Origin of the sequence: Mesorhizobium sp. M0862, from assembly GCF_040319795.1 — a bacterium.
Taxonomy (GTDB): Bacteria; Pseudomonadota; Alphaproteobacteria; order Rhizobiales; family Rhizobiaceae; genus Mesorhizobium.
This window is the reverse complement of record NZ_JAMYOJ010000018.1, coordinates 1-56,679: the sequence shown is the minus strand read 5'-3', so window position 1 is coordinate 56,679 and position 56,679 is coordinate 1. Positions and strand designations below refer to the sequence as shown.

General features: G+C 63.8%; 51 protein-coding genes, 1 other RNA gene and 1 pseudogene (1 of these 53 only partly in view). 41 read left to right on the top strand and 12 right to left on the bottom strand.

Features of this window, described 5'->3' with window-relative positions:
* Positions 1–1,114, bottom strand: partial view of a hydantoinase B/oxoprolinase family protein gene (locus NKI15_RS23870; RefSeq protein WP_352515161.1) — the beginning only. 2,846 nt of this gene lie to the left of the window's left edge; 1,114 of the gene's 3,960 nt are visible here — the first part of the coding sequence; its start codon is at positions 1,112–1,114; its stop codon lies off the left edge, out of view.
* Between the two features lie 177 nt (positions 1,115–1,291).
* Between NKI15_RS23870 and NKI15_RS23865 the strand changes: the two genes are divergently transcribed.
* The 7 genes from NKI15_RS23865 to NKI15_RS23835 all read left to right on the top strand — a co-directional run bounded on the left by NKI15_RS23865 (position 1,292) and on the right by NKI15_RS23835 (position 5,273).
* Positions 1,292–1,489 carry a hypothetical protein gene (locus tag NKI15_RS23865; RefSeq protein ID WP_023668260.1) on the top strand — a complete coding sequence of 66 codons (198 nt, stop codon included), beginning with the start codon at positions 1,292–1,294 and terminating at the stop codon, positions 1,487–1,489.
* A 208-nt stretch (positions 1,490–1,697) separates the two neighbouring features.
* Positions 1,698–2,417: a J domain-containing protein gene (locus tag NKI15_RS23860; protein ID WP_023705557.1), complete on the top strand. Its 720-nt coding sequence runs from the start codon at positions 1,698–1,700 to the stop codon at positions 2,415–2,417.
* Complete coding sequence (locus NKI15_RS23855; RefSeq protein WP_023705556.1) at positions 2,414–3,181, top strand: N-acetylmuramoyl-L-alanine amidase; 768 nt, start codon at positions 2,414–2,416, stop codon at positions 3,179–3,181. The genes NKI15_RS23860 and NKI15_RS23855 overlap by 4 nt, the downstream gene beginning before the upstream one ends.
* A gap of 184 nt (positions 3,182–3,365) precedes the next feature.
* Positions 3,366–4,070 (top strand): lytic transglycosylase domain-containing protein, encoded by a 705-nt coding sequence (locus NKI15_RS23850; protein ID WP_023705555.1) that lies wholly within the window; start codon positions 3,366–3,368, stop codon positions 4,068–4,070.
* A 50-nt stretch (positions 4,071–4,120) separates the two neighbouring features.
* Positions 4,121–4,518, top strand: an RNA gene (gene rnpB / locus NKI15_RS23845) — RNase P RNA component class A.
* Between the two features lie 180 nt (positions 4,519–4,698).
* On the top strand, positions 4,699–4,983 hold the full coding sequence (locus NKI15_RS23840; protein ID WP_023688026.1) for a type II toxin-antitoxin system ParD family antitoxin: 285 nt from the start codon (positions 4,699–4,701) through the stop codon (positions 4,981–4,983).
* Positions 4,980–5,273, top strand: coding sequence for a type II toxin-antitoxin system RelE/ParE family toxin (locus NKI15_RS23835; protein WP_023668265.1), 294 nt, complete (start codon positions 4,980–4,982; stop codon positions 5,271–5,273). The genes NKI15_RS23840 and NKI15_RS23835 overlap by 4 nt, the downstream gene beginning before the upstream one ends.
* Positions 5,274–5,281: 8 nt before the next feature.
* Here NKI15_RS23835 and NKI15_RS23830 read toward each other — a convergent pair whose 3' ends face one another.
* On the bottom strand, positions 5,282–6,397 hold the full coding sequence (locus tag NKI15_RS23830) for a cystathionine gamma-lyase (RefSeq protein ID WP_023705554.1): 1,116 nt from the start codon (positions 6,395–6,397) through the stop codon (positions 5,282–5,284).
* A gap of 402 nt (positions 6,398–6,799) precedes the next feature.
* Here NKI15_RS23830 and mraZ point away from each other — a divergent pair, with 402 nt between their 5' ends.
* From mraZ to NKI15_RS23725, 21 genes are all read left to right on the top strand, one after another.
* The gene (gene mraZ, locus NKI15_RS23825) at positions 6,800–7,273 is read left to right on the top strand and encodes a division/cell wall cluster transcriptional repressor MraZ (protein WP_023690870.1); all 474 of its coding nucleotides are present in this window, start codon (positions 6,800–6,802) and stop codon (positions 7,271–7,273) included.
* Positions 7,273–8,286: a 16S rRNA (cytosine(1402)-N(4))-methyltransferase RsmH gene (rsmH, locus tag NKI15_RS23820; RefSeq protein ID WP_032904364.1), complete on the top strand. Its 1,014-nt coding sequence runs from the start codon at positions 7,273–7,275 to the stop codon at positions 8,284–8,286. Before mraZ ends, rsmH begins: the two co-directional genes overlap by 1 nt.
* A gap of 4 nt (positions 8,287–8,290) precedes the next feature.
* Positions 8,291–8,683 carry a cell division protein FtsL gene (ftsL, locus tag NKI15_RS23815; protein ID WP_023682142.1) on the top strand — a complete coding sequence of 131 codons (393 nt, stop codon included), beginning with the start codon at positions 8,291–8,293 and terminating at the stop codon, positions 8,681–8,683.
* Between the two features lie 14 nt (positions 8,684–8,697).
* Positions 8,698–10,422: a peptidoglycan D,D-transpeptidase FtsI family protein gene (locus tag NKI15_RS23810; protein ID WP_023746917.1), complete on the top strand. Its 1,725-nt coding sequence runs from the start codon at positions 8,698–8,700 to the stop codon at positions 10,420–10,422.
* Positions 10,423–10,476: 54 nt separating this feature from the next.
* Positions 10,477–11,931, top strand: coding sequence for a UDP-N-acetylmuramoyl-L-alanyl-D-glutamate--2,6-diaminopimelate ligase (locus NKI15_RS23805; protein WP_023746916.1), 1,455 nt, complete (start codon positions 10,477–10,479; stop codon positions 11,929–11,931).
* On the top strand, positions 11,928–13,361 hold the full coding sequence (locus tag NKI15_RS23800; protein WP_023746915.1) for a UDP-N-acetylmuramoylalanyl-D-glutamyl-2,6-diaminopimelate--D-alanyl-D-alanine ligase: 1,434 nt from the start codon (positions 11,928–11,930) through the stop codon (positions 13,359–13,361). The genes NKI15_RS23805 and NKI15_RS23800 overlap by 4 nt, the downstream gene beginning before the upstream one ends.
* Positions 13,362–13,379: 18 nt before the next feature.
* The gene (gene mraY, locus NKI15_RS23795; RefSeq protein WP_023668273.1) at positions 13,380–14,462 is read left to right on the top strand and encodes a phospho-N-acetylmuramoyl-pentapeptide-transferase; all 1,083 of its coding nucleotides are present in this window, start codon (positions 13,380–13,382) and stop codon (positions 14,460–14,462) included.
* 8 nt (positions 14,463–14,470) lie between these two features.
* Entirely contained in the window at positions 14,471–15,871 is a 1,401-nt protein-coding gene (gene murD / locus NKI15_RS23790; protein WP_023733073.1) for a UDP-N-acetylmuramoyl-L-alanine--D-glutamate ligase, read from the top strand.
* Positions 15,871–17,022, top strand: a complete 1,152-nt coding sequence (gene ftsW / locus NKI15_RS23785) for a putative lipid II flippase FtsW (RefSeq protein ID WP_023668275.1) — start codon at positions 15,871–15,873, stop codon at positions 17,020–17,022. Before murD ends, ftsW begins: the two co-directional genes overlap by 1 nt.
* Position 17,023: 1 nt before the next feature.
* Entirely contained in the window at positions 17,024–18,148 is a 1,125-nt protein-coding gene (gene murG, locus NKI15_RS23780; RefSeq protein ID WP_023733072.1) for an undecaprenyldiphospho-muramoylpentapeptide beta-N-acetylglucosaminyltransferase, read from the top strand.
* Positions 18,148–19,554 carry a UDP-N-acetylmuramate--L-alanine ligase gene (gene murC / locus NKI15_RS23775; RefSeq protein ID WP_352515160.1) on the top strand — a complete coding sequence of 469 codons (1,407 nt, stop codon included), beginning with the start codon at positions 18,148–18,150 and terminating at the stop codon, positions 19,552–19,554. Before murG ends, murC begins: the two co-directional genes overlap by 1 nt.
* Positions 19,551–20,516 carry a UDP-N-acetylmuramate dehydrogenase gene (murB, locus tag NKI15_RS23770; RefSeq protein ID WP_352515159.1) on the top strand — a complete coding sequence of 322 codons (966 nt, stop codon included), beginning with the start codon at positions 19,551–19,553 and terminating at the stop codon, positions 20,514–20,516. Before murC ends, murB begins: the two co-directional genes overlap by 4 nt.
* Before the next feature lie 303 nt (positions 20,517–20,819).
* Entirely contained in the window at positions 20,820–21,746 is a 927-nt protein-coding gene (locus tag NKI15_RS23765) for a D-alanine--D-alanine ligase (protein ID WP_023668279.1), read from the top strand.
* Positions 21,734–22,675, top strand: coding sequence for a cell division protein FtsQ/DivIB (locus NKI15_RS23760; RefSeq protein ID WP_352515157.1), 942 nt, complete (start codon positions 21,734–21,736; stop codon positions 22,673–22,675). Before NKI15_RS23765 ends, NKI15_RS23760 begins: the two co-directional genes overlap by 13 nt.
* Positions 22,672–23,979, top strand: coding sequence for a cell division protein FtsA (gene ftsA / locus NKI15_RS23755; protein WP_023688034.1), 1,308 nt, complete (start codon positions 22,672–22,674; stop codon positions 23,977–23,979). The genes NKI15_RS23760 and ftsA overlap by 4 nt, the downstream gene beginning before the upstream one ends.
* A 66-nt stretch (positions 23,980–24,045) precedes the next feature.
* Complete coding sequence (gene ftsZ / locus NKI15_RS23750; protein ID WP_023705548.1) at positions 24,046–25,704, top strand: cell division protein FtsZ; 1,659 nt, start codon at positions 24,046–24,048, stop codon at positions 25,702–25,704.
* 271 nt (positions 25,705–25,975) lie between these two features.
* Positions 25,976–26,923 carry a UDP-3-O-acyl-N-acetylglucosamine deacetylase gene (gene lpxC, locus NKI15_RS23745; RefSeq protein WP_023668283.1) on the top strand — a complete coding sequence of 316 codons (948 nt, stop codon included), beginning with the start codon at positions 25,976–25,978 and terminating at the stop codon, positions 26,921–26,923.
* A 262-nt stretch (positions 26,924–27,185) separates the two neighbouring features.
* Positions 27,186–28,055, top strand: a complete 870-nt coding sequence (locus NKI15_RS23740; RefSeq protein ID WP_023668284.1) for an outer membrane protein assembly factor BamD — start codon at positions 27,186–27,188, stop codon at positions 28,053–28,055.
* Between the two features lie 218 nt (positions 28,056–28,273).
* Positions 28,274–29,947: a DNA repair protein RecN gene (gene recN / locus NKI15_RS23735; RefSeq protein WP_023682132.1), complete on the top strand. Its 1,674-nt coding sequence runs from the start codon at positions 28,274–28,276 to the stop codon at positions 29,945–29,947.
* Positions 29,948–30,058: 111 nt separating this feature from the next.
* A complete protein-coding gene (gene ligA, locus NKI15_RS23730; protein ID WP_023707725.1) occupies positions 30,059–32,263 on the top strand; it encodes an NAD-dependent DNA ligase LigA in 2,205 nt (734 codons plus the stop codon).
* Positions 32,263–32,955, top strand: coding sequence for a DUF2461 domain-containing protein (locus NKI15_RS23725; RefSeq protein ID WP_023753052.1), 693 nt, complete (start codon positions 32,263–32,265; stop codon positions 32,953–32,955). Before ligA ends, NKI15_RS23725 begins: the two co-directional genes overlap by 1 nt.
* Before the next feature lie 22 nt (positions 32,956–32,977).
* Here NKI15_RS23725 and NKI15_RS23720 read toward each other — a convergent pair whose 3' ends face one another.
* Complete coding sequence (locus NKI15_RS23720) at positions 32,978–33,736, bottom strand: SDR family NAD(P)-dependent oxidoreductase (RefSeq protein WP_023682129.1); 759 nt, start codon at positions 33,734–33,736, stop codon at positions 32,978–32,980.
* Positions 33,737–33,852: 116 nt separating this feature from the next.
* Here NKI15_RS23720 and NKI15_RS23715 point away from each other — a divergent pair, with 116 nt between their 5' ends.
* Positions 33,853–34,581, top strand: a complete 729-nt coding sequence (locus tag NKI15_RS23715; RefSeq protein WP_023753051.1) for an AzlC family ABC transporter permease — start codon at positions 33,853–33,855, stop codon at positions 34,579–34,581.
* The gene (locus tag NKI15_RS23710; RefSeq protein WP_023753050.1) at positions 34,578–34,874 is read left to right on the top strand and encodes an AzlD family protein; all 297 of its coding nucleotides are present in this window, start codon (positions 34,578–34,580) and stop codon (positions 34,872–34,874) included. The genes NKI15_RS23715 and NKI15_RS23710 overlap by 4 nt, the downstream gene beginning before the upstream one ends.
* Before the next feature lie 155 nt (positions 34,875–35,029).
* On the opposite strand, the gene NKI15_RS23705 is transcribed toward NKI15_RS23710, so the two are convergent.
* The 3 genes from NKI15_RS23705 to NKI15_RS23695 form a co-directional block, all read right to left on the bottom strand.
* Positions 35,030–36,874 (bottom strand): aminopeptidase P family protein, encoded by a 1,845-nt coding sequence (locus NKI15_RS23705; protein WP_023753103.1) that lies wholly within the window; start codon positions 36,872–36,874, stop codon positions 35,030–35,032.
* A gap of 105 nt (positions 36,875–36,979) precedes the next feature.
* Positions 36,980–37,852, bottom strand: a complete 873-nt coding sequence (locus NKI15_RS23700) for a 50S ribosomal protein L11 methyltransferase (protein WP_023733063.1) — start codon at positions 37,850–37,852, stop codon at positions 36,980–36,982.
* Between the two features lie 82 nt (positions 37,853–37,934).
* Positions 37,935–38,510, bottom strand: coding sequence for an SCO family protein (locus NKI15_RS23695; RefSeq protein WP_023697009.1), 576 nt, complete (start codon positions 38,508–38,510; stop codon positions 37,935–37,937).
* A gap of 182 nt (positions 38,511–38,692) precedes the next feature.
* Here NKI15_RS23695 and NKI15_RS23690 point away from each other — a divergent pair, with 182 nt between their 5' ends.
* From NKI15_RS23690 to NKI15_RS23680, 3 genes are all read left to right on the top strand, one after another.
* A complete protein-coding gene (locus NKI15_RS23690; RefSeq protein WP_023753104.1) occupies positions 38,693–39,211 on the top strand; it encodes a CreA family protein in 519 nt (172 codons plus the stop codon).
* A 60-nt stretch (positions 39,212–39,271) separates the two neighbouring features.
* The gene (locus NKI15_RS23685; RefSeq protein ID WP_023733062.1) at positions 39,272–39,913 is read left to right on the top strand and encodes an LbetaH domain-containing protein; all 642 of its coding nucleotides are present in this window, start codon (positions 39,272–39,274) and stop codon (positions 39,911–39,913) included.
* 382 nt (positions 39,914–40,295) lie between these two features.
* On the top strand, positions 40,296–40,727 hold the full coding sequence (locus NKI15_RS23680; RefSeq protein ID WP_023750938.1) for a low affinity iron permease family protein: 432 nt from the start codon (positions 40,296–40,298) through the stop codon (positions 40,725–40,727).
* Positions 40,728–40,753: 26 nt separating this feature from the next.
* On the opposite strand, the gene NKI15_RS23675 is transcribed toward NKI15_RS23680, so the two are convergent.
* Complete coding sequence (locus NKI15_RS23675) at positions 40,754–41,620, bottom strand: SDR family NAD(P)-dependent oxidoreductase (RefSeq protein WP_023753105.1); 867 nt, start codon at positions 41,618–41,620, stop codon at positions 40,754–40,756.
* Positions 41,621–41,751: 131 nt separating this feature from the next.
* Between NKI15_RS23675 and NKI15_RS23670 the strand changes: the two genes are divergently transcribed.
* A complete protein-coding gene (locus NKI15_RS23670) occupies positions 41,752–42,033 on the top strand; it encodes a hypothetical protein (RefSeq protein ID WP_023668298.1) in 282 nt (93 codons plus the stop codon).
* A gap of 12 nt (positions 42,034–42,045) precedes the next feature.
* On the opposite strand, the gene NKI15_RS23665 is transcribed toward NKI15_RS23670, so the two are convergent.
* A complete protein-coding gene (locus NKI15_RS23665) occupies positions 42,046–42,621 on the bottom strand; it encodes a TMEM175 family protein (protein WP_023682120.1) in 576 nt (191 codons plus the stop codon).
* 153 nt (positions 42,622–42,774) lie between these two features.
* Here NKI15_RS23665 and NKI15_RS23660 point away from each other — a divergent pair, with 153 nt between their 5' ends.
* The gene (locus tag NKI15_RS23660) at positions 42,775–43,983 is read left to right on the top strand and encodes an MFS transporter (protein WP_352515156.1); all 1,209 of its coding nucleotides are present in this window, start codon (positions 42,775–42,777) and stop codon (positions 43,981–43,983) included.
* Positions 43,984–43,986: 3 nt separating this feature from the next.
* On the opposite strand, the gene NKI15_RS23655 is transcribed toward NKI15_RS23660, so the two are convergent.
* Positions 43,987–45,459: an MATE family efflux transporter gene (locus NKI15_RS23655; protein WP_352515155.1), complete on the bottom strand. Its 1,473-nt coding sequence runs from the start codon at positions 45,457–45,459 to the stop codon at positions 43,987–43,989.
* Between the two features lie 198 nt (positions 45,460–45,657).
* Here NKI15_RS23655 and NKI15_RS23650 point away from each other — a divergent pair, with 198 nt between their 5' ends.
* Positions 45,658–46,446 carry a L,D-transpeptidase gene (locus NKI15_RS23650; RefSeq protein ID WP_023668302.1) on the top strand — a complete coding sequence of 263 codons (789 nt, stop codon included), beginning with the start codon at positions 45,658–45,660 and terminating at the stop codon, positions 46,444–46,446.
* Positions 46,447–46,524: 78 nt separating this feature from the next.
* Here NKI15_RS23650 and NKI15_RS23645 read toward each other — a convergent pair whose 3' ends face one another.
* Positions 46,525–48,000, bottom strand: coding sequence for an esterase-like activity of phytase family protein (locus NKI15_RS23645; RefSeq protein ID WP_352515153.1), 1,476 nt, complete (start codon positions 47,998–48,000; stop codon positions 46,525–46,527).
* 161 nt (positions 48,001–48,161) lie between these two features.
* On the bottom strand, positions 48,162–49,187 hold the full coding sequence (locus NKI15_RS23640; protein ID WP_352515152.1) for a LacI family DNA-binding transcriptional regulator: 1,026 nt from the start codon (positions 49,185–49,187) through the stop codon (positions 48,162–48,164).
* Positions 49,188–49,381: 194 nt separating this feature from the next.
* Between NKI15_RS23640 and NKI15_RS23635 the strand changes: the two genes are divergently transcribed.
* From NKI15_RS23635 to NKI15_RS23615, 5 genes are all read left to right on the top strand, one after another.
* Positions 49,382–50,413, top strand: coding sequence for a Gfo/Idh/MocA family protein (locus tag NKI15_RS23635; protein WP_023739845.1), 1,032 nt, complete (start codon positions 49,382–49,384; stop codon positions 50,411–50,413).
* Positions 50,410–51,318, top strand: a complete 909-nt coding sequence (locus tag NKI15_RS23630) for a sugar phosphate isomerase/epimerase family protein (RefSeq protein WP_023832879.1) — start codon at positions 50,410–50,412, stop codon at positions 51,316–51,318. The genes NKI15_RS23635 and NKI15_RS23630 overlap by 4 nt, the downstream gene beginning before the upstream one ends.
* 116 nt (positions 51,319–51,434) lie before the next feature.
* The gene (locus tag NKI15_RS23625; protein WP_023699592.1) at positions 51,435–52,448 is read left to right on the top strand and encodes a substrate-binding domain-containing protein; all 1,014 of its coding nucleotides are present in this window, start codon (positions 51,435–51,437) and stop codon (positions 52,446–52,448) included.
* An 86-nt stretch (positions 52,449–52,534) separates the two neighbouring features.
* On the top strand, positions 52,535–53,332 hold the full coding sequence (locus NKI15_RS23620) for an ATP-binding cassette domain-containing protein (RefSeq protein ID WP_023705531.1): 798 nt from the start codon (positions 52,535–52,537) through the stop codon (positions 53,330–53,332).
* A complete protein-coding gene (locus NKI15_RS23615; RefSeq protein WP_023682111.1) occupies positions 53,329–54,369 on the top strand; it encodes an ABC transporter permease in 1,041 nt (346 codons plus the stop codon). The genes NKI15_RS23620 and NKI15_RS23615 overlap by 4 nt, the downstream gene beginning before the upstream one ends.
* A 318-nt stretch (positions 54,370–54,687) precedes the next feature.
* Here NKI15_RS23615 and NKI15_RS23610 read toward each other — a convergent pair.
* Positions 54,688–56,528, bottom strand: a pseudogene (locus NKI15_RS23610) (ATP-dependent helicase); the annotation flags it as partial.
* Positions 56,529–56,679: the final 151 nt, after the last annotated feature.

The window sequence follows — 56,679 nt, the reverse complement described above, 5'->3', positions numbered from 1 at the left end:
CGTCATAATGGGCGACGTCGGTCGAGGTGCCGCCCATGTCGAAACCGATGACTTTCTCGAATCCGGCGAGTTTCGCCGTCTCGACCATGCCGACGACACCGCCGGCCGGGCCGGACAGCAGCGCGTCCTTGCCCTGAAACATGTCGGCGGCGGTAAGCCCGCCCGACGACATCATGAACATCAGGCGAGGGTTCTCCCTCCCCCTCGAGGGGAGGGTGGCGGCGAAGCCGCCGGGTGGGGTCGCCGCGGCAGTGCTCGACGCTTTGGTGGTGCCTCCTGAGAGAACCCCCTCTGTCGGCTTTGCCGACTGCCCTTCGCTATGGCTCCGGGCGTTCGTCGCTGAAAAAGCCAAATCGTTGGCTTTTTCTCGGCCTTTGGCCGACCGCTCCTCACCCCCCACAAGTGGGGAGATTGGCGTCGCGCCCAGTTCTCCCGCCACCCTTTGCACATAGCGCGACAGGATCGGCGACAGATAGGCATCGACCACGGTGGTGTCGCCGCGGCCGACCAGTTTGATCAGCGGCGAGACTTCATGGCTGACCGAGACTTGGCTGAACCCGATCTTGCGGCAGACTTTCGCCACCGCCTTCTCGTGGTCGGGATATTTCCAGGCATGCATGAAGACGATGGCCACCGCATCGATGCCGTCGGCCTTCGCCTGTTCGATGGCGGGCCGGCAGGCGGCGATGTCGAGCAAGCGCTCGACCTCGCCATTGGCGCGCACACGCTCGTCGATCTCGATCACTCGCTCGTAGAGCTGTTCGGGAAGGATGATCTCCTTGGCGAAGATGTCCGGCCGCGCCTGATAGGCGATCTTCAGCGCGTCGCGAAAGCCCTTGGTGATGAGCAAAAGCACACGGTCGCCCTTGCGCTCCAGCAGCGCATTCGTGGCAACGGTGGTACCCATCTTGACGTCACCGACCAGGCCCGGAGGAATAGCGGTGCCGGATTTCAGCCCCAGAAGCTCGCGGATGCCGGCTATGGCCGCGTCGGGATAGGCTTCGGGATTTTCCGACAGGAATTTCCTGGGATGCAAACCGCCTTGCGGATCACGTCCGATCACGTCGGTAAAGGTGCCGCCGCGGTCGATCCAAAAATCCCATTTCTTGTCCACGCAGAACTCCGGCATTGCATTTGGGTCCAGACTGTTAGTTCGGCATCGCCCGGCCCGCAATCGGTAGTGCGCGGATGTTACATCAGGAAACGCAACGTTACGAAACTCATGGCCGTTTGATGCATTTTGCCTTCGACCGTTCACCGCAACGTGAGCGTGTGTTGAAGGAGAGATGTCATGAAAAAGCTCATTCTTGCTTCCGTTTCCGCCCTGGCCCTGTTCGGCGTTGCCGCCTGCAGCGACAGCGGTACGGATAACACCACCACCCAGAGCACCAATCCGCCAGCCGCCGAGCCCATGAAGCCGGCGACGCCGGATGCACCGAAGCCTGCAGAACCGGCTCCGGCAACACCTGCTCCTGCCCCCGCGCAGTAGCAGCAGTCCCGGTCACTTTGACGTGACGAGAGAGGAGGCCGGCTCCGCGCCGGCCTTCCTGCGTTTAGGTCGATTCGGGGCTCAAGGGCCTTGAACCGGCTCTTTTCTACGGTTTGGGATCTGGCGCGTCGGTTGCTTGCGCAAATCGATCCACTCTGCGGCGCTGTCTTGGCTTGATAGCAATGGCCGGCGGCCCTAATAAGCGCTCATGTCGATTTGGGATCGCCTCGGCGACTTCATCAACCGCGTTTCATCTTCAGCCACGTCCGGTGTAGCCGATGTGGTCGAGGCCGTGCGCACGGTTTTCTCCGGTGACGCTGATCTGCGCCGGCGCGTCGCCTTCTCTGTGGCGATGATTGCGCTGTCGGCCAAGATGGCCAAGGCCGATGGCATCGTCACCCAGGACGAGGTTCGCGCGTTCCAGGAAATATTTGAGGTGCCGCGAGAACAGACCCGCAATGTGGCGCGGCTTTACGATCTGGCCAAGCGCGACGTCGCCGGGTTCGAGACCTATGCCGAGAGTATGGCGCAGATGTGCGGCTCGGGCCATTCGAACTGCGTCATGCTGGAAGACATACTCGACGGTCTGTTCCATATCGCCAAGGCGGACGGGCTGGTGCATGAGCGCGAAGGGATTTTCCTGCACCGTATTGCCGAGATTTTCCGCATCGACGAGGTGCACTACGAGGCCATCATGGCCAGGCACGTCAATCTCGGCGCCGGCGATCCCTATATCGTGCTCGGCATTGAGCGCGGCAAACCGTTCGAGGAGGTCAGGAAGCGATACCGCAAGCTGGTCTCCGACAATCATCCGGACCGGCTGATCGCGCGCGGCCTGCCGCAGGAATTCATCAAGATTGCAACGACCAGGGTCGCGGCGATCAACGCGGCCTATGAAATGATCGAGCGGGGCCTCAGGCACGCATGAGCGGCTTCCCGCCCGACGAGCCAAGCGCGGAGGTCAGGGTATCGCCGAATTTCGGCCCGCGGCGCGAAACGCTCAGGCCCGACATGATCGTGCTGCACTATACCGGCATGGCGACGGGTGCTGCCGCCGAAGCCTGGTTGTGCGACCCCGCAAGCGAAGTCTCGTCGCACTACCTCGTCCATGAGGATGGCCGCATCATCCAAATGGTGCGCGAAAGCGACCGCGCCTGGCACGCCGGTGCAAGTTCCTGGTTCGGTCGTCGCGACATCAACTCCTGTTCGGTCGGCATCGAAATCGTCAATCCCGGCCATTCGCTCGGCTATTCGGCCTTTCCCAAGCGGCAGGTGGAAGCGGTGATCGGGCTTTGCCTTGGTATCATCGAACGCCATTCCATTGCGGCGCAAAGGGTGCTTGCCCATTCCGACATCGCGCCGGGGCGCAAGATCGACCCGGGCGAGAAATTCCCCTGGAAGGCGCTGTTTGCGGCCGGGGTCGGCCATCTCGTGCCTGCGGCGCCGGTCCGGCGCGGCGCGGCGCTGAAAGCCGGCGATACCGGCGCCGAGGTCGAGACACTGCAGTCGATGCTGGCGCTCTATGGCTATGGCGTCGAGATATCAGGTGTCTTCGACCGCCAGACCGAAATCGTCGTCGAAGCTTTTCAGCGGCATTTCCGACCGCGCCTGGTGGATGGTGTCGCCGACGGCTCTACGTCTAGCACGCTGCAAAGCCTGCTGACTTCCCTTACGTCAGTTGCCTCTAAATAATCTTTTTCTGATATTCAAGTTACAGCCTGTCACTGAAAGTGAATTGCCTCGCCTTGTTCGACACAAATTCCGCCCTCAAAGGCGGTTCGTGCAAGTTATCGGACCTCCAGCCCCCCGGATGCTCCGATATTGATTAGGCGTTGCTGCGTGAAGATCTTCGCGCGGCCAAACAGAACGGGACCACATGCAGAAATTGACCGTTGTAACGGCAGCTATTGCTGCCGGCGTAATGACTTTTACCTTCAGCACGGCCGATGCCGCACCACTGAGCCAGAGGGCAGACCAGGGCTTCATCGCCGCACCCGCCAAGGCCACCATGACGAAAGCAAACCCGAAAGCAAAAAGAGCAACCACCGCGAATGTGCGCAAAGCAGCCGTGGTGAAGGCCAGAAAAGCCACGGCCAAGAGGCATTTTAAGCGCAACAGGAAGAGCGTCGACCTGACGACGACCGCATCGATCCGCCCAAGCACCGCTGCGGAGTCGACTGCGGCAGCCGCGCTTGGCGACCAGTATTCGGCAATCATTGCCCGCTATGCTGCGGCCGAAGGCGTGCCGGTGTCGCTGGCCCAGGCGGTCATCAAGATCGAGAGCAACTACCGGCCGAACATCGTCGGCAGCGCGGGTGAAATCGGCCTGATGCAGATCAAGCCGGCAACGGCGCGGATGATGGGGTATAGCGGCTCGGCCAAGGGTCTATTCGATCCCGACACCAACATCAAATACGGCATGAAGTACCTTGCCATGGCGCGCAATCTCGGCGGCGGCACCACCTGCGGCACGATCCTGAAATACAATGCCGGCCATGCCGCGACGCGGATGAACCCGGTGTCGGCGGCCTATTGTGGCAAGGTCAAGGTGCAGTTGGCGGCATTGGGATCGCCGGCATAAGTCTGCTTTTTCATTTGCGTTTTGGAACGTGAACCCCTTTATACGCTCTGCCAGCTGGCCGGGCGGCCGCACCCGCAAAGCCGAAAGGCTGCGGGTGAGGAAAGTCCGGGCTCCATGGAGACACGGTGCCGGTTAATGGCCGGCGGGGGCGACCCCAGGGAAAGTGCCACAGAAAGCAAACCGCCACGATTTATCGGGGCAAGGGTGAAAGGGTGGGGTAAGAGCCCACCGCGCGACTGGCAACAGGAGCGGCACGGTAAACCCCACCGGGAGCAAGACCGAATAGGGACGGTGCGAGGGGAAACCTTCGAGGGCTGTTTCCGGCTCACCGTCCGGGTAGGTTGCGTGAGGCGCATGGCAACATGCGCCCAAGATGAATGGCCGCCACGTTCTCGCCCCGAAAGGGGCGAGGGCCATACAAAACCCGGCTTACAGGCCAGCTGGCAATTTCTCCCCCATATCGCGATTAATCCTTTGGATCAGCAGTCTGCGCCTTCGGGCGCAGCTGGCGATTCAGGTGCTTGAGCGATTGAATCAAGTACGCATGCTGGGGTCGAGACAAACGCATCCTTGAAGCTGGTACGATTTAATCGTACCATGATTGTCATGGTTTGATCAGGAGCGCATCATGGGTCACGTCGACAAACGCAGTATCACGCTTTCGCCGGAACTGGCGGCGGCGGTCGACGATGTCGTGGCCGCCGGCGAATATGCCTCGGCCAGCGAAGTCATCCGTGATGCGCTGCGGCAATGGAAAGACCGCCGCGATCTTCTCGGCTACACGGTCGAGGAATTGCGCAGGCTGGTTCAGGAGGGGATCGACAGCGGACCGGCGGTGGACGGCCAGCCCTTCATGGACCGGCTGCGAGCCAAATATCAGAGGATGTCGGAAGCTGCAGGCTCGGAAGAGTGAAATATCGGCTGCTTCCTCAGGCGATATCAGATGTCGAAGGCATCGGTGACTACATTGCGGAACATAGCCCAAAGGGAGCCATGCGCCTTGTGGACGCTTTGGAGAGGCGCTGGACACTGCTCACCTTGCACCCGTTCTCAGGTGCGCCGCGCGATGATATCGCGCCCGGCATTCGTCATCTGATCGTCGGCGAATATGTCACTCTGTATCGCATGGGCGAAGACGCGATCGAGATCGTCCGCGTTTTGCACGGCAGGCGCGATATTGGCGCCGACGACTTGGTGACCTAACCGCCAGCTCAGATGCCGATGTTGTCCAGCGATGCCTCGATCGCCTGCCAGAGTTCTTCCACCGGCTCGCAGCCCACCGACAGGCGCACGAAGCCGGGCGGAACCGAATCTCCTCGCTTGGCCCGCCGCTCGGCGGAGGTGTGGACACCCCCGAACGACGTTGCCGCCTGCATCAGCGTGCAGTTGTTGATGAAATCCTCGGCCTTTTCCTGGGAGAGGAGTTCGAAGGACATGAGGAAGCCGAAGCGCTCCATCTGCGCCCGGGCGAGGTTGTGCGACGGGTCGCCCTCCAGCCCGGGGTAGCGCAAGCCGCTAACGGCGCGATGGTTTTTCAGGCGCTTCGCGATCACCTCGGCAGAAGAACACATGCGGTCGAAGCGTACCTCCAGCGTCTCCAGGCCGCGATGCACCAGCCAAGCCTCGAACGGGCCGGGAATGCCGCCCGCGGTCTCGCGCCAGCCGGTGACGTCCGCGATGATGTCTGGATTGCGGCTGGCGACATGGCCGAACAGCACGTCGGAATGCCCGTTGGCCGCCTTGGTGTCGGCAGCAACGACGATGTCGGCGCCGAGATCGAGCGGGCGCTGGCCGAACGGCGTCATCGTGGTGTTGTCGACGACGACGATCGCACCCGCTTGGTGCGCGACTTCGGCGACGGCTGTGATGTCGCAAATGTCCAAGCGCGGATTTGACGGGGTTTCAACGTAGACAAGGCGGTAGCCGTCGAAGCCGCCGTCGAGGAATGTAGATGTCGGCCGCAGATCATAGGCGACGCCGAAGGGCTTGAGGAAACGTTCGGCCAGCGCGCGTGTGGCATGGTAGCCGTCCGAAGGCAAAAGCACGCGGTCGCCGGATTTCAACAGGCCGAAAAACACCGCCGAGATTGCCGCCATTCCGGATGGGAAGCTGACGCATGGCGCGTCTTCGAGATGCGCCAGCATGTGCTCGACTGCATCCCAGGTGGCGTTGCTGTAACGGCCGTACTGACTGTAGCCGGCGCCGTCGCCCGGGTTGTGGAAAATAGCGGCCATGGTCAGCGGCAATGGGATGGGGTCGCCTTTGGCAAGTCCGTCGCGCCGCAGATGGGCAAGGGAGGCCGCGCGGGACCTGGCTGTTTCGGGCATGGATTTCTGACCTTGTTGCTCAGCGAAAAGACTGACGACGCTATTCGCGGCAGTGATGCGCGGCAAGCCGCTTCCGCTTGGGCCAGCCCGCTCTAAACGGTTCGTTAGGCTTAATGGGAGATAAAGACGGGAGTGTTGTCAGAGCTGCTCTCACCGGTTGTGGCGCGCGCGTTTGTGAAGCCTGTTCCCGTTGACGCCCATAGTGCCCCATGATATCCCATTTCGATACCAAAGCCTTCGTTCCGCGTCAGGGTAAAGCGTACGCCAATCGGGCAGCTGCGGCGGCTGTGCGTTTGCGGGGTTTTGCCGCTGGGATCGAAGCGGATTTTCGGCAGGGGACGCGCTTCGGCGCGGACGAAAACATGGAGAGGGGTGCGGCGGCGGAAGCGGCTGCAGCGTGTCATGGACCGGTTTCTGTCAAGCGCGGTGAACAGGATCGATGCGAAGGGGCGGGTCTCCGTTCCGGCGCATTTCCGCGCGGTCGTGCAGAAGCGCGGCTATTCGGAGCTCTACGCGCTGCGCGGACTGGACGTGCCTGCGATGGATGTCGGCGGGCTCGATCTGCTCGACCGCTACGAGCAGCGCATCGCGCTGGAAGACCCTTTTTTGCAGACGGCGGACGATATGTCGTTCTTCTGCCATGGCGACGGGACGTTCCTGAAGCTCGATCAGGATGGCCGCATCACGATGAGCGATTTCATCCGCGAGCATACGGGCATCACGAGCGAAGTGGCCTTTGTCGGCCGCGGCAATTTCTTTCAAGTTTGGGAGCCTGGACGGCTGGCCGCCTATGGGGCGCAGGCGCGAGCCAGACTTTTGCAGCTTCGGCAGGGGACGAAGGCTCACGAGGGCAAGGCTGGGGAGCGACCGGAGTGATGGCGGATCACGGCGATGATCTCAGCGCCGTTGGCGGACCGGTCCGCCACATTCCGGTCCTCCTTGCCGAAGTGTTGGAAGCGCTCTCGCCCAAAGCCGGCGATGTGATCGTCGACGGCACGTTCGGCGCTGGCGGCTACACCAAGGCGATCCTGGCGAGCGGCGCCTCGGTGGTGGCGATCGATCGCGATCCCGATGCGATTGCCGCCGGGCGCGGCCTGGAACAGCAATCCGGCGGCAGGCTAAGGCTGGTGCAGGCGCCGTTCTCGACGCTGGACGAGCAGGTCGAAAGCGCCGACGGCGTTGTGCTCGACATCGGCATTTCCTCCATGCAGGTCGACCAGCCCGAGCGCGGCTTTTCGTTCCGCACGGACGGGCCGCTCGACATGCGCATGGCGCAGGCGGGCTTGAGTGCTGCCGACGTCGTCAATTCGTTCAAGATAGGCGACCTTGCCCGCATCTTCGGCTTCCTCGGCGAAGAGCGGAATGCCGGGCGCATCGCCCGCATGATCGAGTCACGCCGCGAAAAACGCCCGTTCGAGCGCACGCTCGATCTCGCCGACGCCATCGAAACGCATATCGGCCGCGCGCCGAAGGACAAGATTCATCCGGCCACCCGCGTCTTCCAGGCGCTGCGCATTTTCGTCAATGACGAGCTGGGCGAATTGGCCAAGGCTCTGGTGGCGTCCGAGCGGGTATTGAAGCCCGGCGGGCGGCTTGCCGTGGTGACGTTCCATTCGTTGGAAGACCGCATCGTCAAGCGCTTCATCGCCGACCGCGCCGACGTCGCCACCGGCTCACGTCATTTGCCCGAGGCGCACGCGCGCACCGCGACCTTCCGCAAGGCCGGTGGCGGCGTGACGGCAGGCGATGCGGAAGTCGCTGCCAATCCGCGGGCGCGCTCGGCCAGGCTGCGTGCCGCCATCCGCACCGAGGCGCCAGCGCGCGCCGGTGATCTCACCATTTTCGGACTTCCAAAACTTCCCGGCATCCAGGCGCCGCGAGAGAGGTGAATACGTGTTTCGAACCAGCGACATAGTCCTGATCGCCGTCATGGTCTCGGCCGCGGCCCTGACCTACAAGGCCAAGCGTGAGGCCGAGGAACAGCTGGCTTCGGTGCAGAAGATCGAGGCGCAGATCCGCTATGAGGAGGACACGATCGACCTGCTCAAGGCCGACTGGAGCCTGCTGACCCAGCCGTCACGCCTGCAGAAGCTGGCTGAAATCTACAAATCGCAGCTCGCACTCGAGCCGGTCAATGCGCGGCAGATCGTCGGGCTCGACGACCTGCCGGCAAAACCGCTCAACATCGAGGACCTGTCGTCGCAGCGGCTTGGCGGCATGGCCGACAATTCCGGCAAAGGACCAGCCGACAAGGATCCCGTGGTGACCGGAGCCATCGTCCAATGATCGCTGGATTTCCAATGCGCGCCAAACTTCCGTCGGTCGGCAAATTGCTGAAGCGCCGCGCACGGACCGGCGAGGACGGCTCCATCGTGGTCGAAGGCGCGCGCAAGGCGACCGGCGGCAAGGCCAAGACCCGCATCGTGATGACGATGGCGGTGTTCTTCGGCATTTATTCGACCATCGCCGGGCGGCTGGTCTATCTCGGTTTCCAGTCCCCCGACATGTCGAATGGGCCGCAAAGCCGGGTGACGGCGTCGCGTCCCGACATCGTCGACCGCAACGGCGAGGTGCTGGCGACCGACATCAAGACGGCATCGCTGTTTGCCGAGCCGCGCCGCGTCGTCGATGCCGACGAGGCGATCGAAAAGCTGTCGACCATTCTGCCAGATATCGACCCCGAGCAGACCTATCACAAGCTGAAAAGCGGCGCCGGCTTCGTCTGGCTGCAGCGGCAGCTGACGCCCAAGCAGCAGGCCGACATCATGCAGCTCGGCATTCCCGGAATCGGCTTTCGCACCGAAAAGCGCCGCTTCTATCCTGCCGGCGTGACCTCGTCCTACATTGTCGGCCTCACCAACATCGACAATCAGGGCATCTCCGGCATGGAGAAGTACATTGACGAGCAGGGCCTGAGCGACCTGCAGGCCTCAGGCTTGGCGATCGCCAAGGACCTGAAGCCGGTTCAGCTGTCGATCGACCTGCGCGTCCAGCATGTGGTGCGCGACGAGATTGCCGCCGGCCTCGAGCGCTATCGCGCCATGGGCGCCGGCGCCGTCGTGCTCAACATCAAGACCGGCGAAGTGGTGGCGATGGCCTCGGTGCCGGATTTCGATCCGAACAATCCCTTCAATGCGCAGGACAAGGATCGGCTGAACCGCATGTCGGCCGGCCTCTACGAGATGGGATCGACCTTCAAGAGCTTCACCTCGGCCATGGCACTCGATTCCGGCAAAGCGAATATGAACAGCCGTTTCGACGCCTCGCACCCAATCCGGGTCGGCCATCAGGCCATCCACGATTTCCACGGCAAGAACCGCGTGCTGTCATTGCCGGAGGTGTTCCTTTACTCCTCCAATATCGGATCGGCCCGTGAGGCCGAAATGGTCGGCATCGAGGGGCACCGCGAATTCCTGCATCGTCTTGGCCTTCTGGACAGGATGCAGACCGAACTGCCTGAAGTCGCCCGCCCGACCGAACCGAAGGTCTGGAAGCAGGTTAACTCCTTCACCATCGCCTTCGGCCATGGCGTGTCGACGACGCCGCTGCAGGCGGCCGTCGGCTGCGCGGCGCTGATGCAGGGCTACCTGATCCCGCCGACTTTCCTGGTCCGCAGCGAGCAGGATGCCATGGCGGTGGCCAAGAGAGTGGTCAGCGAAAAGACTGTGGAGGGCATGCGCTACCTCTATACGCTCAATGCCGAGAAGGGCTCGGCCAGAAACGCCAGGGCCCCCGGCTACCGCGTTGGCGGCAAGACCGGAACCGCCGAGAAGGTGATCAATGGCCGCTACTCGAAGGAACTGAATTTCAACACCTTCGTCGCTGCCTTCCCGATGGACGATCCGCAATATCTGGTGTTTACGATCGCTGACGCTCCGCACCCGGAAAAGCCCGGGATGACCGACGTTGCCGCCAACAATGCGGGTGTCATGGCCGGAAACATCATCAGGCGGGCAGCCGCCATGCTTGGCGTGAAGCCAGATTTCAGCCATGAAAATGGCGCAACGCTGGTTTCCTATCAGTGATTCTTAGGGCGCGCCGGCAACTGCGCGCCATTTTGTTGAGATAAACGGGGTTCGATGCACCTGAGAGATTTAGCCGGTGTCCTGCCTGTCGAGGGAACATCTTCCCGCGATGTGGAGGTAACCGGGATTTCGTCGGATTCCCGCACGGTCAAGACCGGCGTGGTCTTTTTCGCGCTCGCCGGCAGCAAGGCGGATGGTTCGGCCTATGCCGCCGATGCGGCAAAGCGCGGCGCAGCGGCGGTTGTCGTGGGCAAGGCCAGCGCCGTTTCCGGCCTGTCCGTCCCGGTGCTCAGCGTCGACGACCCACGCCTGGCGCTGGCGCTGAGCGCGGCACGTTTCTTCGGCAGCCAGCCGGAGACCATGGTCGCGGTTACCGGCACCGCAGGCAAGACCTCGGTCGCCGCCTTCACCAGGCAGATCTGGGAGCAGGCCGGCTTTGCCGCCGCGTCCATCGGCACCACCGGCGTGGTGGCGCCGGGCCGCAACGATTACGGTTCGTTGACCACACCCGATCCAGTGGCTTTGCACCAGTTGCTCAAGGAATTGGCGGAGGCCGGCGTCACACACGCCTCGATGGAGGCTTCCAGCCATGGTCTCGACCAGCGCCGTCTCGATGGCGTCAAGCTCGCCGCGGGCGGTTTCACCAATCTCGGCCGCGACCATATGGACTATCATCCGACGGTCGAGGACTACCATCGCGCCAAATTGCGCCTGTTCGACACGCTGCTGCCGAAAGGCGCGCCGGCGGTCATCTTTGCCGACGATCCGTGGTCGGCGCCGACCATCCAGGCTGCGCAGGCCGCGGGGCTCAATGTGCTGACTGTCGGCCGCCATGGCGATTTCCTGCGCCTGAAGCGGGTCGAGCACGAGCGCCACCGCCAGCGCGCCGAGGTCGAAGCCGACGGCGTGCTCTACGAGATCGACCTGCCGCTCGCCGGCGACTTCCAGATCGCCAACGCCCTGGTTTCGGCCGGGCTGGCCATTTCCACTGGAACGCCGGTCGCCAAAGCTTTGATGGCATTAGAGAAACTTCAGGGGGCACCGGGACGGCTCGACCTTGTCGGCGCCACCGCCAATGGCGCGCCCGTCTATGTCGACTATGCCCACAAGCCGGATGCGCTGGAAAATGTGCTGGCCGCCGTGCGCCCGTTCACCACCGGCCGCGTCATCGTCGTGTTCGGCTGCGGCGGCGACCGCGACCGGGGCAAGCGGCCGATCATGGGCGAGATCGCCACGCGGCTCGCCGATGTCGTCATCGTCACCGACGACAATCCGCGCTCGGAAGTGCCGGAAACGATTCGTGCCGCGATCCTGGCAGCCGCACCCGGCGCCATTGAAATCGGCGACCGCCGCAAGGCGATCCACGAAGCGGTCGCCATGCTCAAAGCGGGCGATACGCTGATCGTTGCCGGCAAGGGCCATGAAGAGGGCCAGACCATCGGCGCCGAGACGTTTCCGTTCTCCGACCACGAAGAAGTCCGCTCGGCGCTGCGGGAGCGGGCCGCATGAGCGTGCTCTGGACTTCCGAGGCGCTGGTCGACGCCATGGGCGGTCGGCCGCTTGGGCCGATGCCGGAGGGAATTTCGGGGATCTCGATCGACAGCCGCAGCCTGCAGCCGGGCGACGCCTTCTTCGCCATCAAGGGCGAGGCGATGGACGGCCATGACTTCGCGACCGCGGCGATCAAGGCCGGCGCCGGCGTTCTGGTCGTCGCCGAAGGTAAATTGCCGTCGCTTGGGCGGCTGACGGCGCCGATGATCGTCGTGCAGGATGTGCTGGCAGCACTGGAGAAACTCGGTGTTGCCGCCCGCGCCCGTTCCAACGCAAAAATCATCGCGGTGACCGGATCGGCCGGCAAGACCACCACCAAGGAGGCGCTGCGTCATGTGCTGTCGGCCGTCGGCACGGTGCATGCTTCGGCGCAGTCCTTCAACAATCATTGGGGCGTGCCGCTGACGCTGGCGCGCATGCCGGATGATTGCAACTATGCTGTGTTCGAGATCGGCATGAACCATCCCGGCGAGATCCGGCCGTTGGTCAAGATGGTCCGGCCGCATGTCGCCATCGTCACGATGATTGCCGCGGCGCATCTCGGCTTCTTCAGAAATCTCGACGAGATCGCCAAGGCCAAGGCCGAGATTTTCGAAGGCATCGAGCCCGGCGGTGCGGCCTTGCTCAACCGCGACGATGCGCGCTGGAAGCTGCTCGACAAGATGGCGCGGGCCGCCGGCGTCGAACATGTCTTTGGCTTCGGTGAGAACGCCCGCTCGACCTACAAGCTCACCAAATGCGAGCTGCATGCTGATCATTCCGACATTGCCGCCAGGATCGGCGGGCAGGATGTCGTTGCCCGGATCGGCGCGCCCGGCCGCCACATGGTACAGAATGTGCTCGCCGTTCTTGGCGCGGCGTATCTCGTTGAAGCTGACATCGCAAAGGTGGCAGAAGCGCTGGCCGATCTCTCTGCGGAGCGTGGCCGCGGCAAGCGCCATGTGCTGCGCCATCCCAAGGGACCGATCACACTGATCGACGAGAGCTACAACGCCAATCCGGCCTCGATGGCTGCTGCCATGGCGCTGCTCAATGCGACGCCTGTCACGGGCGAGGGCCGGCGCATCGCCGTGCTCGGCGACATGCTCGAACTCGGCGACCATTCGGCCAAGCTGCATGCAGCCCTGGCCGAACTGATCGTCGGGACCGGCACGCACACGGTCTTTCTCGGCGGCCCGGAAATGCGGGCGCTGGCAGACATCCTGCCCGACGAGATCAAAACGGAATACCGCGCCGGCGCCGAGGAATTGAAGCCGCTGCTGCTGTCGACGCTGGAGGCCGGCGACGTGGTGATGATCAAATCGTCGAAAGGCATCGGCTTTTCAAAGCTGGTCGAGGCCTTGCTCGGCAAATATCCGGCGGAAGCCGCAGGCACGAAACAGAACTAGTCCGGGGAACGGAATCGTATGTTTACATTGCTCGTCGATTTTGCGGACAAGGTCTCGGTCTTCAATGTCTTCCGCTACATTACCTTCCGCACCGGCGGTGCGCTGATCACCTCGGCGTTGATCGTCTTCATCTTCGGGCCGACCATCATCAATTCGCTGAGGCTGCGGCAAGGCAAGGGCCAGCCGATCCGTGCCGATGGCCCGCAGACGCATTTCAAGAAGGCCGGCACGCCGACCATGGGCGGGCTGATGATCCTGTGCGGCATCGTCGGCTCGTCGCTTCTATGGGCGAACCTCTCCTCGATCTATGTCTGGGTGGTGCTCTTGGTGACGCTGGGCTTCGGTTCGATCGGCTTTTACGACGACTATCTCAAGGTAACCAAGCAGTCGCATCTCGGCTTTTCCGGCAAGGCGCGGCTGGCGTTGGAATTCGTCATCGCCGGCATCGCCGCCTGGGCGATCATGCATAATGGCCAGGCGCCGTTCTCGTCGTCGCTGACCTTCCCCTTCGCCAAGGAATTCATCATCAATCTCGGCTGGTTCTTCGTGCCGTTCTCCTGCTTCGTCATCGTCGGCGCCGGCAATGCGGTGAATTTGACCGATGGCCTCGACGGGCTGGCGATCGTGCCGATCATGATTGCGGCGGCATCCTTCGGCGTCATCGCCTACCTCTCCGGCAATGCGGTGTTCGCCGAATACCTGCAGATCCATTTCGTGCCCGGCACCGGCGAGCTGGCCGTCGTGCTCGGCGCCGTCATCGGCGCCGGCCTCGGCTTCCTCTGGTTCAACGCGCCACCGGCGGCGATCTTCATGGGCGACACCGGTTCGCTGGCCATGGGCGGCCTGATCGGCACGGTCGCGGTCGCTACCAAGCACGAGATCGTGCTGGTCATCGTCGGCGGATTGTTTGTCGTGGAAATCCTGTCGGTCATCATCCAGGTCGGCTACTTCAAGATGACCGGCAAGCGCGTGTTCCTGATGGCGCCGATCCATCATCATTTCGAAAAGCTCGGCTGGACCGAAAGCCAGGTGGTGATCCGCTTCTGGATCATCGCCGTCATCCTGGCGCTGGTCGGCCTGTCGACCCTCAAGCTGAGATAGGAACCCGCTTGATTCCCGCCGCATCCTTTTCGGGCAAACGCGTTTCGCTCTTCGGGCTCGGTGGCTCGGGGATCGCCACGGCGCGCGCGCTGATCGAGGGCGGCGCCGACGTGTTGGCGTGGGACGACAATCCCGATAGCGTCGCCAAGGCCGCTGACCAAGGCATTGCGACCGCCGATCTGCGCGGCGCCGACTGGTCGAAATTCTCGGCCTTCGTGCTCTCGCCCGGCGTGCCGCTGACGCATCCCAAGCCGCACTGGACGGTGGAGTTGGCGCGTGGTTCCGGCGTCGAGGTGATCGGCGATATCGAATTGTTCTGCCGCGAGCGGATTGCGCGCGCGCCTGATGCGCCGTTCATCGCTATCACCGGCACCAACGGCAAGTCGACGACCACGGCGCTGACCGCGCATATCCTCAAATCGGCAGGGCGCGACACGCAGATGGGCGGCAATATCGGCCGGGCCATCATGACGCTCGATCCACCGCAGGCTGACCGGGACTATGTCGTCGAGTGTTCGTCCTACCAGATCGATCTCGCGCCCTCGATCAACCCGACGGCCGGCATCCTGCTCAACCTGACGCCCGACCATCTCGACCGCCACGGCACCATGCAGCATTACGCTTCGATCAAGGAGCGGCTGGTTGCCGGCAGCGAGACGGCGATCGTCGGCGTTGACGATTCCTGGTGCGCGCAAATCGCCGACCGGCTGGAGAGGGCGGGCCGGGAGGTGATCCGCATCTCCAAGCGGCTGCCGCTGACCGACGGTTATTTCGCAGACGGTTCCGATCTGATGGAAGCCGTCCATGGCCGCTACAGCCGCGTCGCCTTCCTCGAAGGCATCGGTTCGTTGCGCGGCCAGCACAATGCGCAGAACGCGCTTGCCGCTGTTGCCGCCTGCCTCAGGGTCGGCTTGAGCCTGGGCGAGATCCAGGCGGGACTGGAGAGCTTTCCAGGCCTCGCGCATCGCATGGAGCAGGTCGGACGCAAGGACCACGTGCTGTTCGTCAACGATTCCAAGGCGACCAATGCCGATGCGGCGGCACCCGCGCTGTCGAGTTTTTCGCGCATTTACTGGATCGCCGGCGGACTGCCCAAGGAAGGCGGCATCGAGCCGCTGCGCGGTTTTTTCCCACGCATCGCCAAGGCCTATCTGATCGGCGAGGCGGCGCCCGCGTTCTCGGCGACGCTCGGCGAAGCCGTGCCCTATGAAATCTCGGGCACCCTGGCCGCCGCGGTCGACCATGCCGCGAAAGACGCGGCCAAGGATGACAGCGGCGAGGCGGTGGTGCTGCTGTCGCCGGCCTGCGCCAGTTTCGACCAGTTCAAGAATTTCGAAGTTCGCGGCGAAGCCTTCAGGCAAGCTGCGAATGCTATCGAGGGTGTCAAACCCATCGGAGGGGCACGATAATGCAAAGCCGTCTCGACAAAAGCCCGGTTGCAACCTGGTGGTGGACGATCGATCGCTGGTTCCTGGCGGCGTTCCTGTCGCTGATGGGGCTTGGCATCGTCTTGTCCTTTGCGGCAAGCCCGGCGGTGGCCGAACGCATCGGCCTCGATAGTTTCCACTTTGCCACCAGGCAGATCATCTTCACCGTGCCGGCGCTCGGCGTGATGCTGGCAGTGTCCTTCCTGGAATCGCGGCAGATCCGGCGCATGGCGCTGATCATCCTGGGCATCATGCTGGTGCTGATGGTGGCCGTGCTCTATATCGGCGTCGAGGTGAAAGGCGCTCGGCGCTGGGTGTCGTTTGTCGGCATGTCGATCCAGCCGTCGGAATTCCTGAAACCCGCCTTCGTCATCGTCTGCGCCTGGCTGTTCGCCGAACACAAGCGCCAGCCCGACATCCCGGGCAATTTGTTTGCCATGCTGCTGCTGATCCTGGTCATCTCGCTTCTGGTGGCGCAGCCCGATCTCGGCCAGACCATGCTGGTGACCGGCACCTGGGGCGTCATGTTCTTCATGGCCGGCCTGCCATGGCTATGGATCATCGCGCTTGGCGCCACCGGCGCCGGCGGCCTATTTGCCGCCTATACGGTGTTCCCGCACGTCGCCGCCCGCATCGACAAATTCCTGACCGGCGAAGGCGACACGTTCCAGGTCGACATGGGCCGCGAGGCGCTGATCAACGGCCACTGGTTCGGCGTCGGCCCGGGCGAGGGCACGGTCAAGCGCGTCATCCCCGACGCGCATGCCGACTTCGTCTTTTCGGTCGCCGGCGAAGAGTTCGGGCTGATCATGTGCTTCTTCATCATGTCGATCTTCGCCTTCATCGTGCTGCGCGGCCTCAGCACGGCGCTGAAGGAACATGATGATTTCACCCGCTACGCCGTCGGCGGTCTCGTCACCGTGTTCGGCCTGCAGTCGGTCATCAACATGTGCGTCAACCTGCAGCTGATGCCGGCCAAGGGCATGACGCTGCCTTTCATCTCCTATGGCGGCTCCTCGCAGATCGCCATTGCCATCTCGATGGGCATGGTGCTGGCGCTGACCCGCAAGCGACCGGAAAAGCGCAAGCAGATGGGCTTTGCCCTGTCGCAGCGCGCCCTGCCGGCGGAGTGATATGGCGCGGGGTGTGATCCTTCTCGCGGCTGGCGGAACCGGTGGACATCTGTTTCCGGCCGAGGCGCTGGCGCATGAGCTGATCGAGCGCGGCTGGGGCGTGCATCTGGCGACCGACGACCGCGCCGAGCGCTTTGCCGGCCATTTCCCGGCCGCCGCCATCCATCCGATCCAGTCGGCGACGATGGGCTCGAAAAACCCTGTCGCGCTGCTTGGCGCGTTCTGGAAGATCTGGCGCGGCGTGCGCCAGGCCTCCGCCGTCATCGCCAGGATCAAGCCTGATGCGGTCGTCGGCTTTGGCGGTTATCCGACCTTGCCGCCGCTCTATGCCGCGACGCGGCGCAAGCTGCCGACGCTGATCCATGAGCAGAACGCAGTGATGGGCCGCGCCAACCGGGCGCTGTCCGGGCGCGTCGATGCCATTGCCGGCGGCTTCCTGCCGCAAGATGAAAGCGCCACAGGCGCCAAGACTGTGACGACCGGCAATCCGGTCAGGCCGCCAATCCTGGAGGCGGCAAAGACGCCCTATAAGGCGTCCCAAGGGGCGGATCCGTTCAGGCTCCTGGTGTTCGGCGGCAGCCAGGGCGCGCAGTTCTTTTCCGATGCCATGCCGGCGGCGATCGCACTTCTGCCGGAGGCGCAGCGCAAGCGGCTGGTGATCACCCAGCAGGCCCGCGCCGACGACGTGGCGCGGGTGAAGGCTGGCTATGCGGCACTCGGCGTCCATGTCGAGGTCTCGCCCTTCTTCACCGATATGGCACAGCGCATGGGCGCGGCGCATCTGGTGATCTCGCGCTCCGGCGCCTCGACGGTTTCGGAGATCGCCGTCATCGGCCGGCCGGCGCTGCTGGTGCCTTATCCCTATGCGCTGGATCACGATCAGGCGGCGAACGCAGCCGCCCTTGCCGCGGCGGGCGGCGGCGAGGTGCATCCGCAATCGTCACTGTCGCCGGAGCGCATCGCGGCTCTCATTGGCGGGCTGATGGACACTCCCGAGCGGCTGACGGCCATGGCTGCCGGAGCGAAGTCGGCTGGCCGGCCGAACGCGGCACGGTTGCTCGCTGATCTCACAGAGGCTATTGCGTCCAGAAAAACCGTTTCGGATTTCAGGAAAGGGACGCATTGATGAAGATGCCGCAGACCATCGGCCTTGTGCATTTCATCGGCATTGGCGGCATCGGCATGAGCGGCATCGCCGAGGTTCTGCACAATCTCGGCTACAAGGTGCAGGGTTCGGACCAGGCCGACAGCGCCAATGTCCAGCGGCTGCGCGACAAGGGCATCGAATGCTTTGTCGGCCACAAGGCCGAGAATATCGGCGCGGCCGAAGTGGTGGTCGTCTCCACCGCGATCAAGAAATCCAATCCCGAGCTGAAGGCCGCGCGGGAGAAGTTGCTCCCAATTGTCCGCCGGGCCGAGATGCTGGCCGAACTGATGCGCTTCCGCCAGGCGGTCGCGATCGGTGGCACGCATGGCAAGACCACAACCACGTCGATGGTGGCGACGCTGCTCGATGCCGGCGGGCTCGACCCGACGGTGATCAATGGCGGCATCATCAATGCCTATGGCACCAATGCCCGTATGGGCGATGGCGAGTGGATGGTGGTCGAAGCCGACGAAAGCGACGGCACCTTCCTCAAGCTGCCGGCCGAGATCGCCGTCGTCACCAACATCGATCCCGAGCATCTGGACCATTATGGCAGTTTCGACAAGGTGCGCGAGGCCTTCCGGCAATTCGTCGAGAACGTGCCGTTCTACGGTTTTGGCGTGATGTGCACCGACCATCCGGAAGTACAGGCGCTGGTCAGCCGCATCGAGGACCGCCGCGTCATCACCTATGGCGAGAACGCGCAGGCCGATGTGCGTTTCACCAACCACCGCATGGCCGGTGCCGTCTCGGCATTCGACGTGGTGATCCGCGACCGCAAGACCGGCGACCAGACGACGATATCGGATCTGCGGCTGCCGATGCCCGGCCGCCACAACGTCTCCAACGCCACCGCCGCAATTGCGGTCGCGCATGAACTCGGCCTGTCGGCCGAAGCGATTAAGAAAGGGCTGTCGTCCTTTGCCGGCGTCAAGCGGCGCTTCACCCACACCGGCTCGTGGAACGGCGTCGACATCTTCGACGATTACGGCCACCACCCGGTCGAGATCACGGCGGTGTTGAAAGCGGCGCGCAGCGCCACCAAGGGCCGCGTCATCGCCATTGCGCAGCCGCACCGCTTCACCCGGCTGCACGATCTGTTCGACGAATTTTCGGTCTGTTTCAACGATGCCGACACGGTGATGGTGGCGCCGGTCTATGCGGCGGGCGAGGAGCCGATCGACGGCGTGACCTCGGAGGCGCTGGTGTCGCGCATCCGCTCCGGGGGCCATCGCGATGCGCGCTACGTCGAAACCCCTGCCGCGATTTCGCCCGTCATCCGCGCGTTGGCGAAACCGGGCGACTTCGTCATCTTCCTGGGCGCCGGCAACATCACCCAATGGGCCTATGCGCTGCCTGGGGAACTCGGCGGTACCGTCTCATGATGCGCGGCCAGGACCTGCTCGACAAACTTGGCGACCGGCTTGCCGGCCTGCGCGGCCGCATCACGCCCAATGCCGAGATGGACAAGATCACCTGGTTCCGCGCCGGCGGTCTGGCGGACGCCCTGTTCCAGCCGGCCGACGAGGAGGATCTGGCTGCCTTCCTGCGCGCCGTGCCGGAGGACATCCCGCTCACCATCGTCGGTGTCGGCTCCAACCTCCTGGTGCGCGACGGCGGCATTCCAGGTTTCGTCATCCGGCTTTCGGCCAAGGGCTTTGGCGAGGCCGAGGTGGTTTCGCCGACCGTCATCAAGGCCGGTGCTGCGACGCCCGACAAGCGCGTCGCGGCCGTCGCTTATGAGGCCGGTATTAGCGGCTTTCATTTCTATCACGGCATTCCCGGCGCCATCGGCGGGGCGCTGAGGATGAATGCCGGCGCCAATGGCGTCGAGACGCGGGAACGTGTCGTCGAGGTTCGGGCGCTCGACCGCAAGGGCAATCTCCACACCCTCAGCAATGAAGACATGGGCTATGCCTATCGTCACTCGGCCGCACCTGCCGGGCTGATCTTCACCTCCGCCGTTTTCGAAGGTGTTCTGGAAGACCAGGAGGCGATCAAGGCGGCTATGGACGCCGTCCAGACGCATCGCGAGACGGTGCAGCCGATCCGCGAGAAGACCGGCGGCTCGACCTTCAAGAATCCGGAAGGCACCTCGGCCTGGAAGGAAATCGACAAGGCCGGCTGCCGCGGGCTGATGATCGGCGGCGCGCAGATGTCGCCGATGCACTGCAACTTCATGATCAACACCGGAACAGCGACCGGATACGACCTCGAATATCTCGGCGAGACGGTGCGCGCCCGCGTGCTTGAAAATTCAGGCATCCGCCTGCAGTGGGAAATCAAGCGGCTCGGCAATTTCCGCCCCGGCCATGCCGTGCAGGAATTCCTCGGACAGCTTCTTTAGCGCAAGCTGAAGTTCATGTGATGCTTGAACTTCAAACGGTCTGAAACAACAGCGCCACCGTTGCTCCAAAGACTCACAACACGCTTTTTCCGGCCGTTTTCGCGGAAAGTGAATCTGTCGGAATCATAAGCACTTGCCAGCGAATCAACTCTCTGATTCTCTGCCTTAAAGCGTTTCCTGATTTGAGTCGTTCGACGCGTCGACCGCGTTTTCCGTCTGGGGGGGCAACCTGCCGGGAGACTCGGACTCAATCTGGTCGCTGAATGCGTGGTTGCGGGCCCGCCGTGAGAGGGATGACGGGATATGAAGAACAAGCATGTGGCTGTCCTCCTGGGCGGATTCTCGTCCGAGCGGCCCGTGTCTCTGTCTTCGGGAAAGGCGTGTGCGGATGCGCTTGAGAATGAAGGCTACCAGGTTACCCGCGTCGATGTTGCGCGCGATGTCGGCGCCGTGCTCACCGAACTCAAGCCCGATGTCGTCTTCAACGCACTGCACGGCCCGTTCGGTGAAGACGGCACCATCCAGGGCATCCTCGAATATCTGGCCATTCCCTACACCCATTCGGGCGTGCTCGCCTCGGCGCTCGCCATGAACAAGGAGCAAGCCAAGAAGGTCGCCAAGGCTGCCGGCATCGCGGTGGCGGAATCGAAGGTTGCCAGCCGCTTTGCCATCCAGAACAAGCATCCGATGAAGCCGCCCTACGTGGTCAAGCCGGTCAATGAAGGCTCAAGCTTCGGCGTCGTCATCGTGCATGAAGGGCAGTCGCATCCGCCGCAGGTCATCGGCTCGTCCGAATGGAAATATGGCGAGACCGTCATGGTCGAGCGCTACATCCATGGGCGCGAGCTGACCTGCGCCGTCATGGGCGACGTGGCGCTCGGCGTCTGCGAGATCATTCCGACCGGCCATTCCTTCTACGACTATGATTCAAAATACGTCGCCGGCGGATCAAAACACGAAATCCCTGCTAAAATTTCATCAAATATTTACCAAAAAATACAGACACTGGCGCTCAAGGCACATCTGGCTATCGGCTGCCGGGGCGTTTCCCGATCGGACTTCCGCTATGACGACCGTCACTCCGAAAACGGCGAGATTGTCTGGCTCGAGATCAACACTCAGCCGGGCATGACGCCGACGTCTTTGGTGCCTGAAATCGCCGCCCAGGCCGGGCACTCGTTTGGCGAATTGTTGAGTTGGATGGTGGAGGACGCTTCGTGTCTGCGTTGAAATGGGGACATGACAAGGGCAGGGGCGGCGCCGGGCCGGCGCTGTTCGGCATGCCGTTGTCGTTCGACCATTTCGTGCTGCCGCGCGTGCTGCGCCGGCCGGTGCGCGTGCTGGCGCGCCTGGGCGGCGGCGACTTCGTCGCGCCGCGCTTTTCCGCGGCCATCCTGTCGGCTTCGCTCATTGCATCAAGCAGCCTCTATGGCGCCATTCTCGGCGGTCATGCCGACGACATCGTCCAGAGCATCACCGCCCGGACCGGCTTTGCCGTCGACCAGATCAAGGTGGTCGGCAACCGCCAGACTTCGGAGATCGACATACTGGACCGGCTCGAGCTCGACGGCTGGACGTCACTGATCGGCTTCGATGCCGAGGCCGCGCGTGAACGTATTGATACCTTGCCCTGGGTCGAAGTGGCGGCGGTGCGCAAGGTCTATCCACATACGCTGGAAGTGCGTGTCGAGGAGCGCGAGCCCTTCGCGCTCTGGCAGCAGGGCGCGGAGCTTTCGGTCGTCGAACGCTCCGGCGCGGTGATCGCGCCGTTCTCCGGCGGCAAGCAGGCGCTGCTGCCGCTGATCATCGGCACCGGCGCGCCGGCCAAGGCCCCCGACTTCGTGGCCAAGATCAACAAATTTCCCGAGCTCGCGGCTCGGGTCAAAGGCTATATCCGCATCGGCGAACGGCGCTGGGACCTTAAGCTGGAAAACGGCATCACGATCAAGCTGCCCGAGGATGGCGAGGATCAGGCGATCGCCGATCTGGTTCGGATGGACCACGACAACGGGCTTCTGACGCGGGACATCGCCGCCGTCGACATGCGCATCTCCGATCGCCTGGTGGTGCAGCTGACGCCGGAAGCGGCGACGCAGCGCCAGGCCGCGCTCAATGAAAAGCCGCAAAATCTGAAGCGCAAGTCGGGGACGAAGATATGAGCTGGCTTGGCGGCAACAGCGATGCCTCTTCGCGGCGTTCCGGCACGCTCACCGTGCTGGATGTCGGCTCAAGCAAGGTTTGCTGCGTGGTGGCGAAACTGAAGCCGCGCGAGGACGGCAAGCTGTTGCGCGGCCGCTCGCACCGCATCCAGGTGATCGGCATCGGCCACCAGAAATCGCAAGGCGTGAAGTCGGGCGTGGTCGTCGATCTCGACCGCGCGGAGCACGCCATTCGCCTGTCCGTCGACGCAGCCGAACGCATGGCGGGACTGACCGTGGATTCGCTGATCGTCAACATGACGGCCGGCCGGCTGAAGAGCGAAACCTATTCGGCCACCATCAATCTCGGTGGCCATCAGGCCGACGAAGCCGACATCAAGCGCGTGCTTGCCGCCGGCGCCAAGCAGGCGCTCAAGGCCGAACGCGACGTGATCCATTCGCTGCCCGTCGGCTTTTCGCTGGACGCCGAGCGCGGCGTGCGCGATCCGCGCGGCATGGTCGGCGACCAACTCGGCGTCGATATGCATGTGCTGACGGGCGATGCCGCGCCGCTGCGCAATCTGGAGCTCTGCATCAACCGCTCGCATCTTTCGGTCGAGCGCATGGTGGCGACGCCCTATGCCAGCGGGCTTGCGGCCCTGGTCGACGACGAACTGGAAATGGGTGCGGCCTGCATCGACATGGGCGGCGGCACGACGACCATCTCGGTGTTTTCGGAAGGCAAATTCGTCCACGCCGATGCCATTGCCATCGGCGGCAATCATGTGACGCTCGATATGGCCAAGGGCCTGTCGACCTCGCTCGACGCCGCGGAGCGGCTGAAGGTGATGCATGGTTCGGCGCTGCCTGGCAGTGCCGACGATCGCGACCTGGTCTCGATCCAGCCGATCGGCGAAGACGGCGAGATGCCGCTGCAGATCCCGCGCTCGGTGATGACGCGCGTCATCCGCGCCCGCATCGACGAGACGCTGGAACTGTTGCGCGACCGGCTGAACAAGTCGGGCTACGGCAATGCCGTGGGAAAACGCGTCGTGCTGACCGGCGGCGCCAGCCAGCTTGCGGGTCTCCCCGAGGCGGCGCGCCGCATTCTGGGACGCAATGTGCGCATCGGACGCCCGCTCGGCGTGGCGGGCCTGCCGGAAGCTGCCAAGGGGCCGGCTTTCTCGACGGCGGTCGGGCTGCTGATCTATCCGCAGATGGCGAGCTTCGAGAGCCATCCGGCGAAAGGAATTTCCGGTCTCAGGATGACCGGGACGGGCGGAAAACTGCATCGCATGAGTCAGTGGTTGAGAGACAGTTTCTAATTGACGGGGACAGCCCCATAGGCGGCCGCGGCGGCGAAGCGGCGGGAAAGGCAAAGGACGGAGACAATGACGATCAATCTGCAAAAGCCGGACATCACCGAGCTCAAGCCGCGGATCACCGTATTCGGTGTCGGCGGCGGCGGCGGCAATGCCGTCAACAACATGATCACCGCGGGCTTGCGCGGTGTCGAGTTCGTCGTGGCCAACACCGATGCACAGGCGCTGACCATGTCGAAGGCCGAGCGGCTGATCCAGCTCGGCGCGCATGTCACCGAGGGGCTCGGCGCCGGCTCGCAGCCTGAAGTGGGCCGTGCGGCGGCGGAAGAGTGCATCGATGAGATCATCGATCATCTCTCCAACACCCATATGTGCTTCGTCACCGCCGGTATGGGTGGCGGCACCGGAACCGGTGCGGCTCCCGTGGTTGCCCGCGCGGCGCGCGAACGGGGTATCCTCACCGTCGGCGTCGTCACCAAGCCGTTCCATTTCGAAGGCCAGCGCCGCATGAAGACGGCGGATCTCGGCATCGAGGAGCTGCAGAAATGTGTCGATACCCTGATCGTCATCCCCAACCAGAACCTGTTCCGGCTGGCCAATGACAAGACCACCTTTGCCGACGCCTTCGCCATGGCCGACCAGGTGCTCTACTCCGGTGTTGCCTGCATCACCGACCTGATGGTCAAGGAAGGCCTGATCAATCTCGACTTCGCCGACGTGCGTTCGGTGATGCGCGAAATGGGCAAGGCGATGATGGGCACCGGCGAAGCTTCGGGCGAGGGCCGCGCGATGGCCGCCGCCGAGGCGGCGATCGCCAATCCGTTGCTCGACGAGACCTCGATGAGGGGCGCCAAGGGCCTGCTGATCTCGATCACCGGCGGCCGCGACCTGACCCTGTTCGAAGTCGACGAGGCCGCGACCCGCATCCGCGAGGAAGTCGACCAGGACGCCAACATCATCCTCGGCGCCACCTTCGACGAGGAACTCGAAGGCGTCATCCGCGTCTCGGTGGTCGCCACCGGCATCGACAAATCGGCAGCTGAAATCGCCGCGGCGCCGATCTCGATCCGGGCCGTGCCGCCGCAGCAGAAGCCGGTCAGCCGCCCAGCGGCTCCGGGGGCGGAAGGCCGTCCGGCACCGGTCCAGCAGCAGACCTATGAGCAGCGCGCGGCCGATCCGGTGGCCGAGGCGATCCAGCTTGCCGAGGCCAATGCGGCGGCAATGGCTCGTCCGGCGCCGATGGCCCAGGCGGAAGATTTCCGCCCGCAGAGCAAGATCTTCCAGGCCCCGCCTGCCCAGCCGCAGCCTGTCGTGCAGCAGGTGATGCAACCGGCGCCGATGCGGGAAATGCCGCAGCCGGTGGCTGCCGCACCGCAGCGCATGCCGCGGGTGGAGGATTTTCCGCCGGTGGTGCGGGCCGAGGTGGAAGCCAAGGGCCGTCCGGCCGACCATGAAAACAGCGGGCCGATGGGGCTGCTCAAGCGGCTGACCAACGGGCTGACGCGCCGCGAAGAAGAGCCGGCCCGGTTGCAGCCGGCACAGCCGCGCGAACCGAAACTGCGCCAGGCGGCGCCGGAAATGCGCCGCCTTGCCAGCCAGGATCCGCAGCTTTACGCGCCGCGCCGCGGCCAGCTCGACGATCAGGGCCGGTTGACGCCGCAGACCAGGTCGACCCAGGAAGACGACCAGCTGGAGATACCAGCTTTCCTGCGCCGCCAGGCCAACTGAGCCGTTAACGGTATGTAACACTTGTTAACAGGCAGACGAGAGATTGTCTGCCTGTTAACGTTTAAAGTGGTTTAATAACAAGGCGTTACGATGTGACGCTCAAGGTCTGTCGCGGTTACACAGAGTAAGAAACCGTGATTTGGAGTCTCCCTGACAGACCATTATCTTTGCCGCAGCACTTTCGGTGTGCTGGGATTCGGGGAAGTGGCCCTGCCTGCCGATAAAAAAGAGCCGCGCCTTTTGGGTTAAAGCGGACTTAGGCGTTTGGGCTATGGGGTTTGTCTTGCAAGACTATCAGACGACACTGAAATCGCGTGCAACGCTGACCGGTACCGGCGTTCACAGCGGCAAACCGGTCACCGTCAATTTCCTCCCTGCGGACGCCGACACCGGCGTGCTCTTCCACCTTTCGAACGGAAGCGAGAGCCGCGAGTTCCGCGCGCTGGTTGCTGAAGTCGGCGCGACCGATCTCTGCACCATGCTCGGCGATCCGGCAGGCGAGCATATCGCCACCGTCGAACATCTGATGGCGACGCTTTTCGGGCTCGGCATCGACAACATCGTCATCGAGATCGACGGTCATGAGGTTCCGATCCTCGATGGCAGTGCGGTGGCGTTCGTGGAAGCCATCGACCAAGCCGGCATCGAGACGCTGGCGGTCAAGCGCCGCTACATCAGGGTGGTCAAGCCCGTCCGCATCGAGAATGGCGCGTCCTGGGCCGAGTTCAGGCCCTATAGCGGCACGCGCTTCGAGGTCGAGATCGATTTCGAAAGCCCGGCGATCGGCCGCCAGCTATTCGCCTCCGACATCAACCCCGACATCTTTCGCCAGGATATCGCGCGCGCCCGCACCTTCGGCTTCATGAAGGATGTCGAGCGGCTGTGGGCGGCCGGCTATGCGCTGGGCTCCTCGCTGGAGAACTCGCTGGTGATCGGCGACGACAACCGGGTGATCAACATGGGTGGCCTGCGCTATCCCAATGAGTTCGCTCGCCACAAGACGATGGACGCCATGGGCGACCTGGCGCTGGCCGGCGCCCGTTTCATCGGTTGTTTCCGCTCCTATCGCGGCGGTCACCGGATGAATGCGGCTGCTTTGCGGCGACTTCTGTCCGACCGTTCGGCCTTCGAGGTCGTCGAGACCACGCGCCGCGAGCGCGGCCGCACCGCCGAGATGAGCGCCGTCACCGGCCCTGTCTTTGCACCTTGGGTGATCTGATTCTTAACGTATTTCTGGCTTTCTGAACGCTGGCCGGTGTTGCACGGATGCATCACCGGCGGTGAAAGTGCATAGCTTTCCGGGCAACACCAAGCCGCCACAAAAATGTGCGATTGGCTAGACATAGCGTTGCTGGGCAAGGCAGTTATGGTTTATGGCTGCTGCCGTCTGTTAGGCGCATGTCGCTCAAAAGTGGGGATCAGTTTTGAGGGAACGCCATGCGAAAGGCATTGAACTAACGCCGAAAGGGCGCAATCCAATCATGTTCTTCAAGCGAGTTGGTCAATCGAAAGCGCCGTATCGGGCTGTTTTCCTGGCGCTTTCGGTGGTTGTGCCATCGCTCTTCCTCTCGGCCTGCATGTCGTCCGAGAAAGACGTCGACCTGTCGACCTATGTCGACCAGACCGAACCGGCCGACGTCCTTTACAATCAAGGCCTTGCCAATCTCAATGCCGGCCGCCTGGATGAGGCGAGCAAGAAGTTCGACGCCGTCGACCGCCAGCACCCCTATTCGGAATTCGCCCGCAAATCGATGGTGATGGGCGCCTTCGCCGACTATCGCGCCGGCCGTTATGACGAAGCGATCGGCTCGGCCAAGCGCTATCTCACGCTCTATCCGTCGACCGACGACGCGGCTTACGCCCAGTATATTATCGGGCTGAGCTACTACAAGCAGATCAAGGACGTCACCCAGGATCAGAAGGAAGCACGCCAGACCGTGCAGACGATGCAGGATCTGGTGACGCGCTGGCCGACGTCGGAATATGTCGACGACGCCAAGGAAAAGATCCGTTTCGCCAACGACCAGCTGGCCGGCAAAGAGATGCAGATCGGCCGCTATTATCTCGAGCGGCGCGAATACATTGCTGCCGTCAAGCGCTTCCGCAACGTTGTCGAGAACTATTCCAACACCCGCCATGTCGAAGAGGCGCTGGCGCGTCTGGCCGAAAGCTATTACGCCATGGGCTTGACCTCGGAAGCGCAAACCGCCGCTGCTGTGCTCGGCACCAATTATCCCGACAGCCAATGGTACAAGGATACCTACAAGCTGTTGCAGAGCAACGGGCTTGAGCCGCGCGAGAATGCCGGATCGTGGATATCCAAGGCCGGCAAGCTGATCACCGGCGCCTGACGCCCGAGCATCGACTGAGGCGGAACGCGCTTTTCGGATTGATCCGACGCTCAAACAAAAAGATAGTGCGGCGCTGCGACTCCATCGGTCGCATGCCGCTTCACAGCGGTTCAGTGGTTTGATTGAGGCGCTGAACCGTCCTAACTTTTTGTTCTACGCAATTCCGGACGGAAAGCCGCTACGCACTTTTCCCGGAATTGCTTGAGGTCCGGGTTCTGATGCTTTCCAGACTGTCGATCCGCGATATCGTCCTGATCGAGAAGCTGGATATCGACTTCCAGCCCGGCCTTTCCGTGCTGACCGGTGAAACCGGCGCCGGCAAATCCATCCTTCTCGACGCGCTGTCGCTGGCGCTTGGCGCGCGCGGCGACGCCTCGCTGGTGCGCCACGGCGCGGCACAGGGCCAGGTCATTGCCGTCTTCGATGTGCCGCGCAACCACCCGGTGCGCGCGCTGCTGGCCGAAAACGCCATCGAGGATGACGGCGACATCATCCTGCGCCGGCTGCAGACCGCGGATGGCCGCACCCGTGTCTTCGTCAACGACCAGCCGTCCAGCGTCACCCTGATGCGCGACATCGGCCACGCGCTGGTCGAGATCCACGGCCAGCATGACGAGCGGGCTCTGGTCGATCCCGGCGCCCATCGCGAATTGCTGGACAGTTTTGGCGGCCATCTGGGCGCTGCCCGCGCGACCGGCGAGGCGTGGCGCTACTGGCGTGGCGCCGAGCAGGAGTTCGTCAGGCACCGCGCCAAGGTCGAGGCAGCGGCGCGCGAGGCCGATTATCTCAGGGCCTCGGTGGCGGAACTGGCAAAGCTCGATCCGCAGCCCGGCGAAGAGACGCAACTGGCCGAATTGCGCGCCACGATGATGCGGGCCGAAAAGATCGCCTCGGAAATACACGATGCGCAGGATGTGCTGTCAGGCCCGTCCTCGCCACTGCCGCAACTGGCCAGTTTGCTCCGGCGCCTGCAGCGCAAGGCCAGCGAAGCGCCGGGCCTGCTCGAGGATGTGGTGAAGTCGCTGGATGAGGCGATGCTGTCGCTGGATGCAGCGCAATCGGGCGTCGAGGCGGCACTGCGCGCTACCGAATACGACCCGCAGCGGCTGGAGAAGGCGGAGGAGCGGCTGTTTTCGCTGCGTGCGGCCTCACGTAAGCACAGTGTGGCCGTCGACGATCTGGCGCAACTGCGCGACACCATGTCCGCCGATCTCGCCGATCTTGATGCCGGCGAGGGGCGCCTGCATCTCTTGGAAAAGCAGGCCTCAGCGGCGCGCGAAGCCTACGATATTTCCGCAGCCCAGCTGTCCTCGCTTCGCCATGCGGCCGCGGTCGGCCTGACCAAGGCTGTGATGGCCGAATTGCCGGCGCTGAAACTGGAACGGGCTGAGTTCATCGTCGAACTGGCCAGCGATGGCGAGAACCGCATGGAAGAAGGCATCGACCAGGTCGAGTTCTGGGTGCGCACCAATCCCGGCACCAGGCCTGGGCCGATGATGAAGGTCGCTTCCGGCGGCGAGCTGTCGCGCTTCCTGCTGGCGCTCAAGGTGGCGCTGGCCGACCGTGGCTCGGCGCCGACATTGGTCTTCGACGAGATCGACACCGGCGTCGGCGGCGCCGTGGCCGATGCGATCGGCCAAAGGCTGGCCAGGCTGTCGAAGCGCGTGCAGGTGCTGTCGGTCACGCATGCTCCGCAAGTGGCGGCACGCGCGGCAACGCATTTCCTGATCTCCAAATCCGGCGGCTCGGACAAGGTCGCCACCGGCATTGCCGAGATGGACCGGGCGGCGCGCCAGGAAGAGATCGCGCGCATGCTGGCCGGCGCCACCATCACCGAAGAGGCGCGCGCAGCCGCCGAACGGCTGCTACGCGAGAATATTGCTGCAGCGTAGTCGTCGCAAGGCTTTCGGACTGAGTCAGGATATGGCTCCATCCCGCTGTTCAGGAATGCTTTTTCCGAAATCCTGATTTATGGTGCCTCGCCACTGTCCAGGGACCGCTGCATGTCTGAAAAACCAGTCGAATCGTTGAGCGAAAGCGAAGCCGCGGATGAGCTCCAGCGGCTGGCCGAGGAGATCGCCGGTCATGACCGGCGCTATCATGCCGAGGACGCGCCGACGATTACGGACGCAGAATATGACGCGCTGCGGCGGCGCAATCTTGCCATCGAGGAGCGCTTTCCCGGTCTGGTGCGCGAGGATTCGCCCTCGCTGCGGGTCGGCGCCGCGCCGGCGGAAGGCTTTGCCAAGGTGCGCCATGCGGTGCCGATGCTCAGCCTCGCCAAGGCCTACACAGACGAGGACGTCACCGATTTCATCGAGCGTGGCCGGCGCTTCTTCGACCGCGACAAGGACCTCGACATCGCGTTTACGGCCGAGCCGAAGATCGACGGCCTGTCGGCGTCGCTGCGCTATGAACGCGGTGTGTTCGTGCAGGGTGCTACGCGCGGCGACGGCGCTGTCGGCGAAGACATCACCGCCAATCTCAGGACCATCGCCGACATCCCAGCCAAGCTCAAAGGATCGGGCTGGCCCGAGACCATCGAGATCCGCGGCGAAGTCTACATGACCTATGCGGAATTCGAGGCACTGAAGGCCCGCTCGGCGGCGGTGGGCGGCCAGGACTATGTCAATCCGCGCAATACGGCAGCGGGCTCCTTGCGACAGAAGGATGCGTCCGTCACCGCCAGCCGCAATCTTAAATTTTTTGCTTATGCCTGGGGCTACACGACAGCGGATCCTGCACCGACCCAATATGATTCGGTGCAGAAATTCGCCGAATGGGGGTTCAAGGTCAGCCCGCTGATGGTGCGGGCGAAGTCGGTCGAGGAGCTGATCGCGCACTACCACAAGATCGAGGAGCTGCGTTCGTCGCTCGGCTACGACATCGACGGTGTCGTCTACAAGGTCGACCAGCTGGAATTGCAGCGTCGCTGGGGCTTTGTCACCGGCGAGCCGCGCTGGGCGGTTGCGCATAAATTCCCGGCCGAACAGGCGATGACGACGGTGCAGAAGATCGACATCCAGGTCGGCCGTACCGGCACGCTGGCGCCGGTGGCGCGGCTGGCGCCGGTCACGGTTGGCGGCGTGGTGGTCGAAAACGTCACGCTGCACAATGAGGACTACATCAAGGGCTTCGACAGCAACGGCCTGCCGATTCGCGACGGCATCGATGTCCGCATCGGTGACACGGTTGTCATACAACGGGCGGGCGATGTCATTCCGCAGATCGTCAGCGTCGTCGTCGACAAGCGGCCGGCTGATGCGGTGCCTTACGAATTCCCGCACATTTGTCCGGTCTGCGGCTCGCCGGCGACGCGCGAAATCAACGAGAAGACCGGCAAGGAGGATTCGCGCCGGCGCTGCACCGGCGAGCTGATCTGCGCCGCCCAGGCTGTGGAGCGGCTGCGTCATTTCGTGTCGCGCGGCGCGCTCGACATCGAGGGGCTGGGCGCCGAGAATATCGACCTGTTCTTCAATTCGGGACTGGTCAAGACCGCCGCTGATATCTTCACCCTCAGGGATCGCCGCCCGGCCGTCACCAGGGCGCTGGCCGAGCGGCGCGAGGAGCAGGCCAGGCTGCGCGAGGCGGCATCGGGCAAGGCGCGCAAGAATGTGCGCGGTGTCGAGGACCGCAATTATGAAGGCCTCGACAAGCTGTTCGCGGCCATCGATTCGCGCCGCGAGCCGGAGCTCGACCGCTTCATCTTCGCACTCGGCATCCGCCATATCGGCGAAACGACGGCGGCCGTGCTTGCCCGGACGTTTTCGACCATCGAGGAGCTGATCCGCGTCGGCAAGGAAACGGCGGCGGCTGAGGATCCGCACAGCGTCTTCCCCTCCATCAACGGCATTGGCGATACAGTGATCGATGCGTTGCGCGATTTCTTCGGCAATGAACGCAATGACGACGTGCTCGACAGACTGCTCGAACAGGTCAAGCCGAAGCCGTATGTCGTCACCGTGTCGACCGACAGCGAGGTTGCCGGCAAGACCATCGTCTTCACCGGCACGCTGGAAAAGATGACACGCTCCGAAGCCAAGGCGATGGCCGAACGGCTCGGCGCCAAGGTGGCGGGTTCGGTGTCGGCGAAGACCGATCTGCTGGTGGCCGGGCCGGGTGCCGGCTCCAAACTGAAGCAGGCCAGTGAACTCGGCGTCGAAGTCATCGACGAGGACACCTGGCTGCAACGGGTCGGCAAGGCGTGATGGCCGGTTCGTTCAAAGGGTTCGGGCAAAAAGCCATCCCGTTCCTCAAGGCGCTCGACTTCCACCAGAGCCGCGAATGGTTCCAGGAAAACCGCGCGCTTTACGACAGCGAGTTGCATGAGCCGTTCTGCGATCTGGTCGAGACGCTGACGGAGCGCTTCGCGGCGGCGGGTCTGGGCTTGCGCGGAGACCGCAAGAAGTCACTGTTTCGCATCAACCGCGACGTGCGCTTCGCCAAGGACAAGCGGCCCTACAACCAGCATTTGTCGGCCATGCTGTCGCCGGATGGCACCAAGATGGAGCAGGGCGTGTTCTTCGTCTATGTCGGGATCGACCGCTGCTTTGCCGACGTTGCCTGGTGGAACCCGGAGCCGCCCCTGCTGCTGGCGATGCGCAAGGCGATTATCGCCCGGCCAGCCGAGTTCCGAAAACTGCTTTCAACGCTGAAGAAAAACGGCTTCGAACTCGAAACCGAGGGTCGGTTGAAGCGCACGCCGCGCGGATTCGAGCAGGTCAACGAACCCGATCTTGTCGACGCCATCCGCAACCGGCACTTCTATGTCCAGCACATGATCGATCCGGCCGGCATCCACGCGCCAGCGCTGGTCGACGAGCTTGTCGATTTCACATTGCGCGCTAAGCCGTTGCTCGACTGGGGCAGGGCGATCCAGGGCACGGCACCGCGGAGCTAAATCAGCCCGGCGCACTGCACGGCTACATCCGCATCAAAAGACCGCCGTCGACTGCCAGTTCGATGCCGGTGATGTAGCTTGCCGCATCGGAAAGCAGGAATAGCGCGGCATTGGCCATGTCCTGCGGCGTGCCGATGCGGCCGAGCGGCGCATAATTGGCAACGGCCGCGCGTTTCTCTTCGGTGTCCCAGCGCGCCTGCAGCGGCGTCAACGCCATTCCCGGGCAGATCGAATTGGAGCGGATGCCATCGCCCGCCAACTGCATGGCGAGCGACTTCGACAGCGCACAGACGCCGGCCTTCGACGCCTGGTAGGCATCCTGCGGGGTCGGATCGCCGCGATACCACTGGATGGTGGAGAAGTGCACCATGGCGCCGCCGCGTCCGCCGGCCCGCATATGCGGAACCACCGCCCGCGCGGTGTGGACGAAGGATTTCAGATTGATGTTGAAGACCTGATCCCAGACATCGAGGTCCATCTCGAGGGCCGATTTGTCGCGACCGAACCAGAGCACGCCTGCGACATTGGCGAGATAATCGATGCCGCCGCGCTCGCGGCCCGCGGCATTGATGGTCTGCTCGACGAAGGCGGCGTCGGTGAGGTCGCCCTGGGCAAAGGTGAGCCGGTCGTCATAGGCGGCAAGCGACGCCGGACGCGGCTTGACGTCGATGGCGGTGACCGAGGCGCCGGCATCGAGCAGCGCCAGCGAGATCGCCTCGCCCATACCGCCACCGGCGCCGGTGACGACCGCGTGCCTGCCGGTGAAGTCATAAGCGATCATCCGAACCCCCTCATTTGTTTTTACAACATCAGTTTCGCTGATTTGTTGGCTCAAGCGAATTCGTCTGACTTTTCAAACGCCGGCTCCTACATAGCAGCGCGAGATGGGAATGTGACATGTCGGCAGAGACCTTAAGCGAAAATTCCGTGGCCAGCGACTTCTGGGACGGCGTGCGGCTGTCGATGCCGGTGGTTGTCGCCGCGGCGCCATTTGGGCTGCTGTTCGGCGCCATCGCCTTCGACAACGGCTTTTCCGTTCTCGAAGCTTTCTTGATGAGCGCGCTGATCTTCGGCGGCGCCAGCCAGATGGTCGGCATCGAATTGTTCGGCCAGCATGTCGCGCCATGGCTGATCGTGCTGTCGATCTTCGCCGTAAACTTCCGTCACGTGCTTTACTCCGCCAGCATCGGCCGGCGAATCGCGCACTGGCCGGTTATCAGCCAAGCGCTGGGCTATTTCGTGCTCACCGATCCGCAATTCGCGGTGGCCGAGCGTAAGGCCGAAGCCGGCGAGACCGTTGGCTTTGCCTGGTACATGGGGCTTGGCCTGCCGGTCTATGTGTTCTGGGGGATCGAGAGCGCGCTGGGCGCGGTGTTCGGCAAGCTGATCCCGGACACGCATGCGCTCGGCATCGACTTCCTGCTGCCGATCTATTTCCTCGGGCTGGTCATGGGCTTTCGCAACCGGCCACTGTGGCTGCCGGTGGTGATCGCCAGCGCCGCGGCGTCGATCATTGCCTACAAAACTGTGGGATCGCCATGGCACGTCTCCATCGGCGCCATTGCAGGCGTGCTTCTGGCCGTCATCCTGCCGCCGCACCATAGCGGTGTGGAGGCAAAACGATGAGCGCGACCTTGTGGATCATCATTGCCGGCGCGATCGCCACCTATTTCACCCGCGTCGGCGGCCATCTGGTGATCTCGCGCTTCGACCACATCCATCCACGCGTCGAGGCGGGTTTGAATGCCGTGCCGGCCGCAGTGTTGACGACGCTGGTGGCGCCCGCCGCACTTAGCGCCGGACCGGCGGAATGGGCGGCGCTGGTCGTCGCCGCTGTGGTCTCGCTGCGCGGCGGCCTGATGGCGATGTTTCTGGCCGGGGCGGTGGTGCTGGTCCTCGCGCGGCAGTTTGTGGCATAGGGCGCCTGCGCGCGGAACAGTTTCGAACTGTCGGCGCCGCCGCTCATTGCCCTGGCGGGCGTTCGTCACTCGAAAAGCCAAGCAATTGGCTTTTCGTCCGCTTCGCGGACCGCTCCTCACCTCCCCGTATAGTGACGGGGAGAAAGAAGCTCATTTCAGATCTTGGCGTCGTGCGGCAGCGGCGCTGTCGCTTTCTCCAGCCAAGCCAGCGTCTCGCCGTCGAGCATCGGGCCGATCTCGGCCAGCACCCAGGCATGGTAAGTATCCAGCCAGTGCAACTCCTCGCGCGTCAACAGGTCGGTGCGGATCAGCCTGATATCGATCGGCGCCAGCGTCAGCGTCTCGAAACCGTGCATGGCGATGTCGCCGCCCTCCACCTGTTCAGCCGGTGTCACCAGGATCAGGTTCTCGATGCGGATGCCGTAGGAGCCTTCCTTGTAATAGCCGGGCTCGTTGGACAGCATCATGCCGGCCAGCAGCTTTTCGGTGCCGGTGCGGGCGATGCGCTGCGGCCCTTCGTGCACCGCCAGATAGGAGCCGACGCCATGGCCGGTGCCGTGGGCAAAGTCGCAGCCATGCTTCCACAGCGCCATGCGCGCCACCGCGTCGATTTCCGAGCCGCGCGTGCCGGCGGGAAAGCGCAGCGTGGAAATGCCGATCATACCTTTCAGCACCAGTGTGAAGCGCTCGCGCATCTCCTCGGTCGGCTGGCCGATCGGCACCGTGCGGGTGATATCGGTGGTGCCGTCCTGATACTGGGCGCCGGAATCGAGCAGGAACAGCTCGCCCTTTGCCAGCTCGCGGTTGGTGGCGCGCGACACGCGGTAGTGCATGATGGCGCCGTTCGGACCGCTGCCTGAAATGGTGTCGAAGGAGACGTCGCGCAGCGGCATCTGCGTTTCCTCGCCGGTCTGCCGGCGCACCTCCTCCAACTTGGTGACAACGGTTATTTCGTCGAGCGTGCCCGGCTTTTGCCGTTCCAGCCAGCACAGCAGTTTCGCCACGGCCGCCCCGTCTCGGCGGTGCGCGGCGCGGCTGCCGGCGATTTCCGCCTGGTTCTTGGTGGCGCGCGGAATGCGGGCGGGATCGGCCGCTGAAACAAATGCGCCGCCATTGTCCTCGACCAGCATTCTCAGCTTCTCCGCCGCCAGCACCGGGTCGAGCGCGATCTTGGCGCCGCCCTTGGCAAGGGTAACGACCGCCGCCTCGAATTCGCCGGGCTCGTGCAGATCGGCGAGTTGGGTGAGATAGGCGGCGACCGTGCGCGAAAACTTGCGCTGGTCCATGAACAGCTGGTGCTTGCCGTCGGCGGCAGGGATCGCGAAGCCGAGCGCCAGCGGCGTGTGCGGCACGTCACCGCCACGGATGTTGAAGGCCCAGGCGATCGAGGAGGGGTCGGTGAGCACGGCGTGCGTCGCGCCCTCCTTGCCGATTGCCGCCACCAGCCGCGCCAGCTTGTCCTTGGCGAGTTCCCCGGCAAAGCCGATCGGGTGGATTTCGACCGGCGCCACGGGCGGCGCCGGCTGATCCTTCCAGATGATGTCGATCGGGTTCCTGTCGAGCGGCACCAGCGTCGCGCCGGATTGCTCGGCCGAGGTTTTCAGCGCCTTGACCTCAGCGATCGTGTGCAGCCACGGGTCGAAGCCAAGCCTGGCGCCCTTGCCGAGATTGTCCTTGATCCAGGAGGCCGGCGGGTTGTCGACGAGACTCTCGATCGCAAAAATGTCGAGATCGACCTCGTGGCGCACTTGCAAGGTATAGCGGCCATCGACGAACATGAAGGCGCGGTCACGCTGCACAAGTGCTACGCCCGCCGAGCCGCTGAAGCCGGTCAACCATTTCAGCCGCGCCGAGCGATCGGCGACATACTCGCCCTGGTGCTCGTCGGCGCGCGGCACCAGGAAACCGTCGAGGCCATTATCCGCCAGCCATCGCCGCAGCAACGTCACGCGCGGCTTGCCGACGCTGGGGTCGCCTGCGGAATCGAAGGTCTGGAACATGGTATGCCTCCTGTATCGGGCGCGACCGTAGCGCATGACCCGGAAAACCGGAATCGATTTTCGCCAATCGCAACAGGCTCGGATTGGTCCAAAGCGCGTTGCGTCTCAGTGCTTCAGGTGGATCGTCACCCAGCCTTCGCGATGCAAGGTCCTGACATGCCGGAAATTCTGGCCGACATAGGCCGAGATCACCGCATTGCATTGGCGCTCGAGGATGCCGGACAACACGATCGAGCCGCCGAGGCTGATGTGCCTGGCCATCTCAGGCGCCAGCCGCATCAGCGGCCGCGCCAATATGTTGGCGACGATGAGGTCGAAAGGCGCGCGCTTGCCGAAGATCGGGTGGTGGAAGCCGGGCGCCGTCACCGTTTCAACCAGCGCCTTGACGTGGTTGAGGCGGGCATTGGCGGCGGCGACCCTGACGGCGATCGGATCGATGTCGGTCGCCAGCACCGGAATATGCGCCAGTTTGGCGACGGCGATTGCCAGCACCGCGCTGCCGGTGCCGAGGTCGAGGGCATTCCTGGGACGTTCGCGGCGCACGACCCGTTCCAGCATTTCGAGGCAGCCGGCCGTGGTGCCGTGATGGCCGGTGCCGAAGGCAAGGCCGGCCTCGATCTCGATGGCGAGTTCGCCGCTGTGGCGCTTCCGGCGGTCATGCGCGCCATGGACGAAGAAACGTCCGGCGCGCACCGGCTTCAGTCCCTCCAGCGAGCGCGCCACCCAGTCGATGTCGGGCAAAACCTCGCGCTCGATCGGCTTCGACAGGGACAGTCCCACAAGGCTGTCTTTTAGCCGCGCCTCAACCGCGTCGACATTGCCGTCGGTGTAGAGCGAAACCTCATAGATGTCGCGGTCTTCATCGACTTCGAGCACGGCGATCGGCAGGCCTTCATCCTCGAAAGCCGGCTCGAGCGCGGCAAAGATGCGGTCGGCCTCGATCTTCCCAGCGATGAAGTGGAGCCTGGTCTGACCCATCAGTTGGTCTCTTGCTTGAGCATGATCTCTGGACAACACTTTTCTGTCCGAGAAAACCGGATTCCACATTTAGGGATCATGCCTAGCCTGCTGCCAGCCGCTTCAGCTTGGCAATCGCGGTATCGGCGCTTTCGCCATAGGCGATGGTGCCCGAAAACTCGCCCTTGGCATTGAGCAGCAGCGCCGAGGCGGTGTGATCCATCGTATAATCGCCGTCGCCGGTGTCGACCTTCTTCCAGTAGATGTTGAAGGACTTCGCCATGGCGTGCACCTTGTCGGGATCGCCCGATATGCCGACGATGCGGTCGGAGAAATTGCTGACGTAAGTGTTCATCACAGGCGGCGTGTCGCGCTCTGGATCGACGGTAACGAAGTAGGCGTTGAGGTTCTTGCCGTCGTCGCCCAGCGTCTTCAGCCAGCCGGCCATTTCGAACAAAGTGGTCGGGCAGACTTCCGGGCAATGGGTGAAGCCGAAGAAGACGATGCTGGGTTTTCCCCGGAAGGCGGCTTCGGTGATTGGCGCGCCTTTCTGGTCGACCAGCGTGAATGGCGCGCCATACGGTTCGCCACCATAGTGGCCGCGATAGAAGTCAAAGGTGAGCCAGCCGATGCCCGCCGCCATCAGAACGAGAATGCCGACCAGAATTGAACGCATCATCAGGAATTGTCCGTAGCAGAAATCATCGAGCGCCGGATCGGCGCCTCTCTGCCGGCAGTCTTAGCCGGTCGCAGGGGGCAAGGCAAAGATGCCGCGTTGCCGCAACCGGGCTGGGCGCTACCTTGCAAACAGCTGGCCCTTATCCCACCTGAGACCGGCAAACTGAACCTGAGGAGGCTCCCTTGCAAAGACGGACTGGGCAGAGACGGATTGGGCAGAAACTGATCGGCGGCGCGCTGGCCGCATGCATTGCCCTTGGCGCCGGTGCCGCAGCGGCAGAGGAAGTCGGCAAGGTCGGCGTCGATTGGGTCGGCAACGACATCATCGTCGAGGCGATCAAGGATCCCAAGATCGACGGCGTGACCTGCCATGTCTCCTATTTCGACCGCAGCGTCATCGACCGGCTGCACAAGGGCAACTGGTTCGAGGATCCGTCTGATTCCTCGATCTCCTGCCGCCAGACCGGGCCGATCACCATCGGCGACATCGACATGAGCGAGGGCGGCGAAGAGGTGTTCAAGCAAGGCATCAGCCTGATCTGGAAGAAGCAGGTGGTGAACCGCATCTACGACAAGAAGAACGAGACGCTGATCTATCTCTCGCATTCGCGCCAAGTGCAGGACGGCTCGGCGAAAATGTCGGTGACGACCGTGCCGCTGTTCGGCCAGAACGTGGTGTGGACCGGCGGCAAGCCGAAATAACGATCCTCCGGGCGCAACGCGACAATTGCTTCCGCAATTGCGCGGGGGTAAATCCGCCAGATGGACCGTACCGAAAACCTCGTCCTGAAAGATCCCGAGCCGCGCATCCATTCGACCGCGGAGCTGAAAGCGTGCAAGCTTGGCCGCTATGCCTCGATCGGCGAACGGGTGGTGCTGCGCGAGGTCAATGTCGGCGATTTCTCCTATTTCGAGCGCCACGCCGAGGCGATCTACACGACGATCGGAAAATTCTGCTCGATCGCCGCCAACAGCCGCATCAATGCCTTGGAGCATCCGATCGAGCGGATCACGCAGCACAAGCTCAGCTACCGGCCGAACGAGTATTTCCGCTGGCTGGGCGTCGACGCGGCGTTCCGCGCGCGGCGGCAGGCCAAGGCGGTCGGCATCGGCAATGATGTCTGGATCGGCCATGGCGCCGTCATCATGCCCGAGATCAGCATCGGCAATGGCGCCATCATCGGCGCCAATTCGGTGGTGACGCGGGATGTGCCGGCCTACACAATCGTCGCCGGCGTACCGGCGAAGCCGTTGCGCATGCGCTTTCCCTCCGAGATCGCGGCGCGGATCGAAAGCCTTGCCTGGTGGGACTGGCCGCCGGAGAAACTCGCCAAAGCGGTTCCCGACATGCAGGCCTTGCCGATTGAGGATTTCCTCGATCGTTGGGAGCAAGAGCATTCCTGAGAGCTCGCCGCGCGTGCGCGGTTTCATCGACTGGCTGGCCGAAATCCTGGCGCCGACATTCTGAACGGCACGTGTCGGGAAGAGTTCCGCCGGTCTGCGGCAACGCAACGGACCCCTTCCGCCATGCGGGGGTGGCGCAGCGGAAGGGGCTTGGAGACAAATCCGCCGTGAAGCGGAACGAACAGGTTTTGGCCTGCATGGTGACTAATGGCAACAAACCGATAAGGCGGCTTTTCACGGCGCTGCGCCTTTGGCGTGCATACAATTGCACCAGCGATGCCCTCTGCGACAGGGAACCGGAAGCGGCTGCCGGTTGTTTATTGTTGGAGCGATGAATGCGGCCTTGGTCAGCTCGTCGCGCTTTGAACGGTTGAGGATGTGAATGATCGAAAAGCTGTTTACCAGAATCGCCAACACCGTTTCGCACTTGGCGGGCCTGCCGCCGACTTTCATCGCCTGTTGCGCCATCGTTATCGTCTGGGCGGTAAGCGGGCCATTCTTCGGCTTCTCCGATACGTGGCAGCTCGTCATCAACACGGGAACGACGATCATCACCTTTTTGATGGTGTTCCTGATTCAGAACACCCAGAACCGCGACGGCGCCGCGGTTCAGGCCAAGCTCGACGAACTGATCCGCGTCAGCGAGGGCCACAATCATTTCATCGGCATCGAGCACCTGACCGAATCCGAGGTCGAGGAGATCAGAGACAAATGCGAGCGGGCGGCAAAACGCCATGACCACGAGCTCGCCGAACTGGCGGGCAAGAAGGCCGTCGCGCAAAAGCGCACCGCGAAAAAACGCGCGCCCGCCTGAGTCTCGGCTTTGGCTGAGTTCGACGATCAGTTTCCCATAAAGGCCGCGAAAGCGTCCTTATGGTCGGGGTGCCAGCGCGAGAGAGCAGGCCGGTTCTCGATGATGTCGCCGATCGCCCAGGCCATGCGCTTTTCATCGGTCGGCCGCATCACCTCATTGTCGGGGCAGAGGATGTAGAAGTCCCCACGCGCCAGCGAAGCCAGCATGAAGTCGACCACCTGCTCGCCGGTCCAGGCGCCAGCGGGTTTTTCGACCGCTCCTTCGGTGAGGCCGGTGAAGGTGAAGCCGGGAATGAGAAGATGCGCCGCGACCTTCGCGCCCGGCTCGTTGCGCAATGCGTGCGCCAGCCCTTCGGTGAACGTCTTCAATGCCGATTTGGAGACGTTGTAGGCGAGATTGCCGGGTGGCGTGGTGATGCCTTGCTTGGAGCCGGTGTTGATGATCAGGCCAGGCTCTCCGGAGGCCAGCATGGCCGGAGCGAAGGCCTCGACGCCATGTACGACACCCCAGAAATTGATGTCGATCATCCGCTTCCAGGCGTCGCCGTTCTCCCACGGTTTTCCCGGATTGTTGCCGACGCCGGCATTGTTCATCAGCAGCGATACGGCGCCGAAAGCGGCATGCGTCTTTTCCGCCAGCCGGCCGAGTTCGTCGGCCTTCGAGACGTCTGTGGCGACCGCAAGCACGGCATTCTCGCCGGCGATCGCGGCGACTGCCTGGCGGGCCGCATCGAGGCGCGCGCCGCCAATGTCGGCCAGCACCAGTCTCATGCCCATAGCCGCCAGCCTTTTGGCGGCGGCAAGCCCGATGCCGCTGGCGCCCCCGGTGATGACGGCGACGTTGCCTCGGCTGAGGGCGGGCAAAGCGGATTGGATTTCGGCGTCGGAGGTCATGATCTTTTTCCTAGGGTTCGGGTGGCGCCGAACTTAGCGCGGGACGCGCATCGTGCAAGGCCGTCCCGCGTGTTCGGGTTGACCGCATCAACGGCGGCTGTGCATGCTGCGGCTGAACAGGAGACTGCCGATTGACCGACTGGGTTGCGATCCTGAAGGAGCAGACCGCCACCGGCGACCAGATGGGCCGCGAGGTGCCACAGATGCTTGCCAATCCGGACATAAGCGAAGCGCAGGTGAAGACCTTGTTTTCGGCACTCGAAAAACAGGCCGAGTTCGTCGAGAAATTGCGCATGGCGCTGGAAAAATTCGGCCATGATTTTTCGATCATCAAGGCGGCCGAGCGGCTGGAGGAGCGCTATGCCGACCTAGCCGCGTCGGTTGCCGAAAAGCTGAAGGCGATGCGCAAGTAGAGGCGTCCTACGCTACTTTTCCAGCACCCGCGAAAAACGCGTGTCCGGAACGAACCAGACGGCGGCCACCAGCACGAAGATCGCAACGCCGATCCATTGGTTGACGAAGGCAAGCGGGACGGCGGCGGCGTAGAGGGCCACCGAGATCTTGCCCTTGCGGTCATTGCCCAGCGCCTTGGCGAAGGCGGTGTCGTTGCCGTGCAAATGGTGCAGCTTGGTGGCGAGAAAGGTGTAGGCGACCGCGCACAGCACCAGGTCGATGCCATAGACGGCGACGGGGACCGGCGCGAAATGGTTCTCGCCCATGAAGGCCGTCGTCGCCGGCATCAGCGACAACCAGAACAGAAGGTTGAGGTTGGCCCACAGCACGCGGCCGTCGACCCTTTGGACGGTGTGGAACATGTTGTGCAGATTGTTCCAGTAGATACCGACATTGATGAACGACAAGACATAGCTGAAAAAGATCGGCCACAGCGGCAGAAGCGCTGAAAAATCCTCCCCATGGGGCACTTTCAGCTCCAGCACCATGATGGTGATGATGATGGCGACCACCCCATCGGTGAATGCCTCGACTCTACCTTTTCCCATGGATTCTCCTTCTCGATGGAAAGACGTTAAGCGAGGATTTCGGGCAAGACCATCCTGACAAGGTTGTCAGGATGAAGTTCGGCGCGTGGAACGGCCATCCTTACATGGACGTTGGGGCGCAATTGGGCGTTGGGCGATTGGCCGGAGGTTGCCATGACCAGCTATGCCGAGACCATAACGCGCGACAACGGACTCGATGGCCGGCCCGCGATGGCCGCGGTTGCCGCCATGATCGCCGCTCTGTTCGCCGGCAGCACGGTGCTGACGCCGCTTTACGTCATCTACAAGCAGGCCTTCGGTTTCTCGCAGATCACGCTGACGCTGGTCTACGCCGTCTATGTCGTCGGCAATCTCGGCGCATTGCTGATGTTCGGGCGCTTGTCCGACGGCATTGGCCGCCGTCCTGCGGCGCTGGCGTCGATGGCCATAGCGGTGGTCAGCGCGCTGGTGTTCCTGTTGGCCGAGAACGTCGCATGGCTCGATGTCGCCCGCATATTGAGCGGCCTTGGCATCGGCGTCGGCGCGGGAACCGGCACGGCCTGGCTTGCCGAATTGATCGAGGGTAAGGACAAATCGCGCGCGGCAATCATCGCCACCAGCACCAACTTCGTTGGCCTTGGCCTCGGCGCGCTGGCATCGGGCCTGCTCGCCGAATATGCGCCCTGGCCGTTGAGACTAACGTTTGCGGTCTATCTTGCCTTGCTCGTGGTGGTGACGCTGTTGATCTGGCGCACCAGGGAAACCGTTTCGCGGCCGGGAAGGCTGGCCGATGTTTCGCTGCGGCCGCGGCTGTCGGTGCCCGCTGATATCCGCGCCGCTTTCGTGGCGCCGGCCGTCACCGGCTTCGGCGCCATGGCGCTGGTCGGCTTCTATGCAGCCCTGGCGCCGAGCATCCTGGCGCAGCAGCTGCATGTGGCCAACCATGCCGAGGCCGGCGGGCTGTTCTTTGAACTGTCGATGGTTGCGGCCGCGACCATTCTGGCCACGGCCCGACTGTCCAGCCGCGCCGGCATGCTGGGCGCGCTGGCGCTGATGATCCCGGCCGTAGGGCTGATGGTTGCTGCGCAGTTTTTCGCCTCGATGTCGCTGATGATTGCCGCCACCGCTCTGTGCGGCGTGGCGGCTGCGCTCGGGTATCGCGGCGGCCTGCAGGTGGTGAACCAGATCGCACCTGCCGAGCGCCGCGCCGAATTGGTGTCGGCATTCTTCATCTGCTGCTTCTGCGGCAATGCGCTGCCGGTGATCGGCATTGGGCTGCTGTCGAGTTGGGCCACTCCGACGACGGCAAGCCTGGCCTTCGCCGGCATGATCACGCTGTTCTCTGTCGTAGCGCTGGGGTTCGGCGTCAAATACGCGCGCTGAGCCTCACCCGTTTGGCGTCCCGGGCGCCATGTTTGCCCGTCCGCGCGGGATGCCGAGGCCGGTGTCGGGCGGCTCGCCGGCGGCCGGCCGGTCCTCGATCATGTGCATGGTGCGCCAGCGGCCGAAGCGATAATAGGCGGCGGCCAGCACCAGCGAGGTGATCGATCCCGCCGGAAAACTCCACCACAGCGCTTCCTCGCCGATGTAGCTCCTGAAGAAGTAGGCAAAGCCGGTACGCACGACCATCACGGAAATCACCAGAATGATCAGCGGCGGCATCACGGCACCGGTGGCGCGCACGGTCGCGAACAGCACGATGGTGACGCCGAACAGGATGAACGACCAGGACGCCACCTTGTTGATGTGGGCTGCAATGTCGATTGCGGTGCTGTCCCCGCTAAGGAACAGGCCGAGTACCGGCCTGTCGAAGAAGAACAGCAGCGCCACCAGGGCGCCGGTGAGCACCAGGTTGAAGCCGACGCCGGACGCCGCGATGCGACCGATGCGGTCCCACCGCCCTGCGCCGACATTCTGGGCCGCCATCGACGAGACTGCGGCGCCGATCGCCAGTGCAGGCATCTGGATATAGGTCCACAGCTGCGCCGCGATGCCATAGGCGGCGGCGACCTGCGAGCCGTAGGAGTTGACGATGCCCATCACGGTCAGCGCCGCCGCCGAAATGACGATCATCTGCAGGCCCATCGGCACGCCCTTGAAGACGACGATCCTGAGCAGCGCCGGATCCGGCCGCAGCAGAGCGAGGTTCGCGCCGGCGAGCCGCAACGGATGCTTTCTGGCATAAAGCACGACGAGGATGGCGATCACGCTCACCGTCTGGCCGATCAGCGTCGAGGTGGCGGAGCCGGCGATGCCGAGCTCGGGGAAGGGGCCGATTCCGCGAATGAGCAGCGGATTGAGGATGATGTCGAGCACGACGGCGAGCGCCATGAAGAAAAATGGCGTGCGCGAATCACCCGCACCGCGCAGCACCGTCATGACGAAGGACAGAAGATTCATCATCGGCACGGCGACGAAGATGATGCGCAGATAGGAGCGCGCCAGCGGCAGCGCATCGGGCGGGGTGCCCAGTGTGTTGAGGATAGCGTCGACCCAGATCCAGCCGCAGACGGCGAAGATAGCCGAGACGAGGAAGAAGAAGCTGGCGCTGGTGCCGACGATGCGCCGCGCCTCGGGCAGGTCGCGGGCGCCGACCGATTGCGCCACCAGGATGGTGGCGGCCATGCCGATGCCGAACACGGTGCCAAGAATCAGGAACAGCACCAGATTGGCGTTTGAGGTCGCCGTCAGCGCCGATTCACCGAGGAAGCGGCCGACCCAGACGGCGTTGATCGAACCGTTGAGCGACTGCAGCACATTGGAACCGAGCACCGGAAGCGCGAACAACAGCAGCGTGCGAGGGATTGGGCCGCTGGTGAGATCGCCGGTGCGCCGGCGCGGTAGTATTTTTTCGTCCATGGGCTGTTCGGCGAAGGTTCATCTCAAAGTCCGCCCGGCAATGATCGCCGATTTAACGGACAAGGTCGATGCGGCATTGGAACATGCCACCTGGCGGCTTCACGCTAATCAGTTCTCAAAACATCCGGAATGGGATATGGGTCGTCGCCGCGTGGGGTCGCATATCCTGTTGGATATGATGAATAGGCTGGGGGGATCATGTCCGACAATCCGCTTTTTTCCGAGCGCCTGAACCGGCGCGCGTTTCTTGGAATATCCGCTTTGGGTGCCGCTTCCATGGCGCTTTCAGCCTGCACCACGACCGACGTCGTGGTGCCGCCAACGCCCGCTCCGGCGCCCGAACCGGCTCTGGGCGATGCCGCCACCATGTATTCGGCGCGCGTCGATGAGGGCTTTTCATTGCCGGCAATCCCCGTGGCCAAGCTCGATCCGAAGTTCGTGCGCCAGATCGTGGACGATCCGACCGGCGAAAAACCCGGCACGATCGTCGTCGATACATCCGAGCATTTTCTCTATCTGGTGCGCGATGGCGGCAAGGCAATGCGCTATGGCGTAAGCCTCGGCAAGGCCGGGTTTGGCTGGACCGGCAGCGCCGTGATCCAGGCGCGCAAGAAATGGCCGGTGTGGACGCCGCCGCCGGAAATGATCCAGCGCCGGCCGGAACTGGCGAAATACAAGGACGGCATGCCGCCCGGACCGCAGAGCCCGCTCGGCGCGCGCGCGCTCTATCTGTTCCGCGACGGCAAGGACACGATGTACCGGCTGCACGGCACGCCGGAATGGGATTCCATCGGCAAGAACGCGTCGTCGGGCTGCGTGCGCTTCATGAACCAGGACATCATCGACCTCTACAGCCGGGTCAACGGCGTAGCCCAGGTCTATGTGCGCCCGAACCTGTCGGCCGCGGGCAAGATCATGGCTGTGTCGAGCCGGACCGCCGAGCCGATCGATGCCGGCGTGCCAAGGGATGCGGAGATTTTGAAATAGGTGCCTTCACGGCATCGCTGATCGCCGACAGACGGTTAAAGGCGGACGCGCCGGGCGCGTCCGCCTTTCCGTATATGGCTACTTCTTGGCGAGGCCCGGAAGCGTGACCTGATAGACCAGGAACATGGTATCGACATCGGCGCCGTCTTCGGCCTTGTAGGGCGCGCCGACCTGAAAACCGTCCTGGGTGAGAAAGTCGTTATCGTTGCCGACGAACAGGAAATAGTCGTCGGGCAGCGCCGGATCGAGAACGCTGACCACCGACATCGCTTCCCACTTCTCCGACAGATTGTTCTTGTCGTTCGGCTTGCCGTCATGCAGGCCGAAACGGCCGAGTTCCTTGTTGTCGTTGATGTCAATGAACGGCGTCAGCTTGGCCGGGGTCACCGAGGGGTCGAGCACGCCCTTGGGCGCCAGCGGCTTGTCGGCGGCATCGAAGGCGCCGCCGGCAATGTCGGTGGCGCCAGAGACGTCGACGACGAAAATCTGGCGCAGCAGCGAAGTATCGCCCTTCACCCCCTGGCCGTTTCCGCTGTCGCGCGCCAGCATCAGGAAGGTCTTGTCGGACAGCGCCACGATTTCGCTCTGCGCGGCGACCTTGGTCTTGTCCTTGGCGTCCTTGAACACCGGCAGCGGCACGGCATATTCATGCACCAGCTTGAGATGGGCCGGGTCGGAGGCGTCGTAGACCAGCGCGCGGGTGTTCTGGCGCGTCGCGGGCGAATCGCCGCCATCCTGGCGGGGCGCCGACTGCAGCACAGTGATCAGCGACTTGCCGTCCGGCGTCAGCGCCATGCCTTCGAGGCCTTGATTGTTCTGGCGGCCGGTTTCGGGATCCTTCGGATCGGGTTCGGCTGCACCGGGGCCCGGATTGTCGGAGGCGAAGTTCGGCGCGCCCTTGCGCATCGGCACCAAAGCGGCGGGCGGCTGCGTTGCCGACAACAGATGGCCGTCGGCCGAGAAGCGGTAGATGTTGGGGCCGTATTCGTCAGAGATGAACATGGTGCCGTCGGGCAGCCGCGCGATCGCCTCATTGTCGAGCGCCAGCTTGCCATTGGCCTCGGGCAGGATCGGCAGGTCGCCATTGGCCGCGCGCACGCCGTTGAGCGGATCGAGACCGGTGGCGTCTGCGCCCTTGTCGTCGGTGAGCAGCAGGGAATCGGCTAGCGTCGCCTTGACGCCGGTCCGTTCCTGGCCGGCGGTGGGCGTGGCGCCCAGTGCGGTCGGCGTGAATTCGATATGAATAGTGTTGAGGCGCGGCCGGTAGTCGGTGGTGCCGACGACATTGTAGCCGCGGTCGGGCAGCAACCAGAGCGAGCCCTTGTAGCCGTCCGCGCCACGGTTCCAGCTTGCGGCGTCGATCGACATGCCGGAGCCGGAGCCGAAGGTCTCGCCGAACTTGTCCTTCTGATCGGCCGGAATGCGGCCGACGCCGACCAGGCCCTTGTTGACGAAGCCGCCAACGGTGGCGGTGCTGTCGGCAAGGGCAGGGGTCAGGGCGGTAAACAGCGCCAGCGCGGCGCCGAGCGACACGGTTCGGTGCGAGATTTTCATGGAGATCCTCTTTGTGACAAGCCTTGAGCGGCGCAAAGGGGCCACCGCATCGCATCGACGATGTCGCCCTCTCGCAAAGCGGTCTAGGACGCGAACATGATACTTGCGTGACAGAGCGGGCCTCTTCCTTCTCCCTTGTGGGAGAAGGGAGAGACGCACTATCAATCGCTGTCGCGCGCGATCAACTCCAGCGGCCAAACTTCGCGGATGATGCGCGGACCTTCCGGGCCGGCAAAGGCGGGAAGCGAGGCCAGCAGCATTTCGGCCAACCGCCTTCCCATCGGCTCCAGCGCCGGGCGGAAGGCGGTCAGCGCCGGTGAAAAGTAGCGGCAGAGCGGCGTGTCGACGATGACGATCACCGCGATGTCGTGGCCGGGCCTGATGCCCATCTCGGCCAGTGCCTTGCAGCCGCCGAGCGCCATTGCGTCATTGTTGAAGATGATGGCTGTGGGCCGGTCCTTGGAGAGCATCACGCGCGGCGTCACCTGGTAGCCGCCTGCCTCGTTGATGAAGCCGTCGGCGATCAGGCCGGGGTCGACTTCGATGCCATGCCGCTCCAGCGCCTTGCGGTAGCCGTCGAGGAACAGGTAGCCGAAGTTGAGATCAAGCGAAGGGCGGATGGCGGCAATCCGGCGGTGGCCGCGCGCGACCAGCCGGTCGACGGCTTCATCACCCGCCCTCTCGAAATCGATATCGAGCGAAGGATAGGTGTCGTCGCCGGATTGACTTCGCCCAAGCGTGGCGAAGGGAAAGCCGGCCTTGCTGAGATAGTCGATCCGATCGTCTTCCCGCCGTGTATTGGCCAACACGACCGCGTCGGCCCGGCGCGTCTCAACCACGCGGCGCAGCCTCTCCTGCTGATATTGGCCGGGCTCGCCCATGACGACCATCAGATCCAGGTCATCCTCGGCCAGCCGGCCCTGCAGACCGATCAGGAACGGGATGAAGAACGGTTCGCCATATTGCTGGTCGCCCGGATGCGGCTGCAGCATGAAGGCGATCGAATGGGTGGTGCCTTGCCGCAGGCTGCGGCCGGACTGGTTGGGCGAATAGTTCAATTGCTTGGCGGCGGCGAGCACGCGCTGGCGGGTGTCGGCATTGACGTCGGCGCGGCCGTTCAACGCCCGCGACACGGTGCCGATCGAAATGTTCAGGTGACGCGCGAGGTCATGGATGCTGGACGCCAAGGACAGTTCTCCCCCTGTCTTGGCTAGCACCGGCTGCCGCCCAGGCCAAGGCTTCGGGATGATTTTCGCTGACAGCCGATTGACATTCTACGCCATCGGGTGTGTTCTCGTAAACGTTTACGGAGAAACGTTTACGGTGATGCCGGAAATGCCGTGACATTCGGTCTGGAGGGACCGGACGGGAGGAATGCCGGATGATGAATGCCGTCCTCGTCGGCTGTGGAGCGATGAGCAAGGCCTGGCTCGATGCCGCGAGGCAGATCGACGGGCTGGCCATTGTCGGCCTTGTCGATCTCGACGCCGAACGGGCGAAGGCGAGGGCGCACGAATACGGGCTCGACGGCGCAGTAATCGGCACCAGCCTCGACGCGGTGCTCGACCAGACCAGGCCCGACGCGGTGTTCGATGTCGTGGTTCCAGCCGCCCGGCGTGATGTCGCCTTTGCCGCCTTTGCCCATAATTGCCATCTGCTGACGGAAAAGCCGCTGGCCGATACTCCGGAAAATGCGCGCGCCATCGTCGATGCGGCGCGTAACGCGGGGCGCGTCCATGCGGTCGTGCAGAACCGCCGCTATGTCGCCAATGTCCGGCGCATAAGGCGCTTTCTCGACTCCGGCGCCATCGGCAAGCCAACCAGCATCCATGCCGACTTCTTCGTCGCGCCGCATTTCGGCGGCTTTCGCGAGGAGATGGCGCATGTGCTCTTGCTCGACATGGCGATCCACACATTCGACGCCGCCCGCTACATGGTCGCAGGCGATCCCGCCGGCGTCTATTGCCAGGAATGGGATCCGGCGAATTCCTGGTACCGGCAGGGCTCGTCGGCCAGCGCTATCTTCGATCTCGGCGGCGGCAAGCGCTTCACCTATGCAGGCTCCTGGTGCGCGGCGGGCTTCCGCACCAGTTGGGAGAGCACATGGCGCATCGTCGCCGAGCACGGCAGCCTGCTCTGGGACGGCGAGGACGGACTGAAGGCCGAGGTTGTGTTGTCGGTCCGCGACGGCCTGTTCGACCTGACCCAGCCCATCACAGTACCGCCGCTCGATTCCGCCGACCGCGTCGGCGGTCATCTCGGCATCATCAAGGATTTCATCCACGCCATCGAGACCGGCAGCGAGCCGGAAACCCGTGGCAGCGACAACATCAAAAGCCTGGCCATGGTTTTTGGCGCCATCGAAAGCGCCGAGACCGGACGGCGCGTCGCAATCACACAGGAAGCATCATGATGCCAAACCCGCTTCTCGACATCCGGATCGGCACCATGGTGCGGGCCAATCTCGAAGACCCGGCCGCCTACATCAAAGAGATTCTGCCGCTCGGCTTCGAGAGCATCCAGCCCTTCTTCTGGCAGACGCTGGGCGGCAAGGATCTGGCGCGGCTCGCCGGTGAGATTGGCGAGGCGATCGGCGATGCCGATGTCGCCGTGTCGTCGATCGGCGTGTTCGGCAATCCGCTGGAGGATGGCGAGGTCGATCGCGGCGTGCTCGCGGCCTGGGAAACCGTCATCGACAATGCGCATCTGTTCGGCGCTTCGATCGTCAGCGGCTTCACCGGACGTCTGCGTGGCAAGAAGCTGACAGACAGCCTGCCGCGCTTCCGTGAGGTTTGGGGTCCGCTGGCCAGGCGCGCCGCAGACAAGGGCGTGCGCATCGCCTTCGAGAATTGCGCGATGGATGGCAACTGGGCGGCCGGCGACTGGAACATCGCCCACAATCCCGATGCCTGGGAGTTGATGTTCAACGAATTGCCCGACGACAATCTCGGCCTCGAATGGGAGCCCTGCCATCAGCTTGTCTATCTCATCGACCCGATGCCGCAGATCCGCAAATGGGCGCCGCGCATCTTCCATGTCCACGGCAAGGACGCGACGGTGCGCTGGGATGTGATCCGCGAGCACGGCGTGTTCGGCAAGCTGCCCTTCGTGCAGATGCGCACACCCGGGTTTGGCGACAGCGACTGGACGCGGGTGATCAGCGAATTGCGGCTGGCCGGTTACAAGGGCGCCATCGACATCGAGGGCTGGCACGACCCGGTCTATCGCGGCGACCTCGAAATCACAGGTCAGGTGCGCGGGCTGGAATACCTCAAGCAATGCCGGGGAGGAGCGACCTACCTGCCGAACCCGGCGTGACCGAGGGCCGGTGGGAGGAGCCGGCCTGACAGATTGCCAAGCACTGCCGACAAGCACTGCCGACAGGCGAACGACGAAACCCCTCGGCTCACCGAGGACAAAAGGGAGGAACGTGCATGAGCATCGCAATGAGAACGACACTTCTGCGCTCGACCGTCGTGGCCGCCGCCACGGCGCTGTGCGCTGCCATCTCCACTCTGCCGGCGCAGGCGCTCGACGCCCAGTGGTGCAAGGATGTCCACATCCGCTTTTTCGTCGGCGGCGCCGAGGGCGACGCTTTCGGCACCATCGTCTACAATGGCGCCAAGCAGGCGGCGTCCGATCTCGGGCCGAAGGTCGACTACATCTTCTCGCAGTGGGACGTCGAGAAGATGGTGCAGCAATTGCGTGAGGCCGTCGCCGTGAAGCCAAACGGCATTGCCATGATGGGCCATCCGGGCGACGCCGCGATCATGCCGCTGGCCGAACAGGCGCATAAGGACGGCATCAAGATGATGTACCAGAACGTGCCGGTGCCGAAGGTGGTGGACGCGTTCGGCGGCGGCTATGTCGGCGCCCAGCAGGAGCAGCAGGGCCGCGCGCTCGGCACTGAGGCGTTCAAGCTCGGGAAGCTCAAGTCCGGCGACAAGGCAATCATGATCGGTCCGTTCGAGAACGAGGCCCGCGGCGCGCGCGAGCGCGGCACGGTGGCAGCACTCAAGGAAGCCGGCGTCGAGGTCATCCAGCTGTCGTCGCCGCCGAGCGGCGAATGGGCGTCCGACCCCAATCTGGCGATACCGGTGATCACCGCGGCCCTGCTCAACAATCCCGACGTCAAGGCGGTCGGCTATCCCGGCGGCCAGATGCTGGGCAACGTCGCCACCTACATGCAGGCGGCAGGACGCAAGCCCGGCGACATCTTCAACTTCGGCTTCGATACCAGCCCGCAGATCGTCGAGGCGTTCAAGGGCGGCTGGGTGCAGCTGACGGCTGATCAGCAGCCGTTTCTGCAAGGCTATCTGCCGATCCTCAGCCTTTGCCAGCAGGTGGTGCTGGGCCTGGCGCCGATGAATGTCGACACCGGGGCGGGCTTCGTCACGCCGCAGAATTACGAGATCGTCGCCGAGCTCGCCAAGCAGGCGCTGCGCTGACCTCCCAAACTGCCGGCTGGGCGCAAGCCCGGCCGGCAGGACCGCCGGCACCAGGCCGGGATGATACCACAGGAGCGAGGATCGCCATGGCCGAACGCATCATCGAACTGCGCGACATCAGCAAATCCTATGGCCAGGTCTATGCGCTGGGCGGGGTCAATCTCTCGGTCGACCGCGGCGAGGTGGTTGGCCTGATCGGCGACAATGGCGCCGGCAAATCGACGCTGATCAAGATCCTGTCCGGCGTCGTCAAGCCGACCAGCGGCGAGATCCTGGTGCGCGGCAAGCCGGTGACCGGCTGGAGTGCGGCACGCTCGCGCGACGCCGGCATCGAGACGGTCTTCCAGGATCGGGCGCTGGCCGTGCAGCAGACCATTGTGCGCAACATCTTCATGGGCCGCGAACTCACCGGCTTCATGGGCTTTCTGAAGGTCAATAAAGAGATAGAGGAGGCGAGCCGGCTGATGCGCGAGATCGGCTTCACCTCGAAGGTGTTCACGCCGCACTCGATCGTCGGCCAGCTCTCGGGCGGCGAGCGCCAGGGCGTGGCGATCGCGCGCGCCATCTACAAGCAGGCCGAGCTGATCATCCTTGACGAGCCGACGACGGCGCTGTCGCTGACCGAGACCGCCAAGGTCTTCCATTTCGTGCGCCAGGTGCGGGCGAGCGGCCGTTCGATCCTGTTCATCGGCCACAACATCCACCATGTCTTCGACATCGCCGACCGCTTCGTGGTGATTGACCGCGGCAAGGTGGCGCTGACCGCCGATCGCACCGAGGTCAAGTCGGCCGAAGAGCTGATCAATTTCATGGAAGACGTTGCGCATCCCGGAGGATTGCCGGGGCTGCACGAGGCCGGCGACACGGAGAGGGCAGCACGATGAGCAAGACCATGGAACCCGATCTGCAGAGCCCTCTTGGCGGCAAGGCGGCCCGACCTGAGTGGAAGCACCCGTCCGACCATTGGCTGCGCGGTTTCGTCATCGACAACCGCGCAGCGCTCGGCACGCTCGCCGTGTTCATCATCATGATGGCGGCGTTCCTGATCGCCAACCCGACCGTGTTCACCACCTGGTATCTCTACAGATCCGTGCTGACCACGCTGCCCGTTGCGCTGTTCGTGGTGGTGCCGCTGGTCTTCGTCGTCACCTGTGGCGAGATCGACCTGTCGTTTCCCGCAACCATGGGCTTTGCCTCCTGGGTGTTCGCGCTGGTGGTGCAGGCCGGCTACGATCCGTTTCTCGGCATCGCAGCGGCGATTCTCACCGGCACGCTGCTCGGCTTTCTCGTCGGATCCCTGGTCGTTTATGGCGGGCTGTCGTCGCTGATCGCCACCCTCGGCATGAATTTCCTGCTGCGGGGACTGATCCAGATCATCAACGAGGGCAGATCGACGGCATTGACCGGTCTCAGCGACAGCTGGGCGTACACCATCTTCTCCGGTCAGGTGTGGGGTTTTCCGGTACAGGTCTTATGGGCACTCGCCTTCGTCATTTTTTCGGCAATGCTCTACAACCGGCACCGCTTCGGCGCGCAGGTGAGGGTCGTCGGCGACAACCCCGACAGCGCCCAGCAAATGGGCATCGACGTCAAGCGTGTGCGGGTGAAAGTGTTCATCTTCACCGGCATCGGGGCCGCGATCGCCGGCACGTTTTCGGTGATGATCAACTTCACCTGGTGGCCGACCGCGGGCGACGGCTATCTCTTGCCGGTGCTGGCTTCGGTGTTCGTCGGCGGCACGCCGACCTGGGGCGGCATCGGTACGGTTGCCGGTGGAGCGATCGGCGCGGTCACCGTGTCGTTCATCCAGACCGGCGTCGTGGCGGCGGGCCTGAGCGGCTTCTACGTCCAGTTCTTCAACGGGCTGATCATCATCCTGTCGCTGCTGGGGCACAAGTGGAACCAGGCGCGGTACAGGTGAGGGGCGGGCTAAATTGACGGGGACGCTCATGTTGCGGACCGCATGCCCCGACGACTGGGCAGACGCCCGTCGCTTCGTCATTCTAAGGCGGAGCAGGAGCGAAGCTCCGTCGCGTAGACCCTGGAATCCATTCCGCGACCTTGGCGTGCAGCTGCGCAGGATTCCGCACCGTGGCAACGCGTTGAAGACGCGGGATGGATCCTCGGGTCTACGCTGCGTCGCTACGCTCCTTGCTCCGCCCGTGGATGACGAGGCGGGGAGGGCTCCGCCAGACTACAACAATGTGGTCGCTTGTAGGACAACAGGACAAGCGGGCGCTCACACCGCCGCCACAAACCCGTCCAGCACGCGTTTCTGGCCGGCCTTGTCGAAGTCGATGGTCAGCTTGTTGCCTTCGATGTTGGAGATGTTGCCGTTGCCGAATTTCTGGTGGAAGACGCGGTCGCCGACGCTGAAGGGCGACGGCGTGTCGGCGACGGATTTGGCGACCAGTTCGCCGTCAATGGTGCGGCCTTTGACGCTGGTTCGGCCGGCGCCGTAGCCGGAGTCGGTCTCGCCATAGCCGATGCGCTCGACCTGGTGGCCGGAGCGCGAGCCCCAGTTGCGGTCGGTCGCCTCGGTGCGGTTGGCCTGCGCGCGCTGCCAGCCGGGCGTCGCATAGGTGTTGGAGAAGGCGCCGGATTTTTCCGCGCCGACATTGTCGAAGCGCGAGGCGCCGTAGGGGTTCTGCCGCCCTGCGCCCTGGCCGCCACGGCCCGACGCGAACGAACCGCCGCCATAGGAATTGCCGTAGCCGCCATAGGAGTTGCCGCTTTCGGCGACCTCGACATGGGCTTCCGGCAGTTCGTCCAGAAAGCGCGACGGGATGGTCGACTGCCACAGGCCGTGGATGCGGCGGTTGGAGACGAACCACAGATGCAGGTTCTTCTTGGCCCGGGTCAGGCCGACATAGGCGAGACGGCGCTCTTCCTCCAGGCCGGAGCGGCCGCCTTCGTCCAGCGCGCGTTGGTGCGGGAACAGGCCTTCCTCCCAGCCGGGGAGGAACACGGTCTCGAATTCGAGGCCCTTGGCCGAATGCAGCGTCATGATGTTGACGGCGTCAAGCTCGGCGTTCTGCTCGGCGTCCATGACCAGGGCGACATGTTCGAGGAAGGAGCGCAGCGATTCATACTCCTCCATGGAGCGGATAAGCTCTTTCAGGTTTTCCAGCCGGCCCGGCGCCTCGACCGAGCGGTCGTTCTTCCACATGTCGGTGTAGCCGCTCTCCTCCAGAATGGTCTCGGCGAGTTCGGTGTGCGGCGTGGTTTCCAGCGCCTTCTGCCAGCGCTCGAAATTGGCCGCCACTTCGCGCAAGGCCGCGCGGGGCTTGGGCTTCAGCTCGTCGCTTTCTGCGAGCTTGGCGGCTGCCTCCAGCATCGGGATGCGCAAGCTCCGCGCCGTGTCGTGGATCTGGCGGATGGTGGCTTCACCCAGGCCGCGCTTGGGGACATTGACGATGCGCTCGAAGGCGAGGTCGTCGGCGCCCTGCGCGACGACGCGGAAGAAGGCCAGCGCATCGCGGATTTCCATGCGCTCATAAAAACGCGGGCCGCCGATGACGCGGTAATTGAGGCCGAGCGTGACGAAGCGGTCTTCGAATTCGCGCATCTGGAAGGAGGCGCGGACCAGGATGGCCATGTCGTTGAGCTTGTGCTTGGCACGCTGGTAGGTCTCGATGGTCTCGCCGACGGCGCGCGCTTCCTCCTCGGAATCCCAAGCGGCGTGGACATGCACCTTCTCGTCGTCCTCGGCGACCTTCTCGGTGAACAGCGTCTTGCCGAAGCGGCCCTCATTGTGGGCGATGAGGTGCGAGGCGGTGCCGAGGATGTGCGCGGTCGAGCGATAGTTGCGCTCCAGCCGGATGATGGTGGCGCCCGGGAAATCCTTGTCGAAGCGCAGGATGTTGTCGACCTCGGCGCCGCGCCAGCCATAGATCGACTGGTCGTCGTCGCCGACGCAGCAGATGTTGACTTTGTTTTCGCTCACGGGCCGTTCCGCGCCTGCCGGCGCGGGCCCTCCGCCCCCTCTTTTTTGCGCGCCTTCGGCGTCGCGGGAGTCGCCTCGCAACGGCTCGGACGCCCGGTCGGGCTTGCGGCCTTCGGCCGATCGCGCTTTACCCTCCCCTGGATGGGGAGGGTCGCCGCGAAGCGGCGGGGAGGGGTGACTGGCGCCGGCGCGGCCGCCCCCCCCCCCCCCCCCCCCCCCCGGCCGGGCCCCCCCCCCCCCGGGGGGGGGGGGGGGGGGGGGCCCGCGCGCCGCCCCCCGGCGGTT

What these genes read in the sequence shown, in the direction of transcription:
- NKI15_RS23865 (WP_023668260.1), top strand. Translation starts at nt 1,292, where the DNA reads ATGAAAAAGCTCATTCTTGCTTCCGTTTCCGCCCTGGCCCTGTTCGGC.
- NKI15_RS23860 (WP_023705557.1), top strand. Translation starts at nt 1,698, where the DNA reads ATGTCGATTTGGGATCGCCTCGGCGACTTCATCAACCGCGTTTCATCT.
- NKI15_RS23855 (WP_023705556.1), top strand. Translation starts at nt 2,414, where the DNA reads ATGAGCGGCTTCCCGCCCGACGAGCCAAGCGCGGAGGTCAGGGTATCG.
- NKI15_RS23850 (WP_023705555.1), top strand. Translation starts at nt 3,366, where the DNA reads ATGCAGAAATTGACCGTTGTAACGGCAGCTATTGCTGCCGGCGTAATG.
- NKI15_RS23840 (WP_023688026.1), top strand. Translation starts at nt 4,699, where the DNA reads ATGGGTCACGTCGACAAACGCAGTATCACGCTTTCGCCGGAACTGGCG.
- NKI15_RS23830 (WP_023705554.1), bottom strand. Translation starts at nt 6,397, where the DNA reads ATGCCCGAAACAGCCAGGTCCCGCGCGGCCTCCCTTGCCCATCTGCGG.
- mraZ (WP_023690870.1), top strand. Translation starts at nt 6,800, where the DNA reads ATGGACCGGTTTCTGTCAAGCGCGGTGAACAGGATCGATGCGAAGGGG.
- rsmH (WP_032904364.1), top strand. Translation starts at nt 7,273, where the DNA reads ATGGCGGATCACGGCGATGATCTCAGCGCCGTTGGCGGACCGGTCCGC.
- NKI15_RS23810 (WP_023746917.1), top strand. Translation starts at nt 8,698, where the DNA reads ATGCGCGCCAAACTTCCGTCGGTCGGCAAATTGCTGAAGCGCCGCGCA.
- NKI15_RS23805 (WP_023746916.1), top strand. Translation starts at nt 10,477, where the DNA reads ATGCACCTGAGAGATTTAGCCGGTGTCCTGCCTGTCGAGGGAACATCT.
- NKI15_RS23800 (WP_023746915.1), top strand. Translation starts at nt 11,928, where the DNA reads ATGAGCGTGCTCTGGACTTCCGAGGCGCTGGTCGACGCCATGGGCGGT.
- mraY (WP_023668273.1), top strand. Translation starts at nt 13,380, where the DNA reads ATGTTTACATTGCTCGTCGATTTTGCGGACAAGGTCTCGGTCTTCAAT.
- ftsW (WP_023668275.1), top strand. Translation starts at nt 15,871, where the DNA reads ATGCAAAGCCGTCTCGACAAAAGCCCGGTTGCAACCTGGTGGTGGACG.
- murG (WP_023733072.1), top strand. Translation starts at nt 17,024, where the DNA reads ATGGCGCGGGGTGTGATCCTTCTCGCGGCTGGCGGAACCGGTGGACAT.
- murC (WP_352515160.1), top strand. Translation starts at nt 18,148, where the DNA reads ATGAAGATGCCGCAGACCATCGGCCTTGTGCATTTCATCGGCATTGGC.
- murB (WP_352515159.1), top strand. Translation starts at nt 19,551, where the DNA reads ATGATGCGCGGCCAGGACCTGCTCGACAAACTTGGCGACCGGCTTGCC.
- NKI15_RS23765 (WP_023668279.1), top strand. Translation starts at nt 20,820, where the DNA reads ATGAAGAACAAGCATGTGGCTGTCCTCCTGGGCGGATTCTCGTCCGAG.
- ftsA (WP_023688034.1), top strand. Translation starts at nt 22,672, where the DNA reads ATGAGCTGGCTTGGCGGCAACAGCGATGCCTCTTCGCGGCGTTCCGGC.
- ftsZ (WP_023705548.1), top strand. Translation starts at nt 24,046, where the DNA reads ATGACGATCAATCTGCAAAAGCCGGACATCACCGAGCTCAAGCCGCGG.
- lpxC (WP_023668283.1), top strand. Translation starts at nt 25,976, where the DNA reads ATGGGGTTTGTCTTGCAAGACTATCAGACGACACTGAAATCGCGTGCA.
- NKI15_RS23740 (WP_023668284.1), top strand. Translation starts at nt 27,186, where the DNA reads ATGTTCTTCAAGCGAGTTGGTCAATCGAAAGCGCCGTATCGGGCTGTT.
- recN (WP_023682132.1), top strand. Translation starts at nt 28,274, where the DNA reads ATGCTTTCCAGACTGTCGATCCGCGATATCGTCCTGATCGAGAAGCTG.
- ligA (WP_023707725.1), top strand. Translation starts at nt 30,059, where the DNA reads ATGTCTGAAAAACCAGTCGAATCGTTGAGCGAAAGCGAAGCCGCGGAT.
- NKI15_RS23725 (WP_023753052.1), top strand. Translation starts at nt 32,263, where the DNA reads ATGGCCGGTTCGTTCAAAGGGTTCGGGCAAAAAGCCATCCCGTTCCTC.
- NKI15_RS23720 (WP_023682129.1), bottom strand. Translation starts at nt 33,736, where the DNA reads ATGATCGCTTATGACTTCACCGGCAGGCACGCGGTCGTCACCGGCGCC.
- NKI15_RS23715 (WP_023753051.1), top strand. Translation starts at nt 33,853, where the DNA reads ATGTCGGCAGAGACCTTAAGCGAAAATTCCGTGGCCAGCGACTTCTGG.
- NKI15_RS23710 (WP_023753050.1), top strand. Translation starts at nt 34,578, where the DNA reads ATGAGCGCGACCTTGTGGATCATCATTGCCGGCGCGATCGCCACCTAT.
- NKI15_RS23705 (WP_023753103.1), bottom strand. Translation starts at nt 36,874, where the DNA reads ATGTTCCAGACCTTCGATTCCGCAGGCGACCCCAGCGTCGGCAAGCCG.
- NKI15_RS23700 (WP_023733063.1), bottom strand. Translation starts at nt 37,852, where the DNA reads ATGGGTCAGACCAGGCTCCACTTCATCGCTGGGAAGATCGAGGCCGAC.
- NKI15_RS23695 (WP_023697009.1), bottom strand. Translation starts at nt 38,510, where the DNA reads ATGATGCGTTCAATTCTGGTCGGCATTCTCGTTCTGATGGCGGCGGGC.
- NKI15_RS23685 (WP_023733062.1), top strand. Translation starts at nt 39,272, where the DNA reads ATGGACCGTACCGAAAACCTCGTCCTGAAAGATCCCGAGCCGCGCATC.
- NKI15_RS23680 (WP_023750938.1), top strand. Translation starts at nt 40,296, where the DNA reads ATGATCGAAAAGCTGTTTACCAGAATCGCCAACACCGTTTCGCACTTG.
- NKI15_RS23675 (WP_023753105.1), bottom strand. Translation starts at nt 41,620, where the DNA reads ATGACCTCCGACGCCGAAATCCAATCCGCTTTGCCCGCCCTCAGCCGA.
- NKI15_RS23665 (WP_023682120.1), bottom strand. Translation starts at nt 42,621, where the DNA reads ATGGGAAAAGGTAGAGTCGAGGCATTCACCGATGGGGTGGTCGCCATC.
- NKI15_RS23660 (WP_352515156.1), top strand. Translation starts at nt 42,775, where the DNA reads ATGACCAGCTATGCCGAGACCATAACGCGCGACAACGGACTCGATGGC.
- NKI15_RS23655 (WP_352515155.1), bottom strand. Translation starts at nt 45,459, where the DNA reads ATGGACGAAAAAATACTACCGCGCCGGCGCACCGGCGATCTCACCAGC.
- NKI15_RS23650 (WP_023668302.1), top strand. Translation starts at nt 45,658, where the DNA reads ATGTCCGACAATCCGCTTTTTTCCGAGCGCCTGAACCGGCGCGCGTTT.
- NKI15_RS23645 (WP_352515153.1), bottom strand. Translation starts at nt 48,000, where the DNA reads ATGAAAATCTCGCACCGAACCGTGTCGCTCGGCGCCGCGCTGGCGCTG.
- NKI15_RS23635 (WP_023739845.1), top strand. Translation starts at nt 49,382, where the DNA reads ATGATGAATGCCGTCCTCGTCGGCTGTGGAGCGATGAGCAAGGCCTGG.
- NKI15_RS23630 (WP_023832879.1), top strand. Translation starts at nt 50,410, where the DNA reads ATGATGCCAAACCCGCTTCTCGACATCCGGATCGGCACCATGGTGCGG.
- NKI15_RS23625 (WP_023699592.1), top strand. Translation starts at nt 51,435, where the DNA reads ATGAGCATCGCAATGAGAACGACACTTCTGCGCTCGACCGTCGTGGCC.
- NKI15_RS23620 (WP_023705531.1), top strand. Translation starts at nt 52,535, where the DNA reads ATGGCCGAACGCATCATCGAACTGCGCGACATCAGCAAATCCTATGGC.
- NKI15_RS23615 (WP_023682111.1), top strand. Translation starts at nt 53,329, where the DNA reads ATGAGCAAGACCATGGAACCCGATCTGCAGAGCCCTCTTGGCGGCAAG.